This is a genomic window from Nocardioides sp. WJ219 (genome assembly GCF_058559815.1).
In genome coordinates, this window is sequence record NZ_JBZUJV010000002.1 from 560853 (window position 1) to 618523 (window position 57671).

At 73.5% G+C, this 57671-nt stretch carries 45 protein-coding genes and 2 tRNA genes (2 of these 47 cut by a window edge); 17 read left to right on the forward strand and 30 right to left on the reverse strand.

What is annotated here, in order from left to right; translation table 11 throughout:
- Window positions 1-1056: the 5' portion of a chromosome segregation protein SMC gene (gene smc / locus AC4MBH_RS06805; protein ID WP_491793734.1), read on the reverse strand. 2520 nt of this gene lie to the left of the window's left edge; the window shows 1056 of its 3576 coding nt (coding positions 1-1056); the start codon lies at window positions 1054-1056; its stop codon lies beyond the left edge, outside the window.
- Between the two features lie 271 nt (window positions 1057-1327).
- Here smc and AC4MBH_RS06810 point away from each other — a divergent pair, with 271 nt between their 5' ends.
- From AC4MBH_RS06810 to AC4MBH_RS06820, 3 genes are all read left to right on the forward strand, one after another.
- Window positions 1328-2092, forward strand: coding sequence for a phosphatase PAP2 family protein (locus AC4MBH_RS06810; protein ID WP_491793735.1), 765 nt, complete (start codon window positions 1328-1330; stop codon window positions 2090-2092).
- Window positions 2093-2222: 130 nt separating this feature from the next.
- Window positions 2223-12341, forward strand: coding sequence for a hypothetical protein (locus tag AC4MBH_RS06815; protein WP_491793737.1), 10119 nt, complete (start codon window positions 2223-2225; stop codon window positions 12339-12341).
- Window positions 12342-12424: 83 nt separating this feature from the next.
- Complete coding sequence (locus tag AC4MBH_RS06820) at window positions 12425-14656, forward strand: hypothetical protein (protein ID WP_491793739.1); 2232 nt, start codon at window positions 12425-12427, stop codon at window positions 14654-14656.
- Window positions 14657-14722: 66 nt separating this feature from the next.
- Here the strand turns inward: AC4MBH_RS06820 and AC4MBH_RS06825 are convergent, their stop codons facing one another.
- The 10 genes from AC4MBH_RS06825 to AC4MBH_RS06870 all read right to left on the reverse strand — a co-directional run bounded on the left by AC4MBH_RS06825 (window position 14723) and on the right by AC4MBH_RS06870 (window position 24148).
- Window positions 14723-15970, reverse strand: a complete 1248-nt coding sequence (locus tag AC4MBH_RS06825; protein ID WP_491793741.1) for an MFS transporter — start codon at window positions 15968-15970, stop codon at window positions 14723-14725.
- A 59-nt stretch (window positions 15971-16029) separates the two neighbouring features.
- Window positions 16030-16230 (reverse strand): hypothetical protein, encoded by a 201-nt coding sequence (locus tag AC4MBH_RS06830; RefSeq protein WP_491793743.1) that lies wholly within the window; start codon window positions 16228-16230, stop codon window positions 16030-16032.
- A 290-nt stretch (window positions 16231-16520) separates the two neighbouring features.
- Window positions 16521-17402, reverse strand: a complete 882-nt coding sequence (mutM, locus tag AC4MBH_RS06835) for a bifunctional DNA-formamidopyrimidine glycosylase/DNA-(apurinic or apyrimidinic site) lyase (RefSeq protein ID WP_491793744.1) — start codon at window positions 17400-17402, stop codon at window positions 16521-16523.
- Between the two features lie 13 nt (window positions 17403-17415).
- A complete protein-coding gene (gene rnc, locus AC4MBH_RS06840; protein ID WP_491794139.1) occupies window positions 17416-18135 on the reverse strand; it encodes a ribonuclease III in 720 nt (239 codons plus the stop codon).
- A gap of 13 nt (window positions 18136-18148) precedes the next feature.
- Window positions 18149-18334, reverse strand: a complete 186-nt coding sequence (gene rpmF, locus AC4MBH_RS06845) for a 50S ribosomal protein L32 (RefSeq protein WP_491794141.1) — start codon at window positions 18332-18334, stop codon at window positions 18149-18151.
- A 21-nt stretch (window positions 18335-18355) separates the two neighbouring features.
- Window positions 18356-18889, reverse strand: a complete 534-nt coding sequence (locus AC4MBH_RS06850; protein WP_491793746.1) for a YceD family protein — start codon at window positions 18887-18889, stop codon at window positions 18356-18358.
- 115 nt (window positions 18890-19004) lie between these two features.
- Complete coding sequence (coaD, locus tag AC4MBH_RS06855; protein WP_491793747.1) at window positions 19005-19487, reverse strand: pantetheine-phosphate adenylyltransferase; 483 nt, start codon at window positions 19485-19487, stop codon at window positions 19005-19007.
- 7 nt (window positions 19488-19494) lie between these two features.
- Window positions 19495-20106, reverse strand: a complete 612-nt coding sequence (gene rsmD, locus AC4MBH_RS06860) for a 16S rRNA (guanine(966)-N(2))-methyltransferase RsmD (RefSeq protein ID WP_491793748.1) — start codon at window positions 20104-20106, stop codon at window positions 19495-19497.
- A 124-nt stretch (window positions 20107-20230) separates the two neighbouring features.
- On the reverse strand, window positions 20231-22459 hold the full coding sequence (locus AC4MBH_RS06865) for an ATP-dependent DNA helicase RecG (RefSeq protein ID WP_491793750.1): 2229 nt from the start codon (window positions 22457-22459) through the stop codon (window positions 20231-20233).
- A gap of 42 nt (window positions 22460-22501) precedes the next feature.
- Window positions 22502-24148 (reverse strand): DAK2 domain-containing protein, encoded by a 1647-nt coding sequence (locus tag AC4MBH_RS06870; protein WP_491793751.1) that lies wholly within the window; start codon window positions 24146-24148, stop codon window positions 22502-22504.
- 122 nt (window positions 24149-24270) lie between these two features.
- Between AC4MBH_RS06870 and rpmB the strand changes: the two genes are divergently transcribed.
- Window positions 24271-24456, forward strand: a complete 186-nt coding sequence (gene rpmB / locus AC4MBH_RS06875; RefSeq protein ID WP_148614461.1) for a 50S ribosomal protein L28 — start codon at window positions 24271-24273, stop codon at window positions 24454-24456.
- A 136-nt stretch (window positions 24457-24592) separates the two neighbouring features.
- Here the strand turns inward: rpmB and AC4MBH_RS06880 are convergent, their stop codons facing one another.
- Window positions 24593-25549: a thiamine-phosphate kinase gene (locus AC4MBH_RS06880; protein WP_491793753.1), complete on the reverse strand. Its 957-nt coding sequence runs from the start codon at window positions 25547-25549 to the stop codon at window positions 24593-24595.
- Window positions 25550-25671: 122 nt separating this feature from the next.
- On the opposite strand from AC4MBH_RS06880, the gene AC4MBH_RS06885 reads away from it, so the two are divergent.
- Both AC4MBH_RS06885 and AC4MBH_RS06890 read left to right on the forward strand, forming a co-directional pair.
- On the forward strand, window positions 25672-25908 hold the full coding sequence (locus AC4MBH_RS06885; RefSeq protein ID WP_491793754.1) for an Lrp/AsnC family transcriptional regulator: 237 nt from the start codon (window positions 25672-25674) through the stop codon (window positions 25906-25908).
- Window positions 25909-25961: 53 nt separating this feature from the next.
- Window positions 25962-26447 carry a DUF3515 domain-containing protein gene (locus AC4MBH_RS06890; RefSeq protein WP_491793755.1) on the forward strand — a complete coding sequence of 162 codons (486 nt, stop codon included), beginning with the start codon at window positions 25962-25964 and terminating at the stop codon, window positions 26445-26447.
- 175 nt (window positions 26448-26622) lie between these two features.
- Here the strand turns inward: AC4MBH_RS06890 and AC4MBH_RS06895 are convergent, their stop codons facing one another.
- Entirely contained in the window at window positions 26623-27741 is a 1119-nt protein-coding gene (locus tag AC4MBH_RS06895) for a D-alanine--D-alanine ligase family protein (RefSeq protein WP_491793756.1), read from the reverse strand.
- A gap of 23 nt (window positions 27742-27764) precedes the next feature.
- Between AC4MBH_RS06895 and AC4MBH_RS06900 the strand changes: the two genes are divergently transcribed.
- The gene (locus AC4MBH_RS06900; RefSeq protein ID WP_491793758.1) at window positions 27765-28838 is read left to right on the forward strand and encodes a trans-sulfuration enzyme family protein; all 1074 of its coding nucleotides are present in this window, start codon (window positions 27765-27767) and stop codon (window positions 28836-28838) included.
- A 289-nt stretch (window positions 28839-29127) separates the two neighbouring features.
- On the opposite strand, the gene AC4MBH_RS06905 is transcribed toward AC4MBH_RS06900, so the two are convergent.
- Together AC4MBH_RS06905 and AC4MBH_RS06910 are read right to left on the reverse strand one after the other, a co-directional pair.
- Entirely contained in the window at window positions 29128-30132 is a 1005-nt protein-coding gene (locus AC4MBH_RS06905) for an NAD(P)H-dependent glycerol-3-phosphate dehydrogenase (protein WP_491793759.1), read from the reverse strand.
- Entirely contained in the window at window positions 30129-30896 is a 768-nt protein-coding gene (locus AC4MBH_RS06910; RefSeq protein WP_491793761.1) for a lysophospholipid acyltransferase family protein, read from the reverse strand. Before AC4MBH_RS06910 ends, AC4MBH_RS06905 begins: the two co-directional genes overlap by 4 nt.
- A gap of 59 nt (window positions 30897-30955) precedes the next feature.
- Between AC4MBH_RS06910 and cofC the strand changes: the two genes are divergently transcribed.
- Window positions 30956-31585 carry a 2-phospho-L-lactate guanylyltransferase gene (gene cofC / locus AC4MBH_RS06915; protein WP_491793763.1) on the forward strand — a complete coding sequence of 210 codons (630 nt, stop codon included), beginning with the start codon at window positions 30956-30958 and terminating at the stop codon, window positions 31583-31585.
- A 62-nt stretch (window positions 31586-31647) separates the two neighbouring features.
- Here cofC and AC4MBH_RS06920 read toward each other — a convergent pair whose 3' ends face one another.
- From AC4MBH_RS06920 to leuC, 3 genes are all read right to left on the reverse strand, one after another.
- On the reverse strand, window positions 31648-32346 hold the full coding sequence (locus AC4MBH_RS06920) for an HU family DNA-binding protein (RefSeq protein WP_491793764.1): 699 nt from the start codon (window positions 32344-32346) through the stop codon (window positions 31648-31650).
- Window positions 32347-32633: 287 nt separating this feature from the next.
- Entirely contained in the window at window positions 32634-33239 is a 606-nt protein-coding gene (gene leuD / locus AC4MBH_RS06925; protein WP_491793766.1) for a 3-isopropylmalate dehydratase small subunit, read from the reverse strand.
- Between the two features lie 2 nt (window positions 33240-33241).
- On the reverse strand, window positions 33242-34672 hold the full coding sequence (gene leuC / locus AC4MBH_RS06930) for a 3-isopropylmalate dehydratase large subunit (protein WP_491793768.1): 1431 nt from the start codon (window positions 34670-34672) through the stop codon (window positions 33242-33244).
- 93 nt (window positions 34673-34765) lie between these two features.
- Here leuC and AC4MBH_RS06935 point away from each other — a divergent pair, with 93 nt between their 5' ends.
- Window positions 34766-35488, forward strand: coding sequence for an IclR family transcriptional regulator (locus AC4MBH_RS06935; protein ID WP_491793770.1), 723 nt, complete (start codon window positions 34766-34768; stop codon window positions 35486-35488).
- Window positions 35489-35583: 95 nt separating this feature from the next.
- Here the strand turns inward: AC4MBH_RS06935 and AC4MBH_RS06940 are convergent, their stop codons facing one another.
- Both AC4MBH_RS06940 and AC4MBH_RS06945 read right to left on the reverse strand, forming a co-directional pair.
- Window positions 35584-36069, reverse strand: a complete 486-nt coding sequence (locus tag AC4MBH_RS06940) for a methylated-DNA--[protein]-cysteine S-methyltransferase (protein ID WP_491793772.1) — start codon at window positions 36067-36069, stop codon at window positions 35584-35586.
- Window positions 36069-37586 carry an AlkA N-terminal domain-containing protein gene (locus AC4MBH_RS06945; RefSeq protein ID WP_491793773.1) on the reverse strand — a complete coding sequence of 506 codons (1518 nt, stop codon included), beginning with the start codon at window positions 37584-37586 and terminating at the stop codon, window positions 36069-36071. Before AC4MBH_RS06945 ends, AC4MBH_RS06940 begins: the two co-directional genes overlap by 1 nt.
- 125 nt (window positions 37587-37711) lie before the next feature.
- Here AC4MBH_RS06945 and AC4MBH_RS06950 point away from each other — a divergent pair, with 125 nt between their 5' ends.
- On the forward strand, window positions 37712-38950 hold the full coding sequence (locus tag AC4MBH_RS06950) for an LCP family protein (protein WP_491793775.1): 1239 nt from the start codon (window positions 37712-37714) through the stop codon (window positions 38948-38950).
- A 372-nt stretch (window positions 38951-39322) separates the two neighbouring features.
- Here the strand turns inward: AC4MBH_RS06950 and AC4MBH_RS06955 are convergent.
- The 8 genes from AC4MBH_RS06955 to AC4MBH_RS06990 form a co-directional block, all read right to left on the reverse strand.
- Window positions 39323-39395, reverse strand: a tRNA-Glu gene (locus AC4MBH_RS06955).
- Between the two features lie 90 nt (window positions 39396-39485).
- Window positions 39486-39557 (reverse strand) — tRNA-Gln (locus AC4MBH_RS06960).
- Between the two features lie 67 nt (window positions 39558-39624).
- Window positions 39625-40641 (reverse strand): CPBP family intramembrane glutamic endopeptidase, encoded by a 1017-nt coding sequence (locus tag AC4MBH_RS06965; protein ID WP_491793777.1) that lies wholly within the window; start codon window positions 40639-40641, stop codon window positions 39625-39627.
- Window positions 40638-42101, reverse strand: a complete 1464-nt coding sequence (gene gltX, locus AC4MBH_RS06970; protein ID WP_491793779.1) for a glutamate--tRNA ligase — start codon at window positions 42099-42101, stop codon at window positions 40638-40640. The genes AC4MBH_RS06965 and gltX overlap by 4 nt, the downstream gene beginning before the upstream one ends.
- A complete protein-coding gene (locus AC4MBH_RS06975; protein WP_491793781.1) occupies window positions 42098-42907 on the reverse strand; it encodes a fumarylacetoacetate hydrolase family protein in 810 nt (269 codons plus the stop codon). The genes gltX and AC4MBH_RS06975 overlap by 4 nt, the downstream gene beginning before the upstream one ends.
- Window positions 42908-42946: 39 nt before the next feature.
- On the reverse strand, window positions 42947-44956 hold the full coding sequence (locus AC4MBH_RS06980; protein WP_491793782.1) for an ice-binding family protein: 2010 nt from the start codon (window positions 44954-44956) through the stop codon (window positions 42947-42949).
- A gap of 134 nt (window positions 44957-45090) precedes the next feature.
- Complete coding sequence (locus tag AC4MBH_RS06985; RefSeq protein ID WP_491793784.1) at window positions 45091-45546, reverse strand: class F sortase; 456 nt, start codon at window positions 45544-45546, stop codon at window positions 45091-45093.
- A gap of 263 nt (window positions 45547-45809) precedes the next feature.
- A complete protein-coding gene (locus AC4MBH_RS06990; protein WP_491793785.1) occupies window positions 45810-46928 on the reverse strand; it encodes an ice-binding family protein in 1119 nt (372 codons plus the stop codon).
- A gap of 204 nt (window positions 46929-47132) precedes the next feature.
- Between AC4MBH_RS06990 and AC4MBH_RS06995 the strand changes: the two genes are divergently transcribed.
- On the forward strand, window positions 47133-48017 hold the full coding sequence (locus AC4MBH_RS06995) for a 3-methyladenine DNA glycosylase (RefSeq protein ID WP_491793787.1): 885 nt from the start codon (window positions 47133-47135) through the stop codon (window positions 48015-48017).
- 37 nt (window positions 48018-48054) lie between these two features.
- Here AC4MBH_RS06995 and AC4MBH_RS07000 read toward each other — a convergent pair whose 3' ends face one another.
- Together AC4MBH_RS07000 and AC4MBH_RS07005 are read right to left on the reverse strand one after the other, a co-directional pair.
- Window positions 48055-48660, reverse strand: a complete 606-nt coding sequence (locus tag AC4MBH_RS07000; RefSeq protein ID WP_491793789.1) for a DUF6000 family protein — start codon at window positions 48658-48660, stop codon at window positions 48055-48057.
- A gap of 48 nt (window positions 48661-48708) precedes the next feature.
- A complete protein-coding gene (locus AC4MBH_RS07005) occupies window positions 48709-49407 on the reverse strand; it encodes a DUF4232 domain-containing protein (protein WP_491793791.1) in 699 nt (232 codons plus the stop codon).
- A gap of 66 nt (window positions 49408-49473) precedes the next feature.
- Here AC4MBH_RS07005 and uvrA point away from each other — a divergent pair, with 66 nt between their 5' ends.
- The 6 genes from uvrA to bioB form a co-directional block, all read left to right on the forward strand.
- On the forward strand, window positions 49474-51915 hold the full coding sequence (uvrA, locus tag AC4MBH_RS07010; protein WP_491793793.1) for an excinuclease ABC subunit UvrA: 2442 nt from the start codon (window positions 49474-49476) through the stop codon (window positions 51913-51915).
- Window positions 51916-51987: 72 nt separating this feature from the next.
- Window positions 51988-53460 carry a pyridoxal phosphate-dependent decarboxylase family protein gene (locus AC4MBH_RS07015; protein ID WP_491793795.1) on the forward strand — a complete coding sequence of 491 codons (1473 nt, stop codon included), beginning with the start codon at window positions 51988-51990 and terminating at the stop codon, window positions 53458-53460.
- Window positions 53460-54809 carry a lysine N(6)-hydroxylase/L-ornithine N(5)-oxygenase family protein gene (locus tag AC4MBH_RS07020; protein WP_491793797.1) on the forward strand — a complete coding sequence of 450 codons (1350 nt, stop codon included), beginning with the start codon at window positions 53460-53462 and terminating at the stop codon, window positions 54807-54809. Before AC4MBH_RS07015 ends, AC4MBH_RS07020 begins: the two co-directional genes overlap by 1 nt.
- Window positions 54806-55348 (forward strand): GNAT family N-acetyltransferase, encoded by a 543-nt coding sequence (locus AC4MBH_RS07025; protein ID WP_491793799.1) that lies wholly within the window; start codon window positions 54806-54808, stop codon window positions 55346-55348. Before AC4MBH_RS07020 ends, AC4MBH_RS07025 begins: the two co-directional genes overlap by 4 nt.
- Entirely contained in the window at window positions 55345-57117 is a 1773-nt protein-coding gene (locus tag AC4MBH_RS07030; RefSeq protein WP_491793800.1) for an IucA/IucC family protein, read from the forward strand. The genes AC4MBH_RS07025 and AC4MBH_RS07030 overlap by 4 nt, the downstream gene beginning before the upstream one ends.
- Before the next feature lie 65 nt (window positions 57118-57182).
- On the forward strand, window positions 57183-57671 hold the 5' portion of the coding sequence (bioB, locus tag AC4MBH_RS07035; RefSeq protein WP_491793802.1) for a biotin synthase BioB. Its footprint extends 591 nt past the window's final position; the window shows 489 of its 1080 coding nt (coding positions 1-489); it begins with the start codon at window positions 57183-57185; its stop codon lies beyond the right edge, outside the window.

A 57671-nucleotide genomic window follows, 5' to 3' on the forward strand; every position in this document is an offset into this window, starting at 1 on the left:
GCCGGCGTCGACCTCGGCGCCGATCTGCTCCTCCTGCGCGCGCACCCGGGCGGCCTCGGCCTCGATCGCGTCGGGGTCCTTGCCCTGGTCGTGGGTGGTCTCGGCGACCCCGGCGGCGTTGCGGATGCGCTCGGCGGCGAGACCCTGGGTGCCGCGGATGCGCTCGCGCAGGCCCGAGAGGGCGTACTGCGTCTCCTGCGCCCGGTTGAGTGCCGGCAGGTCCTCGCGCAGGGCGGCCTCGAGCGTCGCCTCCTGCTGCCGGGCCGTGGCGAGCTGGGCCTCGACCTGCTCGCGGCGCTCGACCAGCACGGTCTCGTCGGCCATCTCCTGCTCGAGCGCCGTGCGGGCGATGACCAGGTCGTCGGCCAGCAGCCGGGCGCGGGCGTCGCGGGCGTCGGCCTGGACCCCGGCCGCCCGGCGGGCCACCTCGGCCTGGCGGCCCAGCGGCTTGAGCTGGCGACGCAGCTCGTGCAGCAGGTCGCCGAGGCGGGTGAGGTTGCCGTCGGTGGCGTCGAGCTTGCGGAGCGCCTTCTCCTTGCGCTTGCGGTGCTTGAGGACGCCGGCCGCCTCCTCGATGAAGCCCCGCCGGTCCTCGGGCGTGGCGTGCAGGATCGTGTCGAGCTGGCCCTGCCCGACGATGACGTGCATCTCGCGACCGATGCCGGAGTCGCTGAGCAGCTCCTGGACGTCGAGCAGCCGGCAGCCGGTGCCGTTGATGGCGTACTCGGAACCGCCGGAGCGGAACATGGTGCGGCTGATCGTCACCTCGGCGTACTCGATCGGCAGCGCGCCATCGGAGTTGTCGATGGTGAGGACGACCTCGGCGCGGCCGAGCGGTGGGCGGCCGGAGGTGCCGGCGAAGATGACGTCGTCCATCTTGCCGCCGCGCAGGCTCTTGGCGCTGGCCTCGCCCATCACCCACGCGAGCGCGTCGACGACGTTGGACTTGCCGGAGCCGTTGGGACCGACGATGCAGGTGATGCCCGGCTCGAGCTGCAGCGTGGTCGCCGACGCAAAGGACTTGAAGCCCTTGAGGGTCAGGCTCTTGAGGTACAACGCTCGGGCTCCGTGACCGGTGGGGTACGACGTCGGGGTCGCTCTGGTGGCACTGACGCGGGGGAAGCTCAGCGTCGCTCACCCTACCCGGGGCCGCGGACCCGGCACGGGCGGCACGCGGGACGGCACGCTCGACCGCGCACCCGAGCGTCGTCCGACTCTTAACGTCTCCTTGAGGAACGCTTTGCCCGCCTTTCAGGCGCGCGTGGCCACAGTGAGCGGGTACCGAGGCAGTCAGCCCGACCGCCGCTCCGACGAGAGGCCCTGCTCCGTGATCGAGTCCCCCGCCCGGCCGCCGGCGACCACCGCCGGGAGCCCGGACGACACCCGACCCCAGCCCTCCGACGTACGCCGCGCCCTGCGGGCCGCGTCCGCCTCCCTCGTCGCGCTCCTCGTGCTCACCGCCGCGGTGACGGCCGGGTGGACCGCCTGGTTCGACGAGACCGGGCGCCTGCTGGCCGGGTGGGCCACCGCGCAGGGCCTCGACCCGCTGCTGGTCCACGTCGAGGTCGCCTTCGGCCGCGGCGCCATGACCGTCTACGCGGCGCTGGTCGGCCTGGCGCTCCTCGCGGTCCGCGCGCCCCGGCTGGCCGGCTTCACGCTGGTCGCCACCTTCGTCACCTCCCAGCTCACGACCGTCGTCAAGGAGTCCGTCGACCGGGTCCGTCCCGAGTGGCAGCTGGCCGAGGGCCACCACGACAGCTTCGCCTTCGCCTCGGGCCACGCCTCGTCGATGGCCGCGCTGGTCGGCGTCCTGGTCGTGGTGACCTGGACGCTGACCGCCACCCACGCCGCCCGCCAGACGATCACCTCGCTCGTCGCCGGCGTGGGCGCCGGGATGGTCGGGGTCATCGCCCTCGACCGGGTGCTGCTCGGGCGCCACTTCCCCACCGACGTGGTCGGCGGCACGCTGCTCGCCGTCGTGGTGGTGCTGCTCTCCGCGGTCGCGTTCGGCCTGCTCGGGGATCGCCCGCGGTCCTCGCAGGTGGAGCCGGCTGTCGACGAGCAGCCGGCGCTCCCCGCCCGGGTGGGCTAGTCCTCCTGGGCCCACGGGCCCCTCCTGGAGCAAGTTGTGGCGGTTTCCCTGCGGCCGGTCCCCGGCAGGGGATAGACCGGTCCCTGCTCGTGCGCAGCCGCGCGCGGGCACCAGGGGTGGGGGATTCGTCGTGGGCAGCAGCACTTTTCGTCGGTACGTCGTCGCGGCCGCGACCGGAGGACTGCTCCTCTCGGGGGCACCCGTGCTCCTGCCGTCCGCAGCGGCGGCAGCCCCGGCGCCCGCGCCCAGCGAGGGTTCCACGCTCCGCGCCGGCGTCGTCGCCGTGGCCGGTGCCGTCTCCGCGGTGGGGCGCACGCCCGAGCTCGCGACGCCGCTGCCGTTCACCACGACGTCGCTGGCCGAGGTGCTCGACCTCGACCGGAGCCTGGCCGGCAGCCTGCGGTCGGCGCTGACGGGCACCGACCTCGAGGAGGCCCTCGACAAGGTCGAGGGCATCACCGTCGACACGACCTACGACGACGACCCGGCCACGATCGCCTTCACCTACGGGCGTGAGGTGACCACCGCCCTCGAGCTCGTCCACGACGACGGCGACCTCCGGCTCGGCGCCAACCAGGGCGCCGGGCAGGTCACGGTCGAGCTCCAGACCAAGGAGTCCGACCCGTTCGTCGTGGCCGTCGACCCCGACCAGGAAGACCCGCTGCTCCGCGTCGCCCTGGTCAGCCAGCCCGTCCTCGACCTGAACGTCGACATCGCCAACCCCAGCATCGCCGCGTTCGGCGCCCGGCAGGGCTTCACCGAGATCGACGTCACCGGCGGCCGCTACGCCATCGCCCGCGACCAGGTGATCACGATGCGCGACCCCGACGGCCGCAGCGTGCTCACGCTGGAGGACCTCCGCTACTCCACACTGCCCGACCTGTTCCGCGTCACGACCGGCGACGACGACGTCGACATCGCCCTCGACGTGCGGCTGCCCGACTCGATCGGCGACGCCCCCGACACGACCACCACCACGGCCGACCGATCCGGCACCCTCACGCTCACCGAGGCCGACATCGCGGCCGACGGCGTGTGGCCGACCGCCGCTGACGCGGTCGCGGCCGCCACGGCCGACGGCGGCTCCTACGGCTCGGCGCTGCGGCGGGCCACCCGGCTGACGATGGTCGACGGCCTGATGTCGCTGGCGCAGTACACCGGCTCGGTCCTCTCGCTGCAGGAGGCGGCCGACGTCCCGTTCCCCAACCTGGGCGGCGGCACGTCCGACCTGTTCTCGCCCGGCGACGACCTGCTCGACCTGCTGTCCACGGCGGCGTCGGCCCAGGTGGTGTGCGGGGTGTCCCCCACCAACCCGCCGACCGGCGTCGGCGCCCCCGGCGACACGATGTACTGCCAGGCCACGACGGCCCAGGGCCTGGGCACGACCACCGGGATCGAGTGGTCGACCCGCGACGGCGGCACGATCGCCGAGAACCCCCCGGACGCCGCCCTCGGCGAGGCACCCAGCGACGTCGTCCAGATCGACGGTGCCGACGGCGAACCCGACCTCCAGGTCTCCTTCACCGCCGGCGGCCAGCGCCTGACCGCCCGCACGGTGCCGCACACGGTGCAGGACGTCGTACGACGCATCCAGGAGATCGACGACTCGACCGCCGCGGCCACGCTGTCCGACGCCCGGCTCGACGTCGCCGTCGCCATCTCCCAGCCCTCGGCCACCGCGCCGCTGACCGTGGGCAACCCCAGCACGGTGGGTGCCCTCGTCGGCCTCACCGGCCTCGGCTCCGACGCCGCCGACGACGAGGAGGACTTCACCGAGGACCCGACCACCCGGGCCGACGCCACGGCGCGCGACGCGACGTTCGACGTCGGCTTCGGCATCCAGACCGGCACGGTCGCCGAGGGCCTCTCGCGCGAGACCTACCTGCTGCCGAAGGACGCCTCGCTGCTGCGCATCGAGGACCTCGAGGCCACCGCACCGACCGGCGTCACCGACCTCCCCGCCCGGATCGGCTTCCTCGGGGTGGAGGCCGACCTCACCGAGCTCGAGCTCGGCAGGACCGGCTCGGGCCCGGCCGTGACGCTCGACCGCGTGGCGCCGGCCGGGGGGAAGGTCACCGACCCCCTGGCGATCTCGGCGCTGATGACCGGCGAGAGCGGCGCGCTCGACCCGCAGCAGGTCAGGCTGGTGTCGGCCGTGACCGCCTCGATCGGCTTCGACGCGACCGAGCAGCCGCTGTCCGGCACGACGTACGCCACGGGCGGCTCGACGCCCGCGTCCGGCTCGGCGCGGGTCGCGTGGGGCCCCGTCGGGCTGCCCACCGTCACCTTCAGCGACACCTACGCCAAGCTGCGCGTCTTCGACCCGGTGCCGGCCGCGTTCCTCACCGGCACCGCCCAGGTCGAGCAGGGCACCGGCACCGCGCCCGACACGGTGACGGTCGAGGTGACCTCGCTCCCGGACGGCAAGACGCTGTACCAGGCGCTGAACGTCACCGACGCCGCCGGCACCGAGGTCGCGCGCCGGCTCCTGGGCGACGGCTTCGCGTGCCAGAGCGTCACCCTGACCGGGCCCGACGCCCTGACCTGTGCGGGGCTCACCGCCGTCGACGGCCAGACGGGCCTCACCGACGAGCAGGTCCTCGAGCTGGTCGTGGTCGGTGACCCCTTCGCCCTGCGCGACTCCGTCGTCGAGGGACTGTCCACCGGCCTCGCCGAGTTCGACCGCCTCACCGGCGACAACGTCGCCGAGACCACCCCGCTGGCCTTCGACCAGTACACCTCGACGCTGCCGCTCGTCGCCCTGACCCCGGCCCAGCTCGCCGACGAGCGCGAGGCACTGCGCCAGGGTCTCTCCGCCATCGCCGCGGCCGCGACCGCCGACGAGGAGGACGGCACCGGCTCCACGACGACCCCGCACGTCTCCAGCGCCCAGGAGCTCAGCCGCGCCGTCGGCTCGCTCGTCCGGCTCGACGGCGAGGGCGACTGGAGCCCGGTGATCTCCTACGACCTCGACTCCGCCCAGCTCGGCGTCCGGCTCGAGGCCAGCACGCCCGGCACGGAGGAGGCACCCCACACCGAGGACGCCGAGCTCCGTCTCGACGACAACGCCGTCAACGGCCGCGGCCAGGTGACCAGCGGCCGGCGCGGCGACGGCAGGACCGCGACCGTGCCCGTCACGGTCGACTCGACCACCACGCTCGCCATCAAGGTCGACCGCACCACCGCCCGCCCCGTCGTCGACGCCGCCACCGGCACCGTCTCCGACGCCACCCTCGCGCTGCCCGGCACCGACCTGGCCGGCCACCCGCTCCAGGCCGGCGTGGCCGCGCTCAAGGTGCTCGCGCCCGGCAGCTCCGCTGGCCTCGGCGTCCAGGTCCGCACCCGGTACGCCGCCCCCACCGCCACCACCGAGGGAGTGCTGCAGACCACCCGCAGCGGCACCCGCGAGGGCCGCGCGGCCGTGGCCGACCTCGCCGTCGGCACCGACGACGTGATCCGCTACGCCGCCGACGCCACCGACTCCTCCGGCGGCGCCGGCACCGTGGCGCCGGCCCCCGACCCGATGCAGGTCCAGTACCTCGCCGAGGGCCTCGACGGCTACGCCTCCGCGCTCGGGCTCGCCACCGACGGCGCGGCCCCGCGCAACCTCGGCCCGGAGGGCGCGCCGGTCTCGGCGCCCCTCATCGGCACCGACCTCGACGCCGGCGCCGGCGTTGACGACATCCTGACCACGCTCACCTCGGCCTTGCGTGACGAGCTCGCCAAGCCGGCGGTCGCCAACGCCACCAAGGCCTCCGACCTGCAGGCGGAGCTCGACGACGCCGTCGCCCGCGCGGTCAACCGGACCACCGGCCTGACCGACATCCAGCCGGCCGCGGTGACCGCGAAGGTCCTGTGCGGCCCCCGCAACAAGCTCGTGGCCTGCACCGACCAGACCAGCACCGGCTGGACCACCGTCAGCATCGCCACCGACCTGGCCGGGTCGCGGCCCGACGGCGCGATCCCCTTCGACACCGGCCTCGCCGGGCTCGAGGTCCGCTCCGTGGCCGAGGTGGCGACCACGACCAGCTGGACCCTCCCGATCACGCTGCAGCTCACGCGGGGCGTCGGACCCCAGGTCGTCGTCGGCGCCGACGACGAGCTCGAGAACGAGGTGACGGCCACGATGCCGGCCTCGATCAAGGCGATCGTCGGCTACCTGCCGGCCACGGTCACGGCCGCCAACGCCAACGACCGCGACCTGCGCACGACGATCCTGCTCGAGCCGAAGGCCGGCACCTACGACCTCTTCGACCTCTACGAGGGCGACCTCGATGCCACGCCGACCTTCGCCGCTCCGGACACGGGCCCGGAGGAGACCGGGCTGCGCCTGGCCTTCGAGACCCTGGCCCAGGACGACGGCGTGCTGGGCCTCGCCGGCACGATCGCCATCCCCTGGACGACCGGCGAGTTCGGTGACGTGTCCTACGACGACGTCACGCTCGACGTCGGCGCGATCGCCACGGCCGTGGGCAAGGTCTTCGCCACCATCGACCCCTACCTGGCCCCCGTGCGCGACGTCGTCGACGTGCTGCGCAGCCCGATCCCGGTCATCTCCGACCTCTCCGAGCTCGCGGGCGGCGACGAGGTCTCCCTGCTCAGCCTCCTCGAGCTGCTGGGCAAGGCCTCCGGCAAGGCCCAGCTCCAGCTGGCCCACCGGGTCATCGGGCTGATCGGCGGCGCGGCCGACGTCAGCAAGGCCCTCAAGGAGCTGGCGGCCGGCAAGGTGCCGCTGGAGAAGGTCGACGCGGCCGGGGCGCTGCTGACCGTGGAGCCCTCCGACGTGCAGCTGTACGAGAAGTGCACCGAGACGGTGAGGACCGCGACGACCACGCCGCCGGCCACCCCCGGCGGGACGCCGACCACGACGGTGTCGAAGACCAAGCCCAAGCCGTGTGCGGACGACGACGCGCTCGCCGCCGACAAGTCCGCGACCGGGGCTCCCGGCCAGACCACGCAGGCCAACCGCGCCGGCAACCGCAACAACAAGAAGACGGTCGCCCAGACGACCCGCTCGATCACCGGCCAGCTGCCGGGCTTCTCGCTGCCGTTCCTCTCCGACACCAGCCAGGTCATGGACCTGCTGACCGGGGAGGGCGAGGCGTCGTACTTCCGCCTCGACTTCGGCACCCTCCAGGCCTCGGTGGCCTACAAGGCGGAGTTCGGCCCGATCATGGCCGGCCCGGTGCCGATCAAGCCGTTCGTCGGGGGCTCGATCAACGTCGAGGGCCGCCTCGCGATGGGCTTCGACTCCTACCCGCAGACCCTTGCGGCCCGGTCGGTCCCCGAGGGCGACGCGCAGGCCCTGGAGGACTACTACGCCGACGAGTTCGACGCCGGCGACGTGATCCGCGAGGGCTTCTACATCGACGACCTCGACGCCGACGGCGTCGACGTGCCCGAGGTCAAGGTGGTCACGACGCTCGAGGCCGGGGCCGGCGTCAGCATCGGCATCGTCACCGCCGGCCTCAAGGGCGGCATCACGCTGACGATCAACCTCGACCTCAACGACCCCAACGACGACGGCCGCCTGCGCGTGGCCGAGCTGGAGGAGACCTTCAGCGGCGACGCGTCGTGCGCCTTCGAGGCCAGCGCCGAGATCGAGGCCTACATCTCGGTCTACATCGAGATCGAGCTGCTCTTCACCTCCCTCGAGTACGAGTTCGACATCCTGCGCCTCGGGCCCTACCCGCTCTTCCAGTACGACTGCCCCACCGCGGTCCCGACGCTCGTCGAGACGAACGCCGCGGGCGACCTCGTGCTGACCACGGGCGACAACACCGACGGCAGGCTGCCGGGCTCGGCCAACGACAACGACCGGGACCGCGCCGACGACTTCGAGGTGCGCCAGTTCGCCAAGGGCGACGGCGTGACGTCGTACGAGATCTCCGGCGACGGCCGGGTGCAGAACGTCGACGTGGCCCAGGTCGGGGACGACTGGAAGGTGTCGACCTACGCCTCCGGCGAGGCCATCTCGGCCACCAACCCCACGGTCCAGACGTTCACGGAGCGCTCCACGGCACCGACCTTCGTGGCCGACGGCGGCGAGGAGGACGACAAGCTGTCGTTCCTGGCCGGCGAGGACTTCGTCTCGGGTGAGGACGACGAGCTCGAGCTGCGCACGACGGCCTTCGACACCACCATCAGCTCGCTGACCGGCGGCCCCGGCAACGACCTGCTCGTCAGCGGCTCGGGCGACGACGTCGCGGTCGACGGCGAGGGCGGCAGCGACTCCATCGACACCAGCCTCGGCGACGACGTCGCCACCGGCGGCGAGGGTGACGACGTCGTCAACGGCGCCGCCGGTCAGGACGACGTCCGGGGTGGCGGCGGCAACGACCGGGTGCAGGGCGGCCCGGGCGCCGACCGGGTCGACGGCCAGGGCGGCAACGACAGCGTGGTCGGCGGCACCGGCCGCGACGTCCGCGCCGTGCTCGTGCAGCCCGACGACGCGGGCGAGGACGAGGTCGTCGCCCAGGTGCGGGCCGGGTTCGACAGCGGTGACGTGGTCATCGGCGGCGACGGCACCGACAACGTCGACGGCGGCGACGGCTCCGACGTCGTCGTCGGTGGTCCGTCCGCCCTGACCGGCGCCGGCCTCGGCACGCTCTTCCGCGACGACGGCAACCGGCCGGTCAAGGTGCTCTACCCGGGCGCCACCAACCCGGTCGTCCAGGACGTGACCGTCCAGACCGCCAGGGTCCCGGGCGACAGCCAGCTCGACACCTTCTGCGTCTCGGGCGCGACGCTGTCGGGCGCAGCGAGCGCCGACTTCGTCACCGGCGGCGCGGAGAAGGACGTCGTGATCGGCGGTGACGGCCCCGACACCCTCGACGGCGGCTCCGGCCCCGACCAGATCTGTGGCCGTGCCGGCGACGACGAGATCTCCGGCGACGGCGCCGAGGACGACGGCACCAGCAACGACGTCATCCGGGGCGGCACCGACGACGACCGCGTCGAAGCCGGCCCCGGCGACGACGTCGTCCTCGGCGACGACGCCGCCCTGGTCCGCGCCGGCAGCACCGGTCAGGTGCTCGACGGCTCCCTCGGCGGGGCGGCCAACGGCACCGGCGCCGACTACCTCGAGGGCGGCGACGGCGACGACGTGCTCGCCGGCGGCGCCGGCTCCGACCTCGTGCTCGGCGAGGGCGGCGACGACGCGTCGTACGGCGAGGGGCGCGACACCGTCGCCACGGGCGGACCCGCTCCCCCGGTCTCGCACCGCCTCTACGCCTGTGCCCCCACGACGCGCGTCGTCCGCGGGCTCGTCGACCTCGACGACGACCTGCTCGCCGGACCGGCCGACGTCGACAAGGGCATCACCGCCGACACCGGTCAGCTCGCCGGGCTCGAGGTCGTCGACGGCCTCGTCCGCACCCCGGGCACGACCGACGCCTTCACCGGCCTGCTCGCCGGGGAGACCGTCGTGGTGGACGGCGCGGTCGACCTCGACCGTGACGGTGACGTCGACTCCGACGACACCGGCGCGATCGACCTGCCCTCGATGCTCGACGCGGCCACCGGCAATGCCGACGGCGACTGCCTCCTCGACGACGACGGCGCCGACGAGCTCCGCGGCGGCCGGGGCTCGGACTACCTCGGCGCCGGCAGCGGCACCGACCTCACCGACGGCGGCGACGGCAACGACCTGCTGCTCGGCGACGACGGCACCGACGTCCTCCTCGGTGGCCCGCACCACGACCTCCTGGTCGGCGGCACGGGCGACGACCACCTCCTCGGTGGCGACGGCGACGACCGCCTGCGCGGCAACGAGGGCGCCGACGACCTGGTCGGTGGCAGCGACAGCGCCGGTGCCGCCGACGGCCAGGACGTGCTCCTCGGCGGCCGCGCCGAGGACGTGCTGGTGGCCGAGAACGGCATCGCCGTCTCCGAGGCGATCGTCACCGCGGTCACCGACCCGGCCGTGCCCTGGACCGCCACGTCCGGCCTCACCCCGGCCGCGGTGCGGGCGACGTCCGGGTCCGCGCTCCGGTTCGCCGACAGCGCCCTGATCTGTGGCACGGCCCCGACCACGCGCCACCTGACCCTGCTGGCCGCCGACGGCGTGACCGGCACCCCGGTCGCCTCGCCCGGCACCCCGCTGGCCTACGACGAGCTGTACGGCGGCCACGACTGCGACTTCGTGATCGGCTCCCCCGGTGCCGACCTGGTGCGTGGCGGTCCCGACGACGACGTCGTCGAGGGTGGCCGCGGGGACGACAAGGCCTGGGGCGACGACGGCGACGACGTCGTCGTCGGCGGCTCCACCGTCGACCCCACCACCCGCACCCGCTACGCCGTGCTCCGCGACGGTGCCGGCCAGCCCGACGGCGGCGACCTCGTCCGTGGCGACGGCGGTCCCGACGGCGAGGACGGCGCCGACCTGGTCGTCGGCGACAACGCGCTCCCGACGTGGCGCGCGGACCTCACCGGCCCCGACCACGTGGGTCCGGCGTACGTCGTCGAGCTCCACGACGTCGCCACCTCCGACAGCGACGTCGCCCCCGCCACCGGGGGCGCCGACACGCTGCGCGGCGACGGGTTCGCCGACCAGGTCTTCGGCCAGGGCGGCGACGACCTCGTCGGCGGCGGCTCCGGCGACGACTACCTCGAGGGCAACAGCGGCGGTGACACGGTCACCGGTGACGCCGGCGACGACGACGTGCTCGGCGGCTCCTCGGCCGCCGACGGGCTCCCCCTGGGCGAGACCGGTACGCGCCTGACCAGCGCCGTCCCCGCGACGGCCGACCCCGACGTCCGCCTGCTCGATGGTGAGGACGACATCGACACCGGGTCCGGCGACGACGTCGCGCTCGGCGACAACGGCCACCTCACCCGACCCGCGGCCGCCCCCAGCACGCGTGCCGACGGCACGCGACTGCGCTCGGTGGTGCTGCTCGACGTGGTCACGGCCACGGGCCCGGCACCGGTGGGCGCGGGCGGCGACGACTCCGTCGCCGGTGCGGCCGGCCGCGACCTCCTCTTCGGCCAGGCCGGCGACGACGCTGTCTCGGGCGGCGCCGACGACGACTACCTCGAGGGCAACGTCGGCGACGACGCCCTCGACGGCGGCACCGGCGAGGACGACCTCGTCGGCGGCGGCTCGACCAGCACCGGGTCGGTCATCACGCTGTCCGGGCCCGGCGTCGTCGACCGGCTGCTCACGCCGGTGACCACGACGATCGACCGCTCTGCCGCCGGCCTCGTCGACGGCAACGACGTCCTCACCGGAGGGGACGCCCGCGACGTGCTGCTCGGCGACAACGGCCGGATCACCCGCAACGGCGCCGGCACGGTCCTCACCGGCGGCGCCTCCGGCCCGCACGTGGTGCGCCAGGTGGCGATGGCCGACGAGAAGGCCGGCGTGTGGTCCGGCAGCGACCGGCTCTCCGGCGACGCGGGCGACGACGACCTCTACGGCCAGCTCGACAACACCCGCACCTCCCGGCCGCAGCAGCTCCACCGCGGCCAGCGGGTGCCGGGCGACGTCCTCGACGGCGGGGACGGCGACGACGCCCTCCTCGGCGACCAGGGTGTCGACGTGCCCACGCCCGCGGCGGCCCTGGGTGCGGTCGACCGCACCATCGCCGACGACCGTGGCTTCCTGCGCGAGCGCGTCCGCCCGCGCGGCACGCTGGTGCGGGTCGTGACGCTGACCCAGTCGACGCTCGGTGGCGACGACGTCGTCCTCGGCGGCGACGGCTCCGACTCCGTCCACAGCGGCGCCGGCAAGGACGTCACCAACGCAGGCGCCGGCGACGACGTCGTCTTCGCCGGTGACGCCGCCGACACCCTCTGGGGCGGCACCGGCCACGACCGGCTCTTCGGCGGGTCCGGCAACGACCTGCTCGACGTCAAGCGGCGCACCAGCGACCCGCGGCTGTGGCAGGCCGTCGCCCCCGTCGAGGACACCGACCGCCGCCGGCGCACCCTCAACGGTCGCGACGTCCTGTACGGCGGGTCGGGTGCCGACGCGATGCAGTCCGACCAGGGCGACGCCGGCAGCACCCGCACGGTGCAGGGCGACCGACTCGTCGACTGGCGCGCGAACCTCAACCACTACCAGGTGTGCCAGTCCGGCTACGGCGCCGGCAAGGTCCTCCGCACCCCGAGCTCGTCGATGACCTCCGCGCTGCGGCAGCTGGCGGTCGCCACGGGCGCGGTCGGGGCCACCGAGCTGGCGATCCCCGCCGTCGAGCGCATCACGCCCTACCGCGGCGCCGGCAGCTTCGTCTGCGAGACCGGCTGACCTCCCCCGTCGCGCCGTCCCCGGCGCGACGACCCCACCGGGTGCGGAGGTCCTCCACGCCCACCAACCTCCGGAAGGACCCCATGAAGACCAACGCCATCCCGCGTGGCCTCGCACCGTTCGTCGTCACGACCCTGGCGGTCTCGGCCGTCCCGTTCCTGGCCACGACGGCCACCGCGGCGCCCGGCACCCTGTCCCTGGTCGCCACGTCGGCCGACGGCGGCGCCTTCGACCTCGACGAGCACGCCCTCGGCGACGTCGCCGTCCAGGTCACCGACTCGATCGCGGGCGGCGTCGACGTCGACGACTCCCAGGACCTGCAGTACCACTGGACGGTCACGCCGTTCGATCCCACGGTTCCCGCGGTGCGGGTGCCGGCGACCGGCGAGGACGTCGCCGACGAGACCCTCGGCGAGTTCGTCGTGCCGCTGCCGGCCGGGCAGCCGTCCGGCACCTACGCCCTCGTCGCCGGGCTCGACGCCGACGCGGCCGCCGCCGGCGCCATCCCCGCCCGCGAGGTGCTGAGCGTGAAGGCCGGCGAGGCCTCGATCGAGCTCGCCGACGAGGACCCGCTGCAGCTCCCCGCCGGCGGCGACCACCCGCTCTCCGGGTCCCTGCGGCTCGAGGACGGCACCGGTCTCCCCGACCGCGTGGTCGACCTCGCCCTGGTGCGCGGCACCGCGGGCAGCGACCCCGCCGCCGACGCCGGCTTCGTCCCGGCCCCGCCCGGCACGACGCCCGTCACCTCGACCCAGGTGACCACCGCCGACGACGGCTCCTTCGAGTCCGTGCTGAGCGACCCCGCGGAGCAGGCCCAGGGCACCGAGCTGGGCGGCACCCTCGAGGTGTCCACGGCCACGACCCCCGGCGTCGGCGACGCCGACGCCGACGCGTCGCGCGCCGTCGACCTGGTCGGCACCGAACCCCCGGCCGGCAGCACCGTGGTCGTCGCCGACCTCGGCGACGCGAAGCCGGGGCAGTCGCTGGGCAGCCTGGTCACCGTCACCGCGCCCGACGACACCGTCGACACCAGCCCCGCCGACGGCGTCCAGGGTGACCTGGGCGGCGCCCGGGACCCGCTCGAGGGACAGGTCTACACGCTGGCCGTCGACCACGGGTTCTTCACCACCGGCGAGGAGGAGCTGCCCTCGGTCGTCGGCTCCCCCGCCGGCAACCTCGTCGACCTGGGCCGGACCATCACCGGGCTCACCGACGCCGACGGCGAGGTCGACCTCGAGGTCGGGATCGAGCGCGACCCCGGCTTCGACGACGACGGCCGGGTGACCGCCACCGTGACCGCCGAGGCCGGGACGGTCTCCGCGCAGGCGCCCGCGCAGTGGGACTCCGCCGACCCGCTCAACGGGCAGGTCGACGTCCGGCTCTCGCCCGCGCGTGAGCAGCAGGGTCCCGTCGACCCGGCGCTGGCCGGCCACCGCACCTACTACGACGTCTTCGCCCGCGACCAGTTCGGCAACCCCGTCGTCGACGAGGCCGTCGAGCTGGCCTACACCGGTGACCTCGACGACTACGACTACAGCGACGACTACGTGGTCTCCGACCTCGACACCGGCGGCGACATCTGGGTCGTCTCCTTCGAGGCCGCCGAGATCGAGGTGACCGGCACCTGGAACGCCCCGACCTACCGCTACGTCGACACCGGCGGCAACGCCGCGGCCGGCAGCGCTGAGGCCACCGGCTCGACCACCGCCTCGTTCTACGAGCTGAGCTTCCCCCGCTCCACCTTTGCGTTCACCTCCACCGCGACCGACACGGTCCGGGTCGGCTCCACGGTGACCCAGACCGTCCGCGTCGTCGACCAGCTGGGCAACCCGGTGGACGGCTACCAGGTGCAGTTCTTCCGGTTCGGTCCCGAGCCCGGCGACGGCGAGCCGCGCGCCACGCGCACGACGAACGCCCGCGGCGAGGCGAGTTACACCTTCGTCGGCACCCGGATCGGGCGTGCCCGCCTCACCGCGGTGGTCACCGACGGCACCCGCAGCCGCACGCTGGCCGACGTCGTCGACTTCGGCTCCCCGGTCACGGCGCGACTGGACGCCGCCAAGGGCGGGCGCGGGCCCGACCGGCTGACGGTCGCCGCCCCGGCGCGCGCCGCCGGCGCACGGGTGGCGCTCTACCGCGTCGTCGACGGTCGGCTGCGGGTCGTCGGCACCGCCGGGCGCAAGCTCGACGGGAGCGGCCGTGCGGTGTTCCAGGTCAAGGACCGCAACGGCCGACGCCCCACGACGTACGTCGCCCAGGTGCGCTCCACCCCGACCACCGTGGCCGACACGACCAACCGGTCCAAGGTGCGCTGACGAGCACGCATCGACCACGCATCGACCACGAGGGCTTCGCCGGACCGGCGGGGCCCTCGTGCCGTCTCAGACGCCGAGCGGGGCGTCGGCCTCGTCGGCGTGGGCGATGTGGGCGAGCTGACGCCAGATCAGCACCACGAAGACCGCCGAGCCGGCGAAGGCGAACCAGAACGGCGCGGTCAGGCCGGCGTGCTGCGCCAGGACGCCGCCGACCGCGGACCCGACGACCAGACCGCCGAAGACGCCGACCAGGTTGACCGACCCCACCCGTCCCTGCAGGTGCGACGGCACGGCACGTTGGCGGACCGTGATCGACGTGGTGCCCCAGATGAACGCGTGGGCGCCGAAGACGAAGAAGATCGGCAGCGCGACGACCGGCGAGGTGGTCAGCGCCAGGCCGAGGTGGGTCAGGGTCTCGACGACCAGCCCGATCCGCATCAGGTCGCCCAGGCTGACGTGCCGGGTGATCCAGCCGTAGGACAGGGTGCCGACCAGCCCGCCCACCGCGCCGACCGTGGTGACCAGGCCGAAGCCGACGGCACCCAGGCCGAGCCGCTGCGTCGCGTAGAGGACGAGCACCGACCAGGCGGCGCCGAAGGTGATGTTGAAGATGAAGATGGTCAGCACCAGCGTCCGGACGGCGGCGTGGTGCCAGACCCATCGGAAGCCCTCGGCGATGTCGTGGCTGATCTTGGCCACCGAGTCGGCCTCGCGGACCGTGCCGGGCAGCACGACGCGCGAGATCAGCAGCGCGCCGAGCAGCACCAGCACCGCCTGGGCGGCGAACGGCCATGCCGACCCCACGGCGAACAGGGCTGCCCCCAGCGGCGGTCCGGCCAGCTGGTTGACGGTGATGAACCCGACCTGGAGCCGGGAGTTGGCGATCGCCAGGTCGTCGCGGTCGACCACCATCGGCAGCAGCGCGGCCGAGGCGTTGTCGGCGAACATCTCGGCGGTGCCGAGCGCGAACAGCGCCAGCAGCACCACCACGATCGAGACGGTGTCGGTGACGATGAACGTGGTCAGCACCACCAGCACACCGACCCGCACGAGGTCGACGGTCATCACGATCAACCGGCGGTCGAGGCGATCGGTGAGGACGCCGGCGTACAGGCCGAAGAGCAGCGGCGGCGCCCACACGAGGAGCGCGGCGAGGGCGACCAGGAACGGCTGGTCGGTCTGCGAGGCGACGAGCAGCGGTCCCGCCGCGATGGCGATCCCGTCACCGACGTTGGAGGTCCAGGACGAGGCCAGCAGCCACCGGAACGACGTCCCGAAGCGCTGCGGCGCGATCGCCCCGACCAGTCTGCTCACGAGGGCAGGACGCTACCGGGGCCGACGCGTCCGGTCACCCGGTTTGCGCGGCGGTCGGGTCAGGCGGGCTGCATCTCGCGCGACGGCGCGGTGTCGAGGAGCTCGGCTGCGCGCGCGGCGACGAGCCGGTCGTTCTCCTCCGAGAGCCGGAGGACCAGGGACTCCAGCTCGGCCACCCGCTTGCGGAGCCGGGCGTTGTCGGCGGCGACACGGGGGTCGCGCAGGTCGCTGTTCAGGTGGCCGATCAGCGCCTTGGCCATGTGTGAGCCTTCCGATGAGAGCGGGGGGTCCGCGTGGCATGGAGGGAGCGGGACCGTCTCCCAGAGTCCCACCACACCCCTCCATGTGCAAACCAGGCCCGCAGCCCGCGTGCGGGGAACGAGCACGCGGCGTGGGCGGGCGCAGGTCGAGCAAGCGCACGCCCGAGCCTGCGAGGGCGTGACCGCGCGTCGAACCCGGTGCGGGGCAAGGCAGTGACGAGCCGCACCAGCCGGCGCGGACCTGCGGGCGCGGGGCTTCGAGGCTCGCACCTCAGCCGCCGTCGCAAGCGTCAGTCAGGCACAGCCGGCACGACGACCCGGCGCCGCCGCGGCGCGGGCTGGCACCGCGGGCAGAAGTACGAGGACCGGTTCATGAACGCGACGCGCCGGATCGGCGTACCGCACCGGTCGCACGGCTCGTCCTGGCGGCCGTAGGCGTGCAGGGAGCGGTCGAAGTAGCCGGACTCGCCGTTGACGTTGACGTAGAGCGCGTCGAACGACGTGCCGCCCTGGTCGAGCGCCTCGGCCATCACCTCGCGGGCGTGGCCGAGCAGGCGGCGCACCTGGGCGGCGGTGAGCCGGTCGCCGGGGCGCTCGCCGTGGACCTCGGCGCGCCAGAGGGCCTCGTCGGCGTAGATGTTGCCGACGCCCGAGATCAGGCCCTGGTCGAGGAGCTGGCGCTTGACCCCGGAGGCGCGTCTGCGGACCCGGGCGACGAACAGGTCGTCGTCGAACTCCGGGTCGAGCGGGTCGCGGGCGATGTGGGCGATCTCGGGCGGCAGGTCCCCGCCGCCGGCGCTCACCGACAGGCCGCCGAACATCCGCTGGTCGACGAAGTGGACGTTGCGGTCCTCGTCGGCGCCGTCGAGCACCAGCCGGACCCGCAGGTGCCGCTCGGGGGGCGCGTCCTGCGGCTGGACCAGCAGCTGGCCGCTCATGCCGAGGTGGCCGAGCAGCGCGTCGCCGTTGTCGAGCGGGAGCCAGAGGTACTTGCCGCGGCGCCGGGCCTCGTCGATGCGCCGTCCGGTCAGGGCCGCGGCGAACCCCTCGGGACCGCGGGGGTCGCGGCGTACCGGGCGGGGGTGGAGGACGTCGACGCGGGTGATCGTGGCGCCGAGCACGTGGCGGGCCAGGCCGGCGCGGACGACCTCGACCTCGGGCAGCTCGGGCACGGTCGGGGACCCGTCAGAGGGCGGGCGTGACGGGGGCGGCCGGCTCGGTGAGGGAGGCGACGATCTCGCCGTACGCCGTCTCGGCCGCGGCCTGCTCGGCCTCCTTCTTCGACCGGCCGGTGCCGTTGCCGTAGAGCTGGCCGGCGACGCGGACCTGGGCGTGGAAGGTCTTCATGTGGTCGGGACCCTCGTCGCTGATGACGTACTCGGGCACCCCGAGGCCACGCTCGGCGGAGAGCTCCTGCAGCGAGGTCTTCCAGTCGAGACCGGCACCCATCCCCGACGCCTCGGCGATGAGCGGGTCGAAGAGCAGGTGCACGACCTCGGCGGCGACGGTGATGCCGCCGCTGAGGTGGACCGCCCCGATGACCGCCTCGACGGTGTCGGACAGGATCGACGCCTTGTGCCGCCCGCCGGTGGACTCCTCGCCGCGACCGAGCTTGACGTGGTCGCCGAGCCCGATGGTCAGCGCCACGCCCGCCAGGGCGCGTGCGTTGACCACCGCGGCCCGGAGCTTGGCGAGCCGACCCTCGGACAGGTCGGGGTGCATGGCGTAGAGCGTCTCGGTGACGACGACGCCGAGCACCGAGTCGCCGAGGAACTCGAGCCGCTCGTTGGTCGGCAGCCCGCCGTTCTCGTAGGCGAACGAGCGGTGGGTCAGGGCGAACTCGAGGAGCTCGGGGTCCAGGACGGGATCCCCGAGCGCCTCGCGCAGCCCTGCGTAGTTGGTCAGGGGACCAGCGGGCTCAGAGGACCGGGCGGAGGGCGTTGCGCGCGCCGTACTGGCCGCACTCGCCGCACGCGCGGTGCGGGAGGTGCTTGGCGTCGCAGGCCGGGTTGGCGCACGCGACCAGGGAGGGCGCGACGGCCTTCCACTGCGATCGACGGTGGCGGGTGTTGCTCCGCGACATCTTCCGCTTCGGGACAGCCATGATGGTCTCCTTGCTGGTGTTCTACTCGGTGCTGCTCGGGGTGTCGATGTCGGCCAGGGCCGACCATCGGGGGTCGATCGGTGCGTCGTGCGTGTGGTCGGGGTCGTCCTTGAGCGAGGCACCGCACTCGGTGCACAGCCCGGGACAGTCGTCTCGGCACAGCGGTTGGAACGGTAGGGCCAGCACCACGGCGTCGCGCAGCAGGGCCTCGAGGTCGAGCAGGTCGTCCTCGAGCTTGCTGACGCCGTCGTCCTCGTCGCCGTTGCCGGTCGCGTCGCGGGTGTGGTCGTCGTAGACGTACAGCTCCTGGAACGTCACGTCGAGGTCGTCGTCGATCGGGTCCAGGCACCGCACGCACTCGCCCTCGAGCGCGGCTGTCGCCGTGCCCGTGACCAGCACCCCCTCCATGACCGCCTCCAGCCGCAGGTCGAGCTCGACCGGCGAACCTTCGGGGACGGAGAGAACTTCGATGCCCAGCTCTGCCGGGGCCGGCACCGTGAGCGTCACCTGACGTTGGGACCCCGGGCGGCGGCCGAGCTCGCGGGTGTCGAGCACGAGCGGCGCTCTCGGGTCCAGGCTGGTCAGGTGATCACTTCCGGGTCCGGGCACAACAGAACTGACCCAAAGCGTACTGGTCGCGGTCGGACCTGCAAAAACGCTGCGTGGACGGTCATGCCCGCTCGGCCAGCCGGGCGGTGAGCGCCTCGAGCACGAAGGCGGGCACGAACGCCGCGATGTCGCCGCCGAAGGCCGCGACCTCCTTGACCAGGCTCGAGGAGACGAACGACTGACCGGTCGCGGTGGGCAGGAAGACGGTCTCCACGCCGGTGAGGGCAGAGTTCATGTGGGCCATCGGCAGCTCGTAGTCGAAGTCGCTCGAGGAGCGCAGTCCCTTCACGATCGCCTGGACGTCGTGCTCGACGCAGAAGTCGGTCACCAGGCCGGTGAAGCCCTCGACCCGCACGTTGGCGAAGGGGGCGACGGCGCGCTCCAGCATCGCGACCCGCTCCTCGGGCCCGAACATCCGGCTCTTGGACGGGTTGACGCCGACCGCGACGACGACCTCGTCGAAGAGCCGGGCGGCGCGGGCGACGATGTCGAGGTGGCCGTGGGTGACGGGGTCGAAGGACCCGGGGCAGACGGCCCTGCTCATGTGCGGCTCACGGTGCGTGACCGTACCAAAGCGTCGTCTCGCCGTAGCGCTTCGAGCGACCGGGCTCGAACGACGGCGGCCAGCGGGGCGGGTCGCTGCGGGTGGAGCGCTCGACGACGACGAGCGCGTCGGGGGTCACCCAGTCCTGCAGCGCCTCGAGGTCGTCGGCGAGGTCGTCGTCGGACAGGTCGTAGGGCGGGTCGCTGAACACGACGTCGAACCGGTGGGCGGGCTGCCGCCCCAGCACGTGAAAGACCCGTGCGGCGTGCACGTCGGCGTCGGCGAACCGCACGTCGCGCGCGTTGGTCCGGATGATCTCGGCCGTCGGGGCGTGCGCCTCGACGAACGTGACCGACTCCGCCCCGCGCGACCACGCCTCCAGGCCGACGGCCCCGCTGCCGGCGTACAGGTCGAGGACCCGGAGCCCGCGCAGCGAGCCCGCCCACGACTCCACCGCGCTGAACAGGGCCTCCCGCACCCGGTCGCTGGTGGGGCGGGTGCGGTCGCCGGGAGGTGTCTTGAGGCGGCGGCCCTTCGCGGTGCCGGCGATGATCCGGGTCATGGGGTGAGTGTGGTGGTGGGGGTGGTGGGTGCGGTGGCGACAGGTTCCCCGGTGCACCGGGGAACCTGTCGGTTCGGGGGCAGAACCTCAGCCCCGGAGTGCAGGTTTCCCCGGTGGACCGGGGAAACCTGCAGCACCGCAGGCACCACCAGCCCCACCCGCAACACGTCTGCCACCGCTGTCACGACTTCTCGATGAAGTCGGCGTTGGCGCTGGCCTCGAGGTCGGCGACCGCGGCGGCGAGGACCGGGGTGGCACCCAGGTCGGGGTCGGCCTCGAGCAGCGCCTCGGCGGCCTCGCGGGCCTCCACGATGGTCTGCTCGTCGCGCAGCACGCGGAGGTTCTGCAGGGTCGAGCGCCACCCCGACTGCGAGCGGCCGAGGACGTCGCCCTCGCGGCGCTGCTCGAGGTCGACGCGGCTGAGCTCGAAGCCGTCGGTGGTCGAGGCGACGGCGTCGAGCCGCTCGCGGGCCGGGGAGAGCCACGGGGTCGACGAGACCAGCAGGCACAGCCCCGGCAGGCCGCCGCGGCCCACCCGGCCGCGCAGCTGGTGGAGCTGGGAGACGCCGAACCGGTCGGCGTCGAGGAGCACGATCGCGGTGGCGTTGGGCACGTCGACGCCGACCTCGATGACCGTGGTCGAGACGAGCACGTCGATGTCTCCGGCGCCGAAGGCGCGCATGGTGGCGTCCTTGACGTCGGGGGCGAGGCGGCCGTGCAGGACGGCGAGCCGCAGCCCGGAGAGGGGGCCGTCGGCGAGCCCGGTGACGACGTCCTCGACGGCGGCCAGCGGTGGGGCGCCGGCCTCGGGGAGGAGGGCCTCGCCCTCCTCGTCGTACGTCGGCTCGTCGGCGGCGCCCTGCTCGAGCTCGTCGCCGGCGATCCGCGGGCACACGACGTAGACCTGGTGGCCCTTGTCGACCTCCTCGCGCACGCGCTGCCACACGCGGTCGATCCAGCCGGGGTGGTCGACGAGGTTGACGACGCTGGTCTGGATCTCGGCCCGCCCGGCCGGCAGCTCGCGCAGCGTCGAGACCTCGAGGTCGCCGAAGACGGTCATCGCGACCGTGCGCGGGATCGGCGTCGCCGTCATGACGAGCACGTGGGGCGGGGTGCCGGCCTTGTCGGTGAGCGCGGCCCGCTGCTCGACGCCGAACCGGTGCTGCTCGTCGACCACCACCAGCCCGAGGTCGGCGAACTGCACCCTGTCCTCGAGCAGGGCATGGGTGCCGACGACGAGGCCGGCCTCGCCGCTGCCCAGCCGCGACATCGGTCCGGTGCGCTGGGTCTTGGTCATCGAGCCGGTGAGCAGCTCGACGGTGGTACCGCCGAGCAGGGCACCCCCGGCGAGGTCGCCGAGCATCGCGCTGATCGAGCGGTGGTGCTGCTGGGCGAGCACCTCGGTGGGGGCGAGCAACGCCGCCTGTCCCCCGGAGTCGACGACCCGCAGCATCGCCCGGAGCGCGACCAGGGTCTTCCCGGAGCCGACCTCGCCCTGCAGCAGGCGGTTCATCGGGTGCGGCCGGGCCAGGTCGGCCTCCACCTGCTCCCCCACCTCGCGCTGGCCGGCGGTGAGCTCGAACGGCAGGCGCGCGTCGAACGCCGTCAGCAGCGCGCCGTCGCCGCCGTCGCGCGCCTGGGCGCCGATCGCGCGGACCGCGCGGCGCCGCTTGGCGAGCACCAGCTGGGTGACCAGGGCCTCCTCGAACCGGTAGTGGCGGTGGGCGCGGTGGACCTGGGCCGTGGTCTCGGGGGCGTGCACCCAGTCGAGCGCGGTGCGGGCGTCGACGACGTCGTACCGCTCGCGGACGGCGTCGGGCACGACCTCGGGCAGGTCGTCGACGACGGAGCGGGCGAAGGTGACGACGCGGGCGACGTCCCACGACTCGAGGTTCTTGGTGAGGGGGTAGATCGGGTAGAGGTCGCCGATCGCGTCGATGGTGGCGATGTCGTCGTCGCCGCCCTCGCCGGTGGCGCCGAACAGGACCATCTTGGGGTGGGTCAGCTGCCACTGGCCGTTGAACTGCTTGGCCTGCCCGACGAACAGGCCGGTCTGCCCCGGGCGCAGCTTGTCGGCACGCCACGCGGCCGAGCCCGAGCTGCGCGCGAAGAAGGTGATCTGCAGGCGGGGCCCGTCGGTGCGCAGCCACGTCTCGACCCGGCTCATCACCTTGTGGGTGCGCCGGTCGGTGAAGGTCTTCACGTCGCTGCGCTCGATCTCGCCGATCACGGCGAGCATCTGGCCCGGCTGCAGGTCGTCGACCTTGGTCAGGGTGCCGGTCTCGAGGTAGCGGCGAGGGAAGTGGTGCAGGAGGTCGCCGACGGTCCGCAGGCCGAGTCCGTCGGTGAACCGCTTCGCCTTCTTGGACTCGCCCAGGACCGCCGTCACGGGCGAGTCGAGCGTGATCACGCCGACACCCTCCCCCACACCACCGACATCACGGGACCCGGCTCACTCCACCGACAGCAGCAGCGGGTAGCGCTCCTGCCCGCCGTCGTAGACCACCACGTCGACGGTGGGGTGCTCGGCGTCGAGCCAGGCCGCCGCCCGCTCGGCCAGGTCGCCGCCCTCGGCGCCCGAGACCAGGGTGACCAGCTCGCCACCGCCGGCGATGAGCCGGCCCAGCACGGCGGTCGCGACGTCGTACAGCTCGGGGCCGATCACGGCGAAGTCGCCCTCGATGACGCCGAGCACGTCACCCGGCTCGCACCACCCGGCCATGGTCAGCGCCTTGCGGGCCGCGACCGTGACGGCCCCGTGGCGGGCGTGGCGCGCGGTGGCCGTCATCTCCAGGACGTCCTGGTCGAAGCTGCGGCCGGGCTCGTGCACCGCCATCGCCGCCAGGCCCTGCACCTGCGCCAGCGTCGGTACGACGGCGACCCGCAGCCCGTGGTCGGCCTCGGCGGTGCTCGCGGCGATCCGCGCGACCCGCACCGAGTCGGCGTCGTTGGGCAGCACCACGACCTCGCTGGCGCCCGCCGCCGTGACGGCCGCGAGGACCTCACCGGTCGAGGGACGACGACCCGGTCCGCCCTCGACCACGACCGCACCGGCCTCGGTGAAGACCCGGGCCAGGCCGGGTCCGGCCGCGACGGCGACGACCCGCCGTCCGGTGCGGGTCGGCGCCTGGGCGCGCCGGGCTGCCTGGTCGGCGAAGTGGGTGACCCGGATGCGGTGGGGCCGACCGGCCTCGATGCCGGCCTCGATCGCGGCGCCGACGTCGTCGACGTGCACGTGGACGTTCCACAGGCCGTCGCCGCCCACCACGACGAGCGAGTCGCCCAGGGGGGCCAGCCGGGCGCGCAGGTCGGGGACGTGGGCGTCGTCGGAGTCGAGCAGGTACATCACCTCGTACGCCGGCCCCTCCGGCCCCAGGTCGGCACCCGGGACGCTCGTGGGCGCCGTGGGCACGGGGATCGCGGGCCGGGTCACCGCCACCGGCCGGCGTCCGGTCAGCACGGTCTCGGCGGCGTCGAGGATGACGCTCACGCCGCGGCCGCCGGCGTCGACGACCCCGGCGTCGCGCAGGGCCGCGAGCTGCTCCGGCGTCCGGGCCAGGGCCTCGCGGGCGGCCTGGGCGGCGGTGGCGAAGACGTCGCGGGCCCGGGCTCCGGCGTCGGCGGCCCGCACCGCGGCCGCCTCGGACGCCGCGCGGGCCACCGTGAGCATGGTGCCCTCGACGGGCTCGCCCACCGCCCGGTAGCTCGCCTCGACGGCGTCGTGCAGGGCCTCGGCCATCACCGTCGCGTTGCGCTCGGCGGGCGTCGAGCGGGCGACCCGTCGGGCGATCGCCCCGAGCATCTCGCTGAGGATGACGCCGGAGTTGCCGCGCGCGCCGAGCAGCGCCCCGCGGGCGAACGCCGCCAGCGCCAGCCCGCGGTCCCCGCGCGGGTCGCCGCCGCCGGTGGCCTGGCGCACGGCGTCGCGGGCGGCCGAGACGGTGAGGTACATGTTGGTGCCGGTGTCGCCGTCGGGCACGGGGTAGACGTTGAGCGCGTCGATCTCCTCGCGCGCCGCGGCGAGCGCGTCGACGGCGATGTCGACGAAGCGGAGCACCACGGCCAGCTGGATGCGGTCGCTCGTCGGTGCCTCCTCCATGATCAGCAGACGCTAGCCGGTCGGCCTGCAATTTCGCGGCGCGGCACCGGTCGGATATTCTTCTTCGGTTGCCCGGACTGCCGGGCCCCTGATACGCACGAACGACTTGTAGGAGACTCACCGTGGCTGCCGTCTGCGACATCTGCGCCAAGAAGCCGACCTTCGGCAACAACCGGCCGTGGTCGCGCAAGATCACCAAGCGGCGCTTCGACCCCAACATCCAGCGGGTGCGTGCCAAGGTCAACGGCACCCCCCAGCGCCTCAACGTCTGCACCGGCTGCCTCAAGGCCGGCAAGGTCAGCCGCTGACCTGACCCGCCCCCGACCCCGGTCGGGAGCACCCGGAACGACCGTCGCCCCCGGGCGGCGGTCTTTTCGTCGTTGGCGCGGGTGGGCGCCTAGCCCAGCGCGGCAGCGTGGCGGCCGCGCGCGGGCGCCAATCGAATCAGAAGTGCGTCCAGCCGGTCGGGCCGTCGTACGCCGCACCGTCGACCGTGACCGTGCCGGGCTCGCCGGCCAGGACGGTGCCGACGACCCGCCACCCGTCGGGGACGGCCGCCTCGTCGGGGAAGGTCGCGAGCAGCGGGTGGTCGTCGCCGCCGCCGAGCACCAGGTGCAACGGGTCCATGCCGAGGGCGGCGCCCACCGCCTGCAGCGGCTCGGGCACGTCGAAGGCGGCCGAGCGCAGGTCGACCGAGACGCCGGAGGCGACCGCGACGTGGCCGAGGTCGGCCAGGAGCCCGTCGGAGACGTCGATCATCGCCGTGGCGCCGGCCTCGGCGGCGGCGCGGCCGGCGTCGTACGGCGGCTCGGGACGGCGGTAGGCCTCGACCAGCACGCGGGGCGAGCGGAAGCCGCGCCCCAGCACGGCCAGCCCGCCCGCGGCCCAGCCCTGCCGGCCGCACAGCGCGACCACCTCGCCGGGCGCGGCACCGGAGCGCAGCACGGGGGCCTCGGTGCAGGACCCGATCACGGTGATCGCCACCACGACCTGGTCGGCGCGCGTCAGGTCGCCGCCGACCACGGAGGCGCCGACGAGGGCGCACTCGGCGGCGATGCCCCGGGCCAGGTCGAGCGCCCACGCGACGGGCAGGTCGGGCGGGGCGGCGAGCCCGACGGTCAGCGAGTGGGCCCGGCCGCCCATCGCGTTGATGTCGGAGAGGTTCTGCGCGGCGGCGCGACGACCGACGTCCTCGGCGGAGGCCCAGTCGCGGCGGAAGTGGCGTCCCTCGACCGCGAGGTCGGCGGAGACCACCACGTGCCCGGTCCGGACCCGGAGCACCGCGGCGTCGTCGCCGGGCCCGACGAGCACGTGCTCGCCCTGCGGGAACAGCGCCACCAGCTCGGCGATCAGCCCGAACTCGCCGGCGTCGGACAGGGTCGCGTCGGGAGCCAGGGCCATGCCTCCATCCCACCAGACCGCCGTCCGCGGCCGGGTATCGACAGCCCGCCCGACCGCGATAGGTTGGGCGCCAGACCTCTTCCCCCGGAGAGCCGTCGCAGCCGTCGCAAAGGAGCGCACGCATGGTCGTCCAGGCCTACATCCTGATCCAGACCGACGTCGGCAAGGCGGCCGAGGTCGCCAAGGCCATCGCGCAGATCAAGGGCGTCACCCTCGCCGAGGACGTGACCGGCCCCTACGACGTCATCGTCCGCGCCGAGGCCCGCAACGTCGACGAGCTCGGCAAGCTGGTGGTGTCGAAGGTCCAGAGCCTCGACGGCATCACGCGCACGCTCACGTGCCCCGTCGTCCACATCTGACGCTGCACCCCCGACGCCCCGGCTCCGCGCGGACCCGGGGCGTCGCCGCACTCGTGGCGCTCCCGCTGGCGGTGGCACTGGCCGCGGCTCTCACCGCGTGCGACCCCGAGATCGAGACCTACGACCTCGACGACGCCGACCAGGCGGCGTGCGAGGCCTTCGTCGCCGACCTGCCCGACGAGCTCGCCGACCTCGGGCAGGTCGAGGTGGAGCCCGACGACGCCCTCGGGGCGGCGTACGGCGACCCGGCGGTCACGGTCACCTGCGGGGTCCCGGTGCCGGAGGACTTCGACGAGACCGCGCGGTGCGACGAGGTGAACGGCATCGGCTGGTACGTCCCGGCCGGCAGCGACGACGACCGCTCGACCGACCTGCGGATCTCGGCGCCGGGCTTCCGCCCGGTCGTGGAGCTGTTCGTGCCCTCGGACTACCGCCCAGCCGAGCGGCGGGTCGGCGACGCGACCACTGCCGGCGCGCTCGCCACCCTCTCCCCCCTGGTCGAGGAGCACCTCCGGCTCGAGCAGCGTTGTGACGGGTAGAGCGCCCCTGGCGGACGTCGCCATCGGGCGAGCCCGCGAGCCCGATGGCTGGCGTCCGCCACGCCAGGCGCCTGGTTGAGGAGGGTCGGCTCAGGTCCGAGCGCAGCGAGGAGCAGAGCGACCCGTCTCGAAACCCCTGTCAGCCTCGCAGGCGATCTTCTCGAAGCCGTCTGAATCAGCGCAGCCCGGTCCCCCGGGCGAGGGCGAGCGCGATCAGCCGGTCGACGAGCGTCGGGTAGTCGAGGCCGGTGGCGGCCCACATCCGGGGGTACATCGACAGCGGCGTGAATCCGGGCATGGTGTTGATCTCGTTGACCACCAGCGAGCCGTCGGGCATCACGAAGAAGTCGACGCGGGCCAGGCCCTCGCCGCCGACCGCCTCGAACGCCTGCGCCGACAGGGCCCGCAGCTCGGCGGTGAGCTCGGCGGGCAGGTCGGCAGGCACGTCGAGCTCGGTCGCCTCCTCGGGCAGGTACTTGGCCTCGAAGTCGTAGAACTCGTGCTCGCCGGTGATCCGGATCTCGGCCGGCACGCTGGTCTCGGCGCTCCCGTCGAGTGCCTGCAGCACCCCGCACTCCACCTCGCGCGCGCCCTCGGCGGCGACCTCGACCAGGACCTTGGGGTCGTGCTCGAACGCCAGCGCCAGGCAGTCGTCGAGCCCCGAGGGGTCGTGGACCTTGGAGATGCCGATGCTCGAGCCGCCGCGGGCGGGCTTGACGAACAGCGGGTAGCCGAGGGCCTCGGCCCGGCGGCGTACGTCGTCGGCGTCGGCCGCCCAGGAGCGGGTGGTCACGGTGATGCTGGGGAGCACCGGGAGGCCGGCGGCGGCGAGCACGACCTTCATGTAGGCCTTGTCCATCGAGACGGCCGAGGCGAGCACGCCCGCCCCGACGTAGCGCACGCCCGCCATCTCGAGCATCCCCTGGATCGTGCCGTCCTCGCCCCACGGACCGTGCAGCAGCGGGAAGACGACGTCGACCTCGCCGAGGGTCTCCGGCGGGCTCGACGCCGCCGAGACCACCAGGTCGGTGCCGTGCTCGACCCTGGCCAGCGCGACCGCGGCGCGGTCGCCGTCGACGCTCGGCAGCGCGTCGGCCCCGCCGATGCGCAGCCGCTCGGTGTCGCCGGACTCGAGCACCCACCGGCCGTCGCGCGCGATGCCGATCGGGACGACGTCGTAGCGCTCGCGGTCGATCGCGGCGAGCACGCTGCCGGCGGTGACGCACGAGATCGCGTGCTCGCTGGAGCGGCCGCCGAACACGACGGCGACGCGGGGCCTGGGGGTGCCGGTCACGCGGTGACCCTATCCTCGACGACATGCCGGACGAGCCAGACCTGAGCCCTGCCACGGTCGCCGTGACGGCGGGTCGCCCCCCGCACGACCCCGACCAGCCGCTCAACGTCCCGATCACCATGGCCTCGACGTACGTCGCCGGCGGCGACCTGGAGTACGGCCGCTACGGCAACCCGTCGTGGACGGCGTTCGAGGAGACCCTCGGCGCGCTGGAGGGCGGGCGCTGCCTGGCGTTCGCCTCGGGCATGGCCGCCGTCACCGCCGTGCTCGACCTGGTGGGCCACGGCGCCAAGGTCGTGATGCCCCGGCACGCCTACCAGGGCAGCATCATGGGCCTGGCCGACCTCGAGGCGCGCGGGCGGCTCGTCGCCCACCTGGTCGACGTCGAGGACGTCGACGCGGTCGTCGCGGCCTGCGCCGACGCCGCGCTGGTGTGGATCGAGTCGCCGACCAACCCGGCGCTCGAGCTCGCCGACATCGAGACCATCGCTCTCGCAGCCCACGAGGCCGGCGCCCACGTCGTCGTCGACAACACCTTCGCCACCCCCCTGCTCCAGCGGCCGATCCCGCTCGGCGCCGACATCGTCGTGCACTCGGCGACGAAGTACCTCGCGGGGCACAGTGACGCCCTGCTCGGCGCACTGGTCACCGCCGACGACGAGCTGTACGACGTGCTGCTCCGCCGCCGTTCGCTCACCGGCTCGACGCCCGGCACGCTGGAGACGTGGCTCGCGCTGCGCGGGATGCGCACGCTGCACCTGCGCGTCGAGCGCGCCCAGGCCAACGCCCAGACCCTCGTCGCCCGGCTGCGCGAGCACCCCGCGGTCGCGGAGGTCCGCTACCCCGGCTTCGGCGGCATCGTGGCGATCGTGCTCGACCAGGGCGAGCTCGCCGCCGACCTCCTGGTCCGCAAGACCCGGCTGTGGGTGCACGCCACCTCCCTCGGCGGCGTCGAGTCGACGTTCGAGCGCCGCCGCCGCTGGAAGACCGAGTCGGCGACGATCCCCGAGGCGCTGGTGCGGATGTCGGTCGGCATCGAGGACGTCGAGGACCTGTGGTCCGACCTCGTCCGCGCCCTCGACGGCCTCACCGGCTGACGCCCACACCTCGGCCGCGGAAGGCGCTCCCGCAGGGCCCGTGCTCACGGTGGGCGGTCACCTCACCGGGTCTCGACTCGACCAGCGTGCGTCGCCCGACGGTGGTCGAGCCGCGGGGACGAAATCTCCGCGAGTCGAGACCCCCGCAGGATCGCCACCTCACCGGGTCTCGACTCGGGCTCGACCGGCGTCGAGCACCGGTGGTTGAGGAGGTTGCGCTGGCAACCGTCTCGAAACCACCCGAGGATGCGCACCTCGCCGGGGTCTCGCCTCGACCAGCGTGGGCCGCTCAGCCCATCTCCGACTTCGTGTCGCGGGCCAGGATCGCGTCCATCATCTCGGTCGCGGTGAGCCGGCCCGCCACGACGTCGTCGACGTACGTCGCCACGGGGGCGTCGCAGCCGGACTGCTCGGCCAGGGCGCGCAGGGATGCGCACGACTTCGCGCCCTCGGCGACCTGGCGGGTGGAGGCGTAGATCTCCTCGGTGGTCAGGCCGCGGCCGAGCTTCTCGCCGAAGGTGCGGTTGCGCGACAGCGGGGAGGAGCAGGTGGCGACGAGGTCGCCGAGGCCGGCGAGGCCCATCAGGGTCAGGGGGTTGGCGCCGAGCCGCATGGCCAGGCGGGCCGTCTCGGCGAGCCCGCGGGTGATCAGCGAGGCGGTGGTGTTGTCGCCGAAGCCGAGCCCGACGGCCATGCCGACCGCGAGGCCGACGACGTTCTTGTAGGCACCGCCGAGCTCGCAGCCGAGCACGTCGACGCTGGTGTAGGGCCGGAACGCCGGTGAGTGCAGTCGCTTCTGCAGCAGCTTGGCGACGTCCTCGTCCTCGCAGGCGATGACCGACGCGGCCGGCTCGCGGCGCGCGATCTCCTTGGCCAGGTTGGGTCCGCTGACCACGGCGATGCGCTCGGGCCCGGCGCCGGTGACCTGGTGGATGACCTCGCTCATCCGGTTGAGGGTGCCGAGCTCGACGCCCTTCATCAGCGAGACGAGCACGGCGTCGGGCTCGACGAACGGCGCCCAGTCGGTGAGGTTGTCGCGCAGGCTCTGCGACGGCGTGGCCAGCACGACGAGGTCGGCGCCGTGCAGCGCCTTCTCGACGTCGGTGGTCGCGCCGACGGCCGGGGGCAGCTGGATGCCCGGCAGGTACTCGGAGTTCTCGCGCTCGTCGTTGATCGCGGCGGCGACCTCGTCGCGACGCGCCCAGAGGGACACCTCGTTGCCGGCGTCGGCGAGCACGATCGAGAACGCCGTGCCCCACGAACCCGCGCTGAGCACGGCGACCTTGCCCGTCATCCCGTCTGCTTCCTGTCGTGCCGGTAGGGGTTGCCGATCTCGGCGACCCCAGCCTTGCGCGGGTCGAACCGCTCGACCGGGGCCGTCTCACCCCGGATGTCCTCGACGAGGTCGGTGACCGCCCGCATGATCCGGTCGGTCGCCTCGGTGAGCACCTGCGCCGAGCGCGGACGCGCGGCCAGGTCGGCGAGGTCGACCGGGTCGCCGACGCGCACGTGGATGGTCTTGCGCGGGAACAGGTCGGGTCGCCTGCTGTACGGCGCCAGCAGCTCCTGCGCGCCCCACTGGCCGACCGGGACCACCGGGCAGCCGGTCTCGAGCGCGATCCGCGCCGCGCCCGACTTGCCCTTCATCGGCCACAGGTCGGGGTCGCGGGTGATCGTGCCCTCGGGGTAGACCACCACGCACTCACCGGCGCGCACCGCGGCCACCGCGGCGTCGTAGGCACCCACGGCGGTGGCGCTGGCACGGTGCACCGGGATCTGTCCGGCCGCGCGCAGGAAGGAGCCCAGCACCCGGTTGGTGAACAGGTCCGACTTGGCCAGGTAGCGCGGCAGGCGCCCGTGGTCGTAGCAGAAGTGCGCCGCGACGAGCGGGTCGAGGTGGGAGAGGTGGTTCAGCACCACGACGCAGCCACCGGCGGCCGGGATCTTGGTGCCGTCGACCCAGCGCGGCTTGGTGGTGAGGAGGAAGAACGGCTTGAGGATGCAGGCGCCGACCACGAACGCCCACCCGCGCGGCTCCTGGAGCTTCCTCACCCTCACAGGCGCAGGCTACTCGGCCGGGCTCCCCCGCACCTGAGCACGCCTGCTTGGATCGGAGGGTGTCCACCCCGTCGCCGGCGTACGTCGTCGTGCTGCCGGTGAAGCCCCCGGCACGCGGCAAGTCGAGGCTGCAGGGCCTCCCGGACGACCGACGCCGCGACCTCGCCACCGCCTTCGCCGTCGACACCGCGGCCGCGTGCCTGGCGGCGCCGTCGGTGCGCGCGGTGCTGGTGGTCACCGACGACGCGGTGCTGGCCTCGCGGCTGGCCGGGGCCGGCTGCGCGACCGTGCCGGACGCGGGGGACGGCCTCAACGGCACCCTGCGCCAGGCCGTCGCCGAGGCCGCGCGGCGGTGGCCAGGCACCCAGCCCGTCGCCCTGCTCGCCGACCTGCCGGCGCTGCTGGCCGCCGACCTCGAGGCCGCGCTCGCGGCGCTGGTGCCGGGCGGGGCGTCGTACGTCGCCGACGCCTCGGGGACGGGCACGACGATGTACACCGCGCCGTACGACGAGTTCGACCCGGCGTTCGGCGTCGGCTCGGCGCGGGCGCACGAGGTGGCGGGAGCGCTGCCGGTGCGCGGCGTCCTGGCCACGCTGCGGCGCGACGTCGACGACCTCGACGACCTGCGCGGGGCCGTCGCACTGGGGGTGGGCCCGGCGACGGCGCGCGTCGCGCGCGGGCTGGTCTGACCGCACGGACGCCGACGGGCCGCCCTCCCAGAGGAGGACGGCCCGTCTCGGTGCTGGCTGACTCAGGCCTTCTTGGCCGTCGTCTTCCTTGCCGTGGTCTTCTTGGCGGCCGGCGCCTTCTTGGCGGCGGTCGTCGTCTTGGCGGCCGTCGTCTTCTTGGCGGCGGTCGTCTTGGCCGGGGTGGCCTTCTTGGCGGTGGTGGTCTTGGCGGCCGTCGTCTTCTTGGCGGCGGTCGTCTTGGCCGGGGTGGCCTTCTTGGCGGCGGTCGTCGTCTTGGAGGCCGGGGCCTTCTTGGCGGCGGTCGTCGTCTTCTTGGCGGCCGTCGTCCTGGAGGCCGGGGCCTTCTTGGCGGCGGTCGTCGTCTTCTTGGCGGCCGTCGACCGGGTGGCTGCGGCAGCGGCCTTCCGCGCCGGAGCCGCGGCCTTCTTGGCTGCCGGGGCGGCAGCCTTCTTGGCCGTGCCCACCGTCAGCTTCGGCAGCTTCTTCGCGCCGGAGACGACGTTCTTGAGGTCGGCGCCGGCGGTGAACTTCGGGACCGAGGTCTTCTTCGCCTTGATCCGCTCGCCGGTCTGCGGGTTGCGCACCCAACGGGCCTCGCGCACCCGCTTCTCGAACGAGCCGAAGCCGGTGATGGCGACCTTCTCGCCCTTGGCCACCTCGCGGGTGATGGTGTCGAGAACGGACTCGAGCGCGTGAGCGGCCGCCTTCCGGTTCCCCTCGTAACGCCCGGCCAGCGCGTCGATGAGTTGTGACTTGTTCACTGTCTTCCCTTCCAGAGAACGGTGTCGATGCCGGGCGTCTGCCCGACTTTCCCTAGGCACGCTAGGCATTCGTGCGGAACGTCACAATCGCCACGCCGTACGACGACCGGGTTTTTTCCCACGGTTGAGCGGATGACGAGGCGGTTCGTGCCGGCTCGGACGAGGGAACCGAGCTGCTCGGCGCCGGCTGGTCGTCGCGCACCGATCGCGACGACGACGTGGACCGGGTCGAGAATCGCTGTCAACTGAGGGGATTCCGGCCACACGAGGCTCGGGCGGTCGACAGCTCAGGCGCGCTGGGTCGTCGGCTTCCAGCTCGGTCGGGTGGCCTCGTAGGAGGAGATGTCGGCCTCGTTGCCCAGGGTGATCCCGATGTCGTCGAGACCCTCGAGAAGACGCCACCGCGTGTAGTCGTCGATGTCGAAGGAGTCCTCGATCGCGTCGATCCCCTCGCCGGCGCGGACCGTGCGCGACTGGAGGTCGACGGTCACGGCCGCACCCGGGGTGTCCTCGAGGTAGTCCCACAACCGCTGCACGACCTTCTCGTCGACGCGGGCGGCGAGCAGGCCGGCCTTGCCGGAGTTGCTGCGGAAGATGTCGGCGAACCGCGGCGAGATGACGACCTTGAACCCGTAGTTCTGCAGGGCCCACACGGCGTGCTCGCGCGACGACCCGGTGCCGAAGTCGGGACCTGCGACCAGCACCGAGGCGCCGGCGTACGCCGGGTTGTTCAGCACGAACGCCGGGTCGTTGCGCCAGGCGGCGAAGAGGCCGTCCTCGAAGCCGTCGCGGGTGACCCGCTTGAGGTAGACGGCCGGGATGATCTGGTCGGTGTCGACGTTGCTGCGCCGCAGCGGGACGCCGACGCCGGTGTGGGTGGTGAACGCGTCCATGCTCAGGCTCCTGCCGTCACGAGGGTGTCGAGGGGCTCGAGGTCCGACGGCGACGAGAGCGTGCCGCGGACCGCGGTGGCGGCGGCGACCGGGATCGAGACCAGGTGGGTGCGACCGCCCTTGCCCTGGCGGCCCTCGAAGTTGCGGTTGGACGTCGACGCGCTGCGCTCGCCGGGGGCGAGGGTGTCGGGGTTCATGCCCAGGCACATCGAGCAGCCCGCGCCTCGCCACTCGGCGCCGGCCTCCTTGAAGATCACGTCGAGGCCCTCGTCCTGGGCCTGCATGCGCACGCGCACCGAACCGGGGACGACGAGCAGGCGGGTGGCGGGGTCGACCGTGCGGCCCTTGATGATCTCGGCGGCGAGGCGCAGGTCCTCGATCCGGCCGTTGGTGCACGAGCCGACGAACACGGTGTCGACCTTGACCTCGCGCATCGGCGTACCGGCCTCCAGGGCCATGTACTCCAGGGCCTTCTCGCACGCGATCCGGTCCTGGTCGTCGTCGAAGTCGGACGGGCTCGGCACGGTCGCGCCGAGCGGCACGCCCTGGCCGGGGTTGGTGCCCCACGTGACGAACGGCGTCATGGTCGAGGCGTCGAGGACGATCTCCTCGTCGAAGACGGCGTCGTCGTCGGTGACCAGGGTCTTCCAGTGCGCGACGGCGGCGTCCCAGTCGGCGCCCGTCGGCGCCTCGGGCCGGCCCTCGATGTAGTCGAACGTGGTCTGGTCGGGGGCGATCAGGCCGGCCTTGGCACCCCACTCGATCGACATGTTGCACACGGTCATCCGGCCCTCCATCGAGAGCTCCTCGATGGCCTGGCCGCGGTACTCGACGATGTAGCCCTGGCCGCCGCCCGTGCCGGTGTGGGCGATCAGCGTGAGGACCATGTCCTTGGCGGTGACACCGGCCGGCAGCGAGCCGTTGATGGTGACCGCCATCGTCTTGGGCTTGGCCTGCATCAGCGTCTGCGTCGCCAGCACGTGCTCGACCTCGGAGGTGCCGATGCCGAACGCGATCGCCCCGAACGCGCCGTGGGTGCTGGTGTGGCTGTCGCCGCACACGATCGTCATGCCGGGCTGGGTGAGGCCGAGCTGCGGACCCACGACGTGGACGATGCCCTGCTCGATGTCACCGAGCGGGTGCAGCCGGACGCCGAACTCCTCGGCGTTGCGGCGCAGGGTCTCGACCTGCGTGCGCGAGACCGGGTCGGCGATCGGCTTGTCCCAGTCGAGCGTGGGGACGTTGTGGTCCTCGGTGGCCAGCGTCAGGTCGGGACGGCGTACGCCGCGACCGGCGAGGCGCAGGCCGTCGAAGGCCTGCGGGCTGGTGACCTCGTGGATGAGGTGGAGATCGATGAAGAGGAGGTCGGGTTCCCCCGGTCGCGACCGGACGACGTGCTCGTCCCACACCTTCTCCGACAGGGTCCTGCCCATCTCGCCCACTCCTTCGTCTTCCCAGGGATCTCCCGGGTCACGTCACACAGGCTAGCCCTTGCGTCCCACGGAATGAGATGGGAGTATCGCCATATGGACAACTCCAGTGGCGTCGGCGTGCTCGACAAGGCCGCGCTGGTGCTCACCGCCCTCGAGTCCGGACCGGCCACGCTCGCCGGGCTGGTCGCCGGCACCGGGCTCGCCCGACCGACCGCCCACCGGCTCGCGGTCGCCCTGGAGCACCACCGCCTCGTCGCGCGCGACATGCAGGGCCGCTTCATCCTCGGCCCCCGCCTCGCCGAGCTGTCGGCCGCCGCCGGCGAGGACCGCCTGCTCGCCACCGCGGGCCCCGTGCTCGCCCGCCTGCGCGACATCACCGGCGAGTCGGCCCAGCTGTGGCGCCGCCAGGGCGAGCACCGCGTGTGCGTCGCCGCCGCCGAGCGCCCCTCCGGCCTGCGCGACACCATCCCGGTCGGCTCGCAGCTGACCATGCGCGCCGGATCGGCCGCCCAGGTGCTGCTCGCCTGGGAGGACCCCGAGCGGATGCACCGCGGCCTGCAGAACGCCGCCTTCTCCGCCGCCGCGTTGAGCGGGATCCGCCGCCGCGGCTGGGCGCAGTCGATCGGCGAGCGCGAGCAGGGCGTCGCGTCCGTCTCCGCCCCCGTCCGCTCCCCCGGCGGCAAGATCATCGCCGCCGTCTCGGTCTCCGGCCCGCTCGAGCGGCTCTCCCGCCAGCCCGGCCGCATGCACGCCCCCGCCGTCCTCGCCGCCGCCGAGCGGCTCTCGGAGTCGTTGCGGCGGGCTGCGGCGGAGTAGCACGGCGGGGCTCGGCGGAACCCCCGGCTGGCCGGGGATCCCGACCGTTGGCAGGGGTTGCTACCCCCGACAACGGTCAGAGCTCCCTGCCAGGCTCAGAACAGCGCGTCCTGCTCCAGGCCCAGCAGCAGCTGCTTGCGCTCGAGGCCGCCGGCGTAGCCGGTGAGGGTGCCGTTGGCGCCGATCACGCGGTGGCACGGGATGACGATCGGGATCGGGTTGCTGCCGTTGGCGAGGCCGACCGCGCGGGACGCGGCGTTGGTGCGGCCGATGCGGTGGGCCACCTCGCCGTACGTCACGGTCTCGCCGTAGCCGATCTCGCGCAGCTTGCCCCACACCTGCTGCTGGAACAGGGAGCCGGCGGGGTTGAGCGGCAGCTCGAAGTCCTTAAGGTCACGCGCGAAGTACGCCGCCAGCTGACGCGCACACTCGACGAGCACCGGGTGGTCGTCCTGCCGGACGCCGCGGGGGCTGCCGTCGGTGGTGGCGTCGCGGAACGGTGAGAACTCGATGGCGGTGATGGACCCGCTGCGCTCGACGAGCCGCAGCTCGCCGATGGGTGAGTCGATGACGGTCCACATCAAGACAGGCCTTTCGTCGGTGTGGTCGGGCGTGTGGTCGGGGGCGTGGTCGGGGGCATGAGCGTGTTCCAGAGGTGCATCAGGGCGTAGGAGCGCCAGGGGCGCCAGTCGTCGACCCGGCCGAGCACCTGCGCCGGGTCGTGGCCGAGGCCGCGCAGGGCGTTGCGCACTCCGATGTCGGTGGGCAGGAAGACGTCGGGGTGGGCGAGGGCGCGCATGGCGACGTAGTCGGCGGTCCACGGACCGATGCCGGGCAGCGCCACGAGCGCGGCGCGGACGGCGTCGCGCTCGGTGCCGCGGTCGAGGGCGATCTCGCCCGCGGCGAGCGACCGGGCCAGACCGACGAGGGCGCGGCCGCGGGACCGCGGCATCGGCAGCGTCTCGGGGTCGGCGTCGGCCAGCGCCGCGCTCGACGGGAACAACCGGTCGAGGCCGGGTGTGCCGGTCGTGACCGCCCGGCCGTGCGCCTCGACGAGGCGGCCGGTGACGGTGCGGGCGCCGAGCACGCTCACCTGCTGGCCGATGACGGTGCGGATCGCCGTCTCGGCACCGTCGACCTGGCCGGGCAGCCGCAGTCCCGGCGTACGCCGCGCCAGCGGTCCGACCACCGGGTCGCCGGCGAAGTGGTCGCCGACCGCGAGCGGGTCGCAGTCGGCGTCGAGCAGCCGCCGCGCGCGCTCGACCGCCGCGGCGGTGTCGCGCAGGTCGGTGAGCTCGAACCGCGCCTGCACGAACGCCGTCTGCCCCTCCTCGAGCGCGTCGGCGATGTCGAGCCGGAGCGTGCCGGGTCCGTGCGGCAGGTCGAGGGTGCGGGCGTACCACCCGTCGCCGGCGAGCTCGACGCCCGGCACCACGTGGTAGGCGAGGAAGTCGAGCAGCGCCCGGCCGGCGAACGGCGTGCGAACGGCCAGGCGCATCGTGACCGCGCCCGGGGTGCGCACCCCGCCGCGCCGACCGCGCAGGTCGGTGGGACTCGCGGCGTAGACCTCGCGGACGGTGTCGTTGAACTGCCGGACGCTGGAGAACCCGGCGGCGAACGCGATGTCGGCGTAGCCGAGGTCGGTGGTCTCGATCAGCACCCGCGCCGTCTGGGCGCGCTTGGCGCGGGCCAGGGCGAGCGGACCCGCGCCGAGCTCGGCGGTCAGCAGCCGGCCGAGGTGCCGCGGGGTGTAGCCCATCCGGGTCGCCAGCCCCTCGACGCCCTCGCGGTCGACGACGCCGTCGGAGATCAGGCGCATGGCGCGGCCGGCGACGTCGGCGGAGACGTCCCAGTCGGGGCTGCCCGGCGTGGCGTCGGGGAGGCAGCGCTTGCAGGCGCGGTAGCCGGCTGCCTGGGCCGAGGCGGGGCTGACGTGGAAGGTCACGTTGGCGTACGCCGGCGTGCGGGCCGGGCACGAGGGGCGGCAGTAGATGCCGGTGGTGCGCACGGCGACGTAGAAGACCCCGTCGAAGCGTCGGTCGCGGGACTTCACCGCGCCGTAGCACGTCTCGGGATCGAGGCGCTGGAACGTTGTCATGACATCCATCATGGTGCCCCACGCGGCCTCGTTCTGGCGGGAATCGGACACCGCCGCGGCGGGGTCCATCCGCCCCGCGCTGCCGATCCGGCCCCCGGTAGCCATGCTTCTGGGAGGATTCCCGGGTGAGCGAGACCACAGCACCGGACGCCGGGCCCGCCGGCGCGTCGCCCGAGCAGCCCGCGGCGCGGCGTACCCACCGGCGCACGGTCTGGACGACGATCGTGGCGAGCCAGCTGGTGGTGGCGATGATCGCCGCGCTCGGGACCTACCTGGTGCACCGCGACCTCAACGACAACATCGTCGAGGGCGAGCGGGTGGAGCACCGGGTCGAGGAGGTGCTGCCCGACGGCGTCACGAAGGACTCCCCCGACAAGCCGCTCAACATCCTGGTCATGGGCTCCGACTCCCGTGTCGGCCAGGGCAACGAGATCGACGGCGAGAACGCCGACGGCACCGAGCGCTCCGACACCGTGATCCTGCTGCACGTCTCGCGCGACCGCGAGAACGCCTTCGGCGTCAGCCTGCCGCGCGACGCGATCGTCGACCGGCCCGACTGCATGGTCGACGGCAAGACGTTCGAGGGCGAGGCCGGCGTCCGCTTCAACACGGCCTTCGAGGTGGGCGGTCCCGTCTGCACGCTGCAGACCGTCGAGGAGCTGACGGGGATCCACGTGCACCACTTCCTGGTCCTCGACTTCAACGGGTTCAAGGACATGGTCGACGCCGTCGACGGCGTCGAGGTCTGCATCCCCACCGAGGTCGACGACCCCGAGCACGGCATCTTCTTCGAGGCCGGCACCCAAACGCTGACCGGGCAGGACGCCCTCAACTACGTGCGCGAGCGCTCCCAGCTCTCGGTCACCGGCGACATCGGGCGGATGAAGCGCCAGCAGGCGTTCATCGCCTCGATGATCAACAAGGTGATGTCGGCCGGCACCCTCTCGCAGCCGAAGAAGGTCTACGACTTCCTCGGCGCCGTGACGTCGTCGATCCAGACCGACGACCGCCTCGACTCCGTCGGCAGCCTGTTCGACCTCGCCATGGAGTTCCGCGACACCGGCCTGGACATGATCAAGTTCATCACCGTCCCCGTCGAACCCGACCCGGAGAACCCGACCGTCACGCTGGTGTGGTCGGCCGCCGCCGACGACCTGTGGGAGCGGATCAAGCAGGACCAGAAGCTCGGCAAGGACTTCAGCGAGGGCAGCATCGGCGCCGACGAGGAGGTCGGCACCGAGTCCGAGGACGACGACGCCGGTACGTCGGGCGGCTCGGGTGCTAGTAGCGGCTCCGGCGGCTCCAGTGGCTCCGGGGACAGCGATCGTGCCGAGGAGCGGCGACAGGCCGGTCTCTGCGCCTGAGGTGTGGTGTTCCGGGGTCGCGGCGGCCCTGCGGGGGGCGCTGGGTGCCGGAGCCGGTTGCAGGATTCCCCGGTGAACGGGGTACTCCTGCAGCCCCGCCCCACTGGTCACATCTCGCGCAGCGGCACCACTGACCGGGCAAGACCTGAAGTTCCCGGGCAATGTAGTGCCCGGGAAGTTCAGACTTCCCCGGTCCACCGGTGAAATCTCGACCCGCCCCGGCAGCCCCGGATTTCACCCGGGCGTGGGGGTCAGCGCGGCGGTGGTCTCGAGACGGTTGCTGCGCAACCTCCTCGACCATCGTCGGCGGCGGTCGCCGACTCCGCCCCACAACGCCAGAACCCGCGCCCAGGGGGCGCGGGTTCCGAGGTGTACCCCCGACCGGATTCGAACCGGCGCTAACGCCGTGAGAGGGCGCCGTGCTAGGCCGCTACACAACGGGGGCATATCCGTGACCATCACTGGCGAGGACCTGCGGAACCTTACCGAAGCCGCTGGTCACGGGACAAATCGTGGCTCGGGAGCCACGATCTCGCTGGGATACTAGGACTCGAACCTAGAACGACTGGACCAGAACCAGCTGTGTTGCCAATTACACCATATCCCACTGTTCTACTGTGCTTCTGGCTCTCGAAAACCGGGGAACCGGACGCTCCGAAGGCCGACACAGGACCTTACACGCGGGTCACGGGGCTCACCAACTCGGTTCGGGCGACGCGGGTGGCCACCCCCATGCGTCGGGCGGTCCAGACGGCCAGGGCCACGAAGACGACGCTCTTGACGACGCTGAGGAGCACGTCCCACCAGCTGCCGCCCTCGGGGTTCAGCGCGGTGGTCATGTCGCTGAAGGCCAGCGCGAAGCCGTAGGCGAGGAGGTTGTTGAGCACGTGGTAGGCGATGCCGGCCTCGAGCCCGCCGGTCGCGATCACCAGGATGCCGGCGGTGATGCCGAAGGCCAGCCGGTCGACGAAGATCGGGAAGCTCTGGCTGCCGTGGGCGAGGGCGAAGAGGACGGCCGGGCCCAGGACCGCGAGGTAGCGGGCGAGGCGGAGGTCGGAGACCATCCCGCCGAACGCCTGGGTCAGGTAGCCCCGGAAGACGTACTCCTCGGCGACGGCCTGGAGCGGCGTGAACAGCACGACCACCAGCAGGAAGTCGCGGGTGGTGTCGGTGAAGGAGTTGAGGTCACTGGAGATCGTCTCGCCCTCGGTGGCCGGCAGGAGCGAGCCCAGCACGACCGTCACGACGAGCGTGACGACCGAGACGCCGAACGACGCCGCCAGCCACCGCCAGCGGATCCGCGGCCCCACGGACGCGAGCCACCGCGGCCGGACGTCGTGGAACAGGTAGGCGATGCCCCAGGCGACCGGGATCGAGAGGATCAGCGTGAGGTTGAGGAACAGCAGCTTGATCGGTGTGACGGTCGTGAGGTCGGCCAGCTCGGTGAGCTCGGTCCCGACGTCGTCGACCGGGGTGCCGCTGAGCAGGAAGTACACCGCGAAGCCGACGACCGAGACGACGGCGTTGACGACGAGGAACATCACGATCATCGAGGTGACGCCGCCGGCGTACCAGCCCCAGCCCGGGCGGCGGGCGCGGTAGAGGCGGTGGTACTCCAGCTCGTCCTCGACGACCGGCTGGCGCGCCGGCGGGTGGTGGGGGTTGCCCCCGGACGCCGCCGGGTCGCTCACGACGCGCTCTGCAACCGGGCCAGGCTCCGCTCGCGGCCCAGCAGCTCCATCGACTCGAACAGCGGCGGCGAGATCCGGCGACCGGTGACGGCCACCCGCACCGGGCCGAAGGCGACCCGCGGCTTGAGGCCGCGCTCGTCGACGAGCGCCGTCTGCAGCGCCGTCTGGATGGCCTCGGTCGACCAGGTCGGCAGGTCCTTGACGGCGTCGTACGACGCCCGCACCGTCTCGCGGCCGGCGTCGTCGAGCAGCTTGGCGACGTCGGCCTCGTCGCGGGTGAAGGACTCCTCGTCGACGAACAGGAAGCCGAGCATGTCGACGGCCTCGGTGAGCTTGTTGATCCGCTCGGCGACCAGCGGCATCGCGAGCTCCAGCAGCTGCGCGTCGGCGTCGTTGACGGGGTCGGAGACGACGCCCGCGTTCTTGAGGAACGGCAGCGCCCGGTGGGTGATCTCGTCGGTCGACAGCATCCGCATGTGGGAGCCGTTGATCGCGTCGGCCTTCTTGAGGTCGAAGCGCGCCGGGTTGGGGTTGACGTCCTTGATGTCGAACGCCGCGACCATCTCGTCGAGGGTGAACACGTCACGGTCGGCGGCGATCGCCCAGCCGAGCAGGGCCAGGTAGTTGAGCAGCCCCTCCGGCAGGAAGCCCTGGTCGCGGTAGAGGAACAGGTGGGCCTGCGGGTCGCGCTTGGAGAGCTTCTTGTTGCCCTCCCCCATGATCAGCGGCAGGTGGCCGAACTCCGGCACGGCAGCCGAGAGCCCCAGCTCGACCAACGCCTGGTGCAGCGGGATCTGGCGCGGCGTGCTCGAGAGCAGGTCCTCGCCACGCAGCACGTGGGTGATCCCCATCAGCGCGTCGTCGACGGGGTTGACCAGCGTGTAGAGCGGGTCACCGTTGGCGCGGCAGAGCGCGAAGTCGGGCACGAACTCGGTCTCGAAGGTGATCTCGCCGCGCACCAGGTCGTGCCAGGTGATCGAGCCGTCGGGCATCCGGAACCGGACGATCGGCGCTCGGCCCTCGGCCTCGAAGGCGGTGCGCTGCTCGGCGGAGAGCTCGCGGCAGAACCCGTCGTAGCCCTGCAGCTTGGAGCCGCTCGCCTTGCGCCGGGCGTCGACCTCCTCGGTGGTGCAGAAGCAGTCGTAGGTGAACCGCGAGTCGCGCAGCCGCGCCAGGGCGTCGACGTACAGGTCGGTGCGCTGGGACTGGCGGTACGGCGCGTGCGGGCCACCGACCTCCGGGCCCTCGTCCCAGTCGAGACCGAGCCAGCGCATCGCGCCGAGCATCGCGTCGTAGGACTCCTCGGTGCTGCGCGCCTTGTCGGTGTCCTCGATGCGGAAGACGAAGGTGCCGCCGAGCTTGCGGGCGAAGACCCAGTTGTAGAGCGCCGCCCGGGCGAAGCCGACGTGGGGCGACCCGGTGGGCGAGGGGCAGAAGCGGACGCGTACCGGGGTGCTCATCGCTGGGCGATCCTGTTCGTGAGGGAGCCGAGACCGGCGATCGAGACCTCGACCTCGTCGCCGACCTGCATGGGACCGACACCCTCGGGGGTGCCGGTGAGGATGACGTCGCCCGGGAGCAGCGTCATCACGCTGGAGACGTGGGCGACCAGGGCCGGGACGTCGAAGATCATGTCGGCGGTGGAGCCGTCCTGGACGACGTCGCCGTTGAGGAACGTCTGCACCCGCACGCCGTCCTTGAAGTGCTGCGGGTCGAGGTCGGTCTCGATCCACGGGCCCAGCGGGCAGAAGGAGTCGAAGCCCTTGGCGCGGGTGAACTGGCCGTCCTTGCGCTGCAGGTCGCGGGCGGTGACGTCGTTGGCGATCGTGTAGCCGTGGATGACGTCGGTCGCCTGCTCGGGCGGCACGTCGCGGCAGATGCGGCCGATCACCACCGCCAGCTCGCCCTCGTAGTGGAGGTCCTGGGTCTGCGGCGGGTAGAACACCGGGTCGCCGGGACCCACCACGCTGGTGTTGGGCTTGAGGAACATCAGCGGCTCGGTGGGCACGTCGTTGCCCATCTCGGCGGCGTGGGCCGCGTAGTTGCGCCCGATGCCGACGACCTTGCTGCGCGGCAGCACCGGCGCGAGCAGGCGCACGTCGGCGAGCCGGTGCTCCTGGTCGAGCAGCTTGATGCCGACGTACAGGGGGTCGCCGGCGAGCGCCACGACCACGGCGTCCTCGTCGGGTTGCCCGAACTGGTCGACGTCGCCCGTGACGACGCCGTAGGACGGCTCGTCGCCGATGGTGAACCTCGCTATACGCACGCTGTCGACCCTAGCGAGCGGCCGTCCGGGACGCCGTGGTCAGGCTCGGGCGACCGCGCCGACGGTGTCCCGGACGCCGGTGGCACGTACCGAGGTGGCGTGCACCTGGAAGTGGCGCTGGTGGCCGGTGCGGGCGGCGGCGGTGCGGGTGACGGTCACGACCACCACGACCGACGAGCCGGGTGCCAGGTGGCCGGTGACGTAGCGGCCGGCGACGACGGCGGCGGTGACGTCACGTGTCCCGACGCGGTAGCCGACGGCGAAGCGCTTGTCCCGTGCCGAGCCACGGACCGTCAGGCGATCGGTGGCGTCGCCCCGGTTGGTCAACCGGACGTGGAAGACCTTGCGGCCGCGGTGGGGCACGGTCTGGGTCACCCGCTGGTCGGTCGGGTGGTAGCTGCCGGCGCCGACGAACGCGCCCCCGACCCTGCGGATCGCGGCGTCGGGACGGAACCGCGGCAACGGCTCGGGGACGACCACACCGCCGCCGTCACCCTCGCCGACGGTCAAGGTCTGGACGGCGACGCTGGTGTTCTGCGCCGCGTCGGTGATCGAGGCGACGACGGTGTAGGTCGCCGGCTCCAGCGTCGTGGCGCTCACGCTCCAGACCCCGCCGGTGCGCACGACGGCCTCGAGCTCCTGGCCGCCTACGGTGAGGTGGACGACGGAGCCGGCCTTCTCGCCGGTCGTCCCGTAGGTCCACGGCGAGGTGTCCGACGTCGCCGCCGTGGCGCCGCCGTCGATCGCGATCACCGGGAGGGTGACGTCGACGTCGAGCACCTGGTGGGCGACGCCGACGTTGCCGGCGAGGTCGCCGACCGTGGCGGTGACGAGGTGCCCGGACTCCGTGAGGGCTCCGGCCTCCACGGTCCAGGCGCCTTCAGCGTCGACGGTGGTGGCGAGCGCCTGGCCGGCGACGGTGACCGCGACGGCCGTGCCGGCGGGCTCGTCGGTCGTGCCGGCCAGGGTGGGGGTCGTGTCGTTGGTGGCGCGGGACGCCGCTCCGTCGACGTCGACGACCGGGGCGGTGGTGTCGACGGTGAGCACCTGGGTGGCGGTGCCGACGTTCTGCGAGGCGTCGGCGATGGTGGCGACGACGTCGTGCGGCCCCTCGGGGAGGGTGGAGGCGCTCGCGCTCCAGGTGCCGTCGGCGCGCACGGTGGTGGTCAGGGCCTGACCGGCCACGGCGACGGACACTGCTCGGCCGGCGGGCTCGTCGGTCGTCCCGGAGATGGGCGGCGTGCGGTCGTGGGTCGATCGTGCGGCGCCACCGTCGATGCCGACGACCGGTGCGACCAGGTCGTCCTTGGGCTCGGTGAGCGGGCTGTTGGTCAGGGCGACCGTGCCGGGCGTGAGGATGCGGCCCTTGAGCGACGCGCCGGCGCCGAGCGTGACCGCGCCGGCCGCCAGGAACGTGCCGACGAAGGTGGCGCCGGCACCGAGGGACACCGCCCCGACGACCTGCCAGAACACGTTGTTGGCCAGGGCGCCGTTCTTGAGCACCACCTTGGTCGACGCGGCGGAGCTGAAGGCGGCGCCGACCTGGAAGACGAACACCGCACTGGAGTCGCCGGCGGCGTCGAGCGTCATCGTGCCGGTGTTGGTGAAGGCGGCGGTGGTGGTGTGCACGCCGGGGCCGAACGTCTTGCCGATCTGGTCACCGGCGAACGTCGTGGTGCTCTCGCGGCTCACCGCGTCCTCGTACGCCGCGGTGCTGTCCTCCTGCGCGGCGGCGGCGACACCGTCCTTGTCGTGGACGGCTCCGGCCACCTCGCCCGGCGGGAAGCCCGCGATCACGCCGGCGGGGCTCAGCCCGAGGTCCTTGGCGAGCAGGGTGCCGTCGCCGGTGTTGGCGACGCCGGCGCCCCCGAGCACGGAGAAGTCCTCCGCGCTGCCGAGCTCGACCCAGGCGGTGGGCGTCGGTTCGGCCGCCGTGGCGGCCGGGGCCGGGACGAGGGAGCCCGCGACGAGCAGGCCGCACAGTCCGACCCCCACGCGGGCGATCGGGTTCTGGCGAAGGGGACGGCGGACGCGAGCAGTACTCGACATGGGGGGCCTTCGATCGAGGCACCGCCGAGCGTCAGCCGGAAGCCCGGCTGGTGGGGGGCGGCGGTTGCCTTCCCGATGACGGTAGCCCGGATCAGGGGCCGTGTTCACCGAACGGCGGTTCCGGCCGCCGCACGCTAGCCGGTGGGGTCGACCAGCCGCGCGAAGACGACGACGTTGTCGTCGTACTCGCCGGACGCGGGGTCCAGGCCGGCGCACGTGATCAGGCGCAGGCCCGCGAAGCCGATGTCGCCGTAGACGCGGCTGGTGGGGAAGGCGTCCTTGCGGTACTGCTCCGACGTGGTCACCCGGAACTCGGCCACGCTGCCGTCCTCGCGCACCACCGAGATGGCGTCACCGACGGCGAGCTCGTGCAGCCGCTCGAAGACACCCTGCTCCTCCTCCCAGCGCACGTGCCCGGCGATGATCGCCGGGCCGAGCTCACCGGGGGTGGGCGACCCGACGTACCACCCGGCGGGGAAGGCGCCCGGGGGCACCTCGAGGACGTCGTCGTCGGTGAGTCCGAGGTCCATCACGTCGACGTCGACGCCGATCGAGGGGACGAGCAACCGGCTCGGCGGGGACTCCGCCATCGGTGCCGCCTCGGCCACCGGACGGGGCCGGCGAGGCTGTGGGCGTGGCGTGTCGCTCGGCGCCGCCGTGACCGGCTCACGCGGGGTTGTCGTCGACGGCGTGCTCGACCGTGTGGCCGGCGCGGCGGCCGACCCGGTGTCGTCACCACCGAGCCGGGCGACGACCGGGGGGCCGGCGAGCGCCAGCACGGTCGCGGCGACCACGAGAGCGACGCCGGCTCGTGCCCAGGACGGGCCGCTGCGGTGTCGCCCCGCTGTCCGCGTCACCTGCGGTGGAGACGGACCGGCCGGGTCCGGTGCCGGGCGGTGAGGCCGACGAGCCCTGCTCCGAGGAGGAGGGCGAGGAGGATCGAGGTGGTCACCACGGAGTCAGCAGCGGTGTCGCCGGTCGCGCCGGTCGGTACGCCGCCGGCGGGCGGCTCGCTGATCTGACCGCCACCGCCACCGCCGCCATCGCCGGGACCGTCGCCGCCGTCACCGGGACCGTCGCCGCCGTCACCGGGGCCGTCGCCGCCGTCACCGGGGCCGTCGCCGCCGTCACCGGGACCGTCGCCGCCGTCACCGGGACCGTCGCCGCCGTCACCGGGGCCGTCACCGGGGCCGTCGCCGGGGCCACCCGGGCCCTCGCCCGGACCGTCGTCGCCGCCGTCGTCGGAGTCCCGGCACGTCGGGGAGGAGATGACGTTGGTGTCGAGCGTGACCGCGCCCTCGAGGGCGAAGGCGCGGCCCTGGAGGCGCGCGCCGGTCTGCAGGGTGATGCTCTGGTCGGCCATCACGGTGCCGACGAAGCGGGTGCCGGTACCGAGGGTGGCGGAGCTGCCGACCTGCCAGAACACCCGGCACGGGTCGGCGCCGCGGATCAGCTGGATCGAGCTGGTCGACCCGGTGATCAGGGTGGAGCCGGCCTGGAACACCCAGGTCGAGTCGGGGTCGTTCTGGCCGTCCAGGACGAGCGCGCCGTTGAGGGCCATCGCCGCGGGGCGGTTGTAGACACCACCCACGAGGGTCTCGCCGGCGAGCTCGTCGTCGGCGGCCGTGCGGGGCGACTGCCCGGCGGCGTTGTTGTACGCCGTGGTCAGGTCGAGCTTGGCGCGCCGGGCCACGTCGTCGCGGACGTGGACCTCGCCGCCGATCGTCATCGACGCGCGACCGGTGATCGCCGATCCCGGGTGCAGGCCGACACCGCGGTTGATGGTCGTCGGCCCGGTGTTGGTGATGGTCGACCCGGCGAGGACCGAGAAGTTCTGGGTCACGCCGAGCGGCACGAGCGTGACGGCGGCGTGCGCCGGCACGGTCAGTGGCGCGACCACGAGGGCTGCGGCGGCGGCGAGGACGCCGAGGCCGGTGGTGCGACGTCGAGGGGATGCGAAGGGGGGCAACATGTACGAGCTCCTCCGAGAGCTGAGGGGATCCGCAAAGTCGGCAGCCGAGGTCTCGGACACAGAGCGAGCAGTTGGGGGGGGTGGCCAGGTCATCACCTGACCCACCGCGCCGGAAGCACGGTGTCTTCCCCACCATGCGTTCCCGGTGCGTCCAGGTCAACCACCGATCGGCTATTTCCTGGCGGCGCCGACTACCGTGACCGGGTGCAGGGGCTGGAGCGGGCTGAGTGGGAGCGCCGCGCCGCCGCCCACCGCGCGCGGCTCGCGCCGGTGGTCGAGCCCCACCGGGAGCGCCGCGGGCGGGGCGCCACGCACCCGGTCCACGACTTCCTCTTCGACTACTACAGCCACCGCCCGGCCCAGCTCCTGCGCTGGCACCCGGGCTTCGGCGCGCGGCTGCTCGACGCACCCGAGTACGACGGCCTCAAGGGCTACGACGGCGGTGCGGTGACGGCGTCGTACGTCGCCTCGCAGCGGCCGCTGCTCACCGCGCTGCACCGGCTGCTCGCCGCCACCGCGGCGCGGCCGGCCCACGTCGGCTGCTTCGGCCTGCACGAGTGGGCGATGGTCTACCGCCTCGGCGAGGACGACGCCCGGCACGCCGACTGGCCCCTCCGGCTCGGGTCCGACGGCACCGACACCGTCGTGGAGTCGCACCGGATCGCCTGCTCCCACTTCGACGCCTACCGGTTCTTCACCCCGGCCGCCCGCCCGCTCAACGTCCTCTCCCCCGGCCGCGACGACCGGGCGGCCTTCGAGCAACCGGGTTGCCTGCACGCCGGGATGGACCTCTACAAGCACGCCTTCCGGCTCTCGCCGATGATCTGCTCCGACCTGGTCGCGGACGCGTTCGAGCTGGCCCGCGACATCCGGGTCCTCGACATGCGCGCCGCGCCGTACGACCTCACCGGCCTGGTCCTGGACCACACCGGCGAGGAGTGGACCCCGGTGCGGATCGAGACGCCCGAGGGCAAGCAGGAGTACGCCGCGGCGCAGCGCGGGTTCGCGGAGCGCGGCCAGGCGGTGCGACGCGCCCTCCTCGAGCGGTGCGAGCGCCTGGTGCGTGACGTGCTGGCCGTGCACGGCTGAGCGGGCAGCGGTCACCCCACCGAGGGGCGGATCCCGCTCACGGGTCGTACACCAGGGCGGTGAGCTGGTCGTCGACGGCGGCGACCACCGTCGTCAGCGAGTGGACCCCGCCGTTCCACGACTCCCAGGCGCCACCCGGCCGGCCGAGCCCGGCCGCGTGGTCGGTGCGGAGCCGGCGGTCGACGATGACCAGGGCCGCCATCGCCCACGCCGGGACGTCGCCGCCGTCCGCCCGCGGCAGCGAGTGCCGGAGGTAGGTCCTCAGGGCCTGGGCCGATGCCGGGGTCGCGACGTGGGCCAGGGCGATGCAGCAGCCCTGCCCGACGTACGGCAGCCCGCCGGCGGCGAGCAGCCGGCCCAGGCGCTCGTCATGACCGTCCCTCCGGGCGGCCCCGATGAGCCAGGCGGCCGTGAGCCGGCCCCGCCAGTCCGCGTCGAGCAGGACGCCCAGCTCGGCGTCGCTGATCGTCCCACCGTCCCTGCGGAGGCGCGCACCGAAGGTCCGGCGCTCGGCGGTCGGGAGGTGCATGAAGGCGCCGTGGCGGAGCAGCTCGGCTCGCTGACCGGGCAGCACGTAGCGGCGCACGAGCGCGGCCAGCCCGGACTCGTCCGGGGCCGGCTCGGTCCCGTCGCTGTCAGGCACGTCGACCAGGATGCCCGAGGACCCCGTCCTGGGGGCCGGGCAGGTCGGTCACCCGGCCGGCGCGAAGTGACCGATCCGCACGTCGGTACGGCGACCGAGGTCGAGGGCCGGGGCATCGGGTCCGTCACCCTCCAGCCGCGCGGGCACCTGCAGGGGCGTCTGGCCGGCCGCGAGCTGGACGGCGAGGACCGACGCCTTCTCCTCCCGGGCCCCGGCCAGCGCGCCGGTCCACTCGAGGGTCGCCACCGCCTCGGCTCCCGGGTCGAGCGTGACCGCAGGCGCCGGGCCGTCACTCCCGAGGGCCGGCTGCACGGCGAGCTCGAACCGGTGTCCCCACTCGCCTCGGGCGCCGAGTCCGGGGACGCCGGCGACCTGGCACGGTCGGCGCGAGGTGTTGCGGACGACGAGGCTGGTGTAGCGGTGGCCGGCGGCGGTGTCGAAGCCGGCGAGGCGGGCCTCGACGGCAGCGGCGTCGCAGCTGTCCGGGCCGCCGTCCGCCGTCGCCCGGGTGCGGAGCAGGGCGAGCAGCTCGTCGCCCGGCAGCGCCTCCTCGGCGGCGGGCGAGGGGGAGACACGGTCCTCGGCCACCGCTGCGCTCGGCGGCCCCGAGGAGCCCTCCTCCGGCTCGTCGACGCGATCGCCGCACCCGGCCAGCACCGTGACCGGCATCGTGACCAGCACGGCGGCAGCACACCAGGACCGGGCGGCGACCTGGCGGTCGCGCCCCACGCGTCTCCCGAGACTCACCGCCCGAGGCTAACCGCGCCCGACCGGGATGCGAGGAACCCCCGCCGGATCGGCTAGACACGCAGGGTGATCGAGCCCCCGGACGACTATGTGCGCGTCCGCGGCGCGAGCGAGCACAACCTCCGCCACGTCGACGTCGACCTCCCCCGCAACGCGATCGTCGCGTTCACCGGGGTCTCGGGCTCCGGCAAGTCCTCGCTGGCGTTCGGCACGCTGTACGCCGAGGCGCAGCGGCGCTACTTCGAGTCCGTGGCGCCGTACGCCCGGCGCCTGCTGCAGCAGGTCGGCGCCCCGCACGTCCAGGAGATCTCCGGGCTGCCGCCGGCGGTGGCGCTGCAGCAGCGCCGCGGTGCCGCGTCGTCGCGCTCGACGGTCGGCACCATCACCACGCTCTCCAACCTGCTGCGGATCCTCTACTCCCGCGCCGGGACCTACCCGGCCGGCGCCGCCCACCTGGCGGCCGAGGCGTTCTCGCCCAACACCCCGGCAGGCGCCTGCCCCACCTGTCACGGGCTCGGCGTGGTCCACGACGTCGACGAGGCGCTGATGGTCCCCGACGCCTCGCTGAGCATCCGCGACGGCGCCATCGCCGCCTGGCCCGGCGCATGGCAGGGCCACAACCTGCGCCGGGTCGTGAAGAACCTCGGCGTCGACGTCGACCTCCCGTGGCGCGACCTGCCGGTCGAGCAACGCCACTGGGTGCTCTTCACCGACGAGCAGCCGGCCGTGCTGATCCGGCCCCAGGACAAGGACGGCGGCGGGGGCCGCGACTACATGGGCACGTTCCGCAGCGCCCGCGGCCACGTGCGCCACGTCCTGAGCACCAGCAAGAGCCAGGCGATGCGCGAGAAGATGATGCGGTTCATGCGCTCGACCGCGTGCCCCGACTGCGGCGCGACCGGGCTGCGCCCGGAGGCGCTGGCCGTCACCGTGGCGGGGCTGTCCATCGCCGAGGCCAACGCGCTCCCCTTCACGGCGCTCGCCGACTGGCTGCGCCCGGCGGCCACCGGCGACGTCGACGACGTGGGCTCACGCATCAGCGGCGACCTGGTCGCCCGCGTCGACGTGCTCCTCGACCTCGGGCTGGGCTACCTGGCGCTGGGACGCAGCTCGACGACGCTCTCGCCGGGCGAGGCCCAGCGCCTGCGCATCGCGACCCAGCTGCGCTCGGGGCTCTTCGGTGTCGTCTACGTGCTCGACGAGCCGTCGGCCGGTCTCCACCCGGCCGACGCCGAACCCCTGCTGCGGGTCCTCGACCAGCTCAAGGCCGCCGGCAACACCCTGTTCATCGTCGAGCACGACATGGACGTCGTGCGCCGCGCCGACTGGATCGTCGACATCGGCCCGGCCGCGGGTGAGGGCGGCGGCCAGGTGCTCTACTCCGGCCCGATCGCCGGGCTGGAGCACGTGCCCGAGTCGATCACCAGCCGCTACCTGTTCGACCGTGTGCCGCCCGTGGAGCGGGAGCCGCGGCGGCTCGGGTCCTGGCTCCGGGTCAGCGGGGTCACCCGGCACAACCTGCGCGACCTCGCGGTCGAGGTGCCCCTCCACGCGCTGACCGCGGTCACGGGCGTCTCGGGGTCGGGCAAGTCCACCCTGGTCATCCAGGTCCTGGCCGAGGTCGTACGACGACACCTGGGCCAGGCGCCGCCCGCGCCCGCCGACGAGGAGGGCCCGGCCCCCGACGAGCCCGACGTCCGCGAGGTCGCCGGCATCGACGCGTTCGACCGGCTGGTGGTCGTCGACCAGCGGCCCATCGGCAGGACCCCGCGGTCCAACCTGGCCACCTACACCGGCCTCTTCGACGCCGTCCGCAAGTCGTTCGCCGCCACGCCCGAGGCGCGGCAGCGGGGCTACGGCGCCGGCCGGTTCTCCTTCAACATCGCCGAGGGACGGTGCGAGACCTGCGAGGGCGAGGGGTTCGTCGCGGTGGAGCTGCTGTTCCTGCCCGGCACCTACTCCCCCTGCCCGACGTGCCACGGCGCCCGCTACAACCCCGAGACACTCGAGGTGACCTACCGCGGTCACACGATCGCCGACGTGCTCGCGCTGTCGGTCGACGACGCCGCGGTCCTGCTGGCCGACGTCCCCACCGCGTCGCGCGGCCTGGAGACGTTGCGCGAGGTCGGCCTGGGCTACCTGCGCCTCGGCCAGCCGGCCACCGAGCTGAGCGGCGGCGAGGCCCAACGGATCAAGCTGGCCACCGAGCTGCAGCGGGCCCAGCGCGGGCACACGCTGTACCTCCTCGACGAGCCCACCGCCGGTCTGCACCCGTTCGACACCGCGCTGCTGCTCGGCCAGCTGCACCGCCTGGTCGACGCCGGCAACACGGTCGTCCTCGTCGAGCACGACCTCGACACCATCGCCAGCGCCGACTGGCTGGTCGACCTGGGGCCGAGCGGCGGCGACGCGGGTGGACGGGTCATCGCCGCCGGTACGCCGCGCGCCGTCGCGGCCGCCGGCGTCGGCGCCACGGCGACGTACCTGGCCCGCCGGCTCGACCGCTGAGCCGACCTGCCCGAGCACGGGGATCTCTACTAAGGTGAGCCTCACCTAACCTCCGTCTCGGAAGGATGTCCGGTGGTCGCTCCCCCGTCGCCCCACCCGCTCTCCCACCTGTTCCACCCGCACCACGCCGACGCCTACGTCGCCACGATGCGCCGCGGGGTCGACCACCTCGCCGACGCGCTCGGCCGCGTGCAGCGCCGGCCCTCCACGGGCCTGTCCGCCGAGCTGGCCGCCAAGCCGGTCGCCGACGTCGACCTCGACCGGCCCCTCCACGACGTCGACGCCGCGCTGGCAGAGATGAGCCGGCTCTACCTCGACGACGCCGTGTGGTTCCACGAGCCGTCGTACGCCGCCCACCTCAACTGCCCGGTCGTCATCCCGGCGCTGCTCGCCGAGGTCTTCGTCAGCGGCGTGAACTCCAGCCTCGACACCTTCGACCAGAGCGTCGGCGGCACCTACATCGAGCGCCACCTGGTCGACTGGACCACGGCCCGGATCGGCTTCGGGCCCCGCGCCGACGGGATCTTCACCAGCGGCGGCACGCAGTCCAACCTCCAGGCCCTGCTGCTCGCGCGCGACCACGCCGTCGCGTCGGGCGCACCGCTCACCTCGCTGCGCGTGATCGCCTCGGCCGACGGGCACTTCAGCGTGCAGAAGGCGGCGCGGATGCTCGGCCTGGGCGAGGTCGCGGTCGTCAGCGTGCCGGTCGACGAGCGGCGCCGGATGGACGTCGTGGCCCTGGGCGCCGCGCTCGCGGCCGCGGAGGCGCAGGACCACCACGTGATGGCCGTCGTCGCCACCGCCGGCACCACCGACTTCGGCGCCATCGACCCGCTCACCGACGTCGCCGCCCTGGCCCGCGCGCACGGCGCGTGGTTCCACGTCGACGCGGCGTACGGCGGGGGGCTGCTGGCCTCGACGACGCGGCGGCACTGGCTGGCCGGGATCGAGCTCGCCGACTCGGTGACCGTCGACTACCACAAGACCTGGTTCCAGCCCGTCAGCTCCAGCGCCCTGCTCGTCGCCGACGGCGCCCACCTCGGCCACGTCACCTGGCACGCCGACTACCTCAACCCGCCGCCCGAGGGCACGGCCGCGCACCAGAGCCACAACCAGGTGGACAAGAGCATCCAGACGACCCGCCGCTTCGACGCGCTCAAGCTCTGGATGACGCTGCGGATCATGGGCCCCGACCAGGTCGGCGCCTACGTCGACGCGGTGGTCGACCTGGCCGCCGAGGTGGGGGCGCGGCTGGCCGAGCGCGACGACGTCGAGCTCGCCGCCGCGCCCCAGCTGAGCACGGTCGTGTTCCGCTACCGCCCCGCCGGGCTGGACGTCGAGGAGTGCGACCGGCTCACCCCGCTCATCCGCTCGGCGCTCTACGCGCGCGGCGCGGCGATGGTCGCCGCCACCAAGGTCGGCGGCCACGCGTGGCTCAAGCTCACGCTGCTCAACCCGATGGCCACCGCCGCCGACATCCTCGGGATCGTCGACGAGGTGGTCGCCATCGGCGACGAGCTGCTGGCCCGCGAGGAGGTCGCCTGATGACCCACGACGTGATCGGCATCGGCGCCGGCCCGTTCAACCTCGGCCTCGCCTGCCTCGCCGACGCCGTCGACGACCTCGACTGCGTCTTCCTCGAGGCTCGCGACGAGCTGTCGTGGCACCCCGGCATGCTCCTCGACGACGCCACCCTGCAGGTCCCGTTCCTCGCCGACCTGGTCACCATGGCCGACCCCACGTCCCGGTGGTCGTTCCTCAACTACCTCAAGGAGACCGGCAACCTCTACCCGTTCTACATCCGCGAGTCCTTCTACCCGCTGCGTCGCGAGTACGACGACTACTGCCGCTGGGCGGCCGAGCGCCTCGGCACCGTGCGGTTCGGCCAGGCGGTGACGTCGGTGGAGCACGACGGCACGGCGTACGTCGTGCGCACGGCGCGCGGCGACGAGCTGCGCGGACGGCGGGTGGTGCTGGGCGTGGGCACGCAGCCGCGGGTGCCGGAGGCGTTGCGGGACGTGGTCACGGGCGACGACGGCAGCACGGCGACCGACGCTGGTCGAGGAGGTTGCGCTAGCAACCGTCTCGAGACCACCGTCTGCCACAGCGCCGACTACCTGACCCACCGCAGCGACCTGCAGCAGCGCCGGTCGATCACCGTGGTGGGCAGCGGGCAGAGCGCCGCGGAGGTCTACCACGACCTCCTGGCCGCGAGCCCCGACCACGACTACACGCTGACCTGGCTCACCCGGAGCCCGCGGTTCTTCCCGATGGAGTACACCAAGCTGACGTTGGAGATGACGTCGCCGGAGTACACCGCCTACTTCCAGGGCCTGCCCGCCGGCGTGCGCCGTGATCTCCTTCGTGAACAGCGCTCTCTCTACAAGGGCATCAGCAGTGACCTGGTCGACGCGATCTTCGACCTGCACTACCGCCTGCGGGTCTCGGGGCACGGGCCGCGCACCACCCTGGTCACCGGCACGGAGGTCGTCGGGTCCCGCGTCGTCGACGACGGCATCCGGCTCGACCTGCACCACGCCGAGACCGACGAGGCGTTCGGGCTCACCACCGACGGGCTGGTGCTCGCGACCGGCTACGCCGCGCAGGTGCCGGCGTTCCTCGACGGCATCCGCGACCGCCTGGTGCTCGACGAGGCCGGCCGGTACGTCGCCTCGCCGACGTACGCCGTCGACCGCACCGGTCACGAGGTGTTCGTGCAGAACGCCGAGGAGCACACGCACGGCTTCGTCGCCCCCGACCTCGGCATGGGCGCCTACCGCAACAGCGTCATCCTCGCGGCGCTGACCGGCCGCGAGGTCTACCCGGTCGAGAAGCGGATCGCGGTGCAGACCTTTGGGGTGCCCGACCACCTGCGCGAGACGAGCCGGCGATGATCGTCCTTGAGCCGCTCGACGTCGACGAGCACGCCGACCGCCTGCACTCCTGGGTGACCCACCCGCGCTCGGTGTTCTGGGAGATGCCGGACGCGACCCCGGCCGACGTCGTCCGCGAGTACCGCCGCGTCGCCGAGCACCCCCACCACGACGCGTGGCTCGGCCGGGTCGACGGCGAGCCGGCGTTCCTGGCCGAGACCTACGACCCGCGGCTGGCACCCGAGGTCGGCCTCGCCGACCTGCCCGAGGTGGGCGTCGGCGACCTCGGGATGCACGTGCTGGTCGCGCCGCCCGCGCCGGGCAGCACCCCGCAGCCCGGCTACACCCGGCGGGTCTTCGCCGCCGTGCTGGAGCACTGCTTCGCCGACCCCGGCGTGCGCCGGGTGGTCGTGGAGCCCGACGTGCGCAACGAGCGCATCGCCCGGCTCAACGCCGAGGCCGGCTTCGTCGTCGAGCGGGTCGTGCACCTGCCCGGTCCACCGCCCAAGGTCGCCGCACTCTCGTTCTGCACCCGCACCGCCTGGAGGCGCCCGTCATGATCGACACCCCCCACCTCAACCCCACGTCCCTGGCCGCGGTGCAGCGGCACCTGGTGACCAAGGCGATCGGCGAGCTCGCCCACGAGCGCCTGCTCGCCCCCGAGCCGGCGGACGACGCCGGCTGGGTGCTCCGCTCCCCCGACGGCCGGGCGGCGTACACGTTCGCGGCTGAGCGGCTGCCGCTCGACCACTGGGCGATCGACCCCGCCACGGTGTCGCGCACGGTCGACGGCGAGCCCGCCGAGCTCGACGTGCAGGCGTTCGTGGTCGAGACGGCCCCGCTGCTCGGCATCCCCGACACGCTCCTCGCCGTCTACCTCGAGGAGCTCGCGGCCACGATCCAGTCGTCGGCCTGGAAGTGGTCCGCCGACCGCGCCACGTCCGACGACCTGGTGGGTGCCGGCTACCAGGAGGTCGAGGCGGCGATGACCGAGGGCCACCCGTCGTTCGTGGCCAACAACGGCCGGATCGGCTACGGCCTCGACGACTACCTCGCCTACGCGCCCGAGACCGGCGCGCGGGTGCGGCTCGTCTGGCTCGCCGTGCGGCGCTCGCTGAGCCGGCTGTCGCTGGGCGCCGGCCTCACCGAGGACGCGCTGTACGCCGCCGAGCTCGACCCCGATGTGCGCGCCGGGTTCGACCAGCGGCTGCGCAGCCTCGACCTCGACCCCGCTGACTACCGGCTGATGCCGCTGCACCCGTGGCAGTGGACCGACAAGGTCGCGATCACGTTCGCGCCCGACGTGGCCCGCCGCGACCTCGTCCCGCTGGGCGAGGGCCGCGACGACTACCAGGCCCAGCAGTCGATCCGCACGTTCTTCAACCTCGACCGGCCCGAGCGCCACTACGTCAAGACCGCGCTGGCCATCCAGAACATGGGGTTCCTGCGCGGGCTCTCACCGGCGTACATGGGTCCGACCCCGGCCATCAACGACCACGTCGCCGACGTCGTCGAGGGAGACCCGACGCTGCGCGGGTGCGGGTTGGAGGTGCTGCGCGAGCGGGCCGCGATCGGCTACACCGGTGACGTCTACCACGCCGTCGCCGAGGCGGGCGGCGTCCGCTCACCGCAGCAGAAGATGCTGGCCGCGCTGTGGCGCGAGAGCCCCGTGCCCCGGCTCGGCACGGGCGAGTCCCTCGCCACCATGGCCTCGCTGCTGCACCGCGACGCCGCGGGCCGGTCCTACGCCGTCGCGCTGGTCGAGGCCTCGGGGTTCGACGCCCGGGCCTGGCTGGCGTCGTACCTCGACGCCTACGTGCGGCCGGTCGTGCACTGCCTGCTCGCCCACGACCTCGCGTTCATGCCGCACGGGGAGAACCTGGTGCTGGTGCTGCGCGACCACGTGCCGGTGCGGGCGTTCGTCAAGGACATCGGCGAGGAGGTCGCGGTGATGGGCGACCAGCCGCTGCCGCCCGACGTCGAGCGGGTGCGGATCAAGGTCACCGACGACGTCAAGGCCCTCGCGCTGCACACCGACGTCCTCGACGGCGTGCTGCGCCACCTCGCCGCGATCCTGCACGTCGACGGGGTGCTGCCGGTCGAGGAGTTCTGGGCCGAGGTCGGCGCCTGCGTACGCCGGCACGCCGAGGACCACCCGCACCTCGCCGGGGCGGCGGCGGCGTACGACCTGTTCCGCGCCGAGTTCGACCACTCCTGCCTCAACCGGCTGCAGCTGCGCAACACGCTGCAGATGGTCGACCTCGCCGACCAGGCCGAGTCGCTGATGTACGCCGGGACGCTGCAGAACCCGATCGCGCCGTACCGGTGACGGGCGACGTCCCAGCGCTGGGACCGCTCCCCGCGGCGTCCCCTCCGGTCGGCATACTGGCGACCATGACCGCGCGGACCTCCTTCGACCAGCTGGCCAGCCAGATCCTCGACGGGAAGCCGGCCACCGAGGACGACGCCCTCGCCGTGCTGCGCGCCCACGACGACGAGCTGCTCGACGTCGTCGCGGCGGCCGGGCGGCTGCGGCGGCACTACTTCGCCAACACCGTCAAGGTCAACTACCTGGTCAACCTCAAGTCGGGCCTGTGCCCCGAGAACTGCAACTACTGCTCCCAGTCGCTCGGCTCGCAGGCCGACATCCTGAAGTACAAGTGGCTCCAGACCGACGAGGCGCTCGCGCAGGCCACCGCCGGCCTCCAGGGCGGCGCCACCCGGGTGTGCATGGTCTCCAGCGGCCGCGGGCCCACCAACAAGGACGTCGAGCGCGTCGCCGACATGGTCGGGGCGATCAAGTCCGAGCACCCCGAGGTCGAGGTGTGCGCGTGCCTGGGCCTCCTCAAGGACGGCCAGGCCGAGCGGCTGCGCGACGCCGGG

Bases quoted from the DNA above. Each gene is read 5' to 3' on its own strand.
- leuD (WP_491793766.1), bottom strand. From the start codon at position 33,239: ATGGACGCGTTCACCACCCACACCGGCGTCGGCGTCCCGCTGCGGCGC.
- AC4MBH_RS06985 (WP_491793784.1), bottom strand. From the start codon at position 45,546: ATGGCGGAGTCCCCGCCGAGCCGGTTGCTCGTCCCCTCGATCGGCGTC.
- AC4MBH_RS06900 (WP_491793758.1), top strand. From the start codon at position 27,765: ATGCCGGACGAGCCAGACCTGAGCCCTGCCACGGTCGCCGTGACGGCG.
- AC4MBH_RS06870 (WP_491793751.1), bottom strand. From the start codon at position 24,148: ATGGAGGAGGCACCGACGAGCGACCGCATCCAGCTGGCCGTGGTGCTC.
- leuC (WP_491793768.1), bottom strand. From the start codon at position 34,672: ATGGGCAGGACCCTGTCGGAGAAGGTGTGGGACGAGCACGTCGTCCGG.
- AC4MBH_RS06945 (WP_491793773.1), bottom strand. From the start codon at position 37,586: ATGACAACGTTCCAGCGCCTCGATCCCGAGACGTGCTACGGCGCGGTG.
- AC4MBH_RS06980 (WP_491793782.1), bottom strand. From the start codon at position 44,956: ATGTCGAGTACTGCTCGCGTCCGCCGTCCCCTTCGCCAGAACCCGATC.
- AC4MBH_RS07025 (WP_491793799.1), top strand. From the start codon at position 54,806: ATGATCGTCCTTGAGCCGCTCGACGTCGACGAGCACGCCGACCGCCTG.
- AC4MBH_RS06935 (WP_491793770.1), top strand. From the start codon at position 34,766: ATGGACAACTCCAGTGGCGTCGGCGTGCTCGACAAGGCCGCGCTGGTG.
- AC4MBH_RS06820 (WP_491793739.1), top strand. From the start codon at position 12,425: ATGAAGACCAACGCCATCCCGCGTGGCCTCGCACCGTTCGTCGTCACG.
- AC4MBH_RS07030 (WP_491793800.1), top strand. From the start codon at position 55,345: ATGATCGACACCCCCCACCTCAACCCCACGTCCCTGGCCGCGGTGCAG.
- AC4MBH_RS06940 (WP_491793772.1), bottom strand. From the start codon at position 36,069: ATGTGGACCGTCATCGACTCACCCATCGGCGAGCTGCGGCTCGTCGAG.
- coaD (WP_491793747.1), bottom strand. From the start codon at position 19,487: ATGAGCAGGGCCGTCTGCCCCGGGTCCTTCGACCCCGTCACCCACGGC.
- AC4MBH_RS06830 (WP_491793743.1), bottom strand. From the start codon at position 16,230: ATGGCCAAGGCGCTGATCGGCCACCTGAACAGCGACCTGCGCGACCCC.
- AC4MBH_RS07020 (WP_491793797.1), top strand. From the start codon at position 53,460: ATGACCCACGACGTGATCGGCATCGGCGCCGGCCCGTTCAACCTCGGC.
- AC4MBH_RS06885 (WP_491793754.1), top strand. From the start codon at position 25,672: ATGGTCGTCCAGGCCTACATCCTGATCCAGACCGACGTCGGCAAGGCG.
- AC4MBH_RS06880 (WP_491793753.1), bottom strand. From the start codon at position 25,549: ATGGCCCTGGCTCCCGACGCGACCCTGTCCGACGCCGGCGAGTTCGGG.
- AC4MBH_RS06905 (WP_491793759.1), bottom strand. From the start codon at position 30,132: ATGACGGGCAAGGTCGCCGTGCTCAGCGCGGGTTCGTGGGGCACGGCG.
- gltX (WP_491793779.1), bottom strand. From the start codon at position 42,101: ATGAGCACCCCGGTACGCGTCCGCTTCTGCCCCTCGCCCACCGGGTCG.
- AC4MBH_RS06990 (WP_491793785.1), bottom strand. From the start codon at position 46,928: ATGTTGCCCCCCTTCGCATCCCCTCGACGTCGCACCACCGGCCTCGGC.
- rpmF (WP_491794141.1), bottom strand. From the start codon at position 18,334: ATGGCTGTCCCGAAGCGGAAGATGTCGCGGAGCAACACCCGCCACCGT.